The organism is Streptomyces sp. NPDC055962 (assembly GCF_042270185.1).
In the GTDB taxonomy this organism is placed as follows: Bacteria; Actinomycetota; Actinomycetes; order Streptomycetales; family Streptomycetaceae; genus Streptomyces.
The window spans coordinates 225782-282083 of the sequence record NZ_JBHJYN010000004.1 but is presented as its reverse complement, the minus strand read 5'-3'; the positions used below and the strand labels follow the sequence as shown (position 1 = coordinate 282083).

Sequence of the window (56302 nt, the reverse complement as noted above, 5' to 3'; positions counted from 1 at the left end):
GTTCGCGCTCAGCGGGAACACCCCGATGTTCCTGCCGTCCACCGGCGGAAAGGTGCTCCGGCGGTCGGTCACGGCGTACCGGAAGGTCCGCGACGGGTTCGACGCGACGGCCACCCTGCTCCAGCTCGACTCCGGGTTCGCCGGGTTCACCACCCTGCCGTCCGGCGAGGTCGTCTACGCGACGAGCGGCACGGCCGCCGGTGAGGGGCGTCTGCGGCTCCACAACCTGACCATGCCGGGACTGGCCGGCCTGGACGGCCGGCGCACGTACACCGCGGCCGAGGGATCGGCCCGGGTGGACTCCGCGGACAGCGGCACCACCGCGGTCGGGCCGGGCCCGCGCGTCGACACCCTGCCACTCCCCCGGAGCTCCCACCGCTTCGTCCGGATGCAGGGGATCTCCGGCCATCCGCAGTACGGGTACTCCTTGTTCACCTTCTCCGTCCGCGACGGCGCCGAGGGCCCGGACCTCGCGCGCGGCCGCGTCGCCACCGCTTCGTCGGCGACGTCCGGCAAGGAGGCGGAACGCGCGGTGGACGGCGACGACACGAGCCGCTGGGCCGTCGCCGTCGGCGAGAGGAACCGTCAGGACAGCTGGCTGACCGTGGACCTCGGCAGCGTCACGGCGTTCGATCACGTCACCCTGGCGTGGGAGTCCGCGGCCGCGTCCGTGTACCGGGTGGAGGGCTCCGACGACGGGGAGACCTGGACCGAGCTGATCCGTTTCCCCGAGCCCGATCTCACGAGCCGCGGGGGCTGGCTCTCGGTGGACGGGAGGGCCGGGCTGGTGGTCCGCGGCGCGCGGAATCCCCTGACCGTCCACGGCGACGTGGTGGTGCTGTCGGACGGTCCGGCCGAGGCCCTGACGGTGGAGGGTCATCCGTCGGGCGATCCCGCCGCGGTGCGTGCGTCAGCCGCGCTGGAGGCTCCGCGCGCCGCGAGTTCCGTCGTGCGCGCCAGCACCGTCGGCGGGCACCTGAGTCTGTTCAATCTCTCACCGGACGCCGTCTCCACCGTGGTGGCCGTGCCCCGGCAGGGGGCAGTCCTGCAGCTCTACGCCGGCTCGCAGCTCGTGACCGCCACCGGGACGGACTTCGAGGCCGAGCTGGACGGCGCGACGGCCCAGGTGGCCGCGGCCCGCTTCACCCTGCGCTCGGCGACGGGAGCGGCCGTCCCGGCGGGGGTCCGGGCGGAGGTGCTCGACGCCTCGACGGTGCGCCTGACCGGGCCGTCGTGCGACCTGTTCGTCACCGCGGGCAACGGCCGCCGCGAGAAGGTCCGGCTGCGCCGGGGCCGGCCCGTGACGCTGTCGGTGCCGGGCACCGTCGCCCACCCGCTCGGCGACGCGGCGCTCGGCTGCGACACCTTCCCCAACGGCCCCTTCCCCGCAGGCATGTCGGATCCCTCGGCCGCGGTCGACGGCGACGCCCGCACCGCGTGGACACCGGGGCGGGACCGCGCGCGGATGGTGGTGGATCTCGGGGCCCCGCTCCCGGTCGAGCGCGTCCTCGCGGAGTGGACCCCGGGCAGGGTCCCCGAGGCGGGCGTCGAGTTCAGCACCGACGGCGTCACCTACGGGTCCGGCGGGCGGCTCCGGGTCCGTGGCGGCACCGGAAGCCTCTCCACGCGCACCACCGCTCGCTACGTGGCGCTCGACGTAGCGGGCTGGAGCAGCGGGCACGCACGGCTCAGGGCGCTGTCGGTACTTCCCGGGTAGCGCACCGGACCCCCCGACCGGACGTACACCGTCCGGTCGGGGGTGGGGCTCAGCCGGGGATGCGGGAGGCGTCGCCGGCCGGGCCCCGGCTCACAGGTACTGGCACAACCCCCTTGGTACGTAAGCCCCGTGGCCCGCACGCCCCACGTACGCGCCGCCCTCGATGACCGGGACTCCACGCGACAGGACCGTCTCGACCCGTCCGGTGATCCGCCTGCCCTCGTACGCCGAGTAGTCGACGTTCATGTGGTGCGTCTGCGCGGAGATCGTCTGCTCGGCCTCGGGGTCGTACACGACGATGTCCGCGTCCGCCCCCGGCGCGATCGTCCCCTTCCGCGGGTAGAGCCCGAACATTCTCGCCGGGGCGGCGCAGGCGATCTCGATCCAGCGACGGCGGGAGAGGTGCCCGTCGACCACGGCCTGGTGCAGCAGGTCCATCCGGTTCTCCACGCCCGGCATGCCGTTGGGGATCTTGGAGAAGTCGCCGACGCCCATGTCCTTCTGGCCCTTGAAACAGAACGGGCAGTGGTCCGTGGAGACGACCTGGAGGTCGTCGGTCCGCAGCCCCCGCCACAGGGCCGCCTGGTGCTCCTTCGGCCGGAGCGGTGTCGAACAGACGTACTTGGCGCCCTCGAAGTCCGGCTCGGCCAGGTTGTCGGTGGACAGGAAGAGGTACTGCGGGCAGGTCTCACCGAAGACGGGCAGGCCCTCGTCGCGGGCCCGCGTCAGCTCGGCCAGCGCTTCCCGCGCGGAGACGTGCACGACGTAGACGGGGGAACCGGCGACCTGGCTCAGCCGGATGACGCGGTGCGTCGCCTCGGCCTCCAGGAGTGCCCTGCGGACCTCCCCGTGGTAGCGCGGGTCGCGCTCCCCCCGTGCGAGGGCCTGTTCCACGAGGACGTCGATGGCGATGCCGTTCTCCGCGTGCATCATGATCAGACCGCCGTTGGTGCCGGCCCGCTGCATGGCGCGCAGGATCTGCCCGTCGTCCGAGTAGAACACCCCGGGATACGCGGTGAAGAGCTTGAAGGAGGTCACGCCGGCCTCGATCAGCCGGTCCATCTGCTTGAGGGACGACTCGTTCACGTCGGACATGATCATGTGGAAGCCGTAGTCGATGGCGCACGTGCCGTCGGCCTTCTCGTGCCACGCGTCGAGGCCCTCCCGGAGCGAGCCGCCCTTCGGCTGGATGGCGAAGTCGACGATCGTCGTGGTCCCTCCCCACGCGGCCGCCCGGGTCCCCGTCTCGAAGGTGTCGGCGGACAGCGTGCCGCCGAAGGGCATCTCCATGTGCGTGTGGCCGTCCACCCCGCCCGGGATGACGTACTTCCCCCTGGCGTCGATGACCCGGTCCGCCGTCCACCCGTGACTGCCGGGAGTGGCCAGGGCCACGACCTGGCTCTCCTCGACGAGCACGTCCACGTGGAGTTCGTCGGACGCGGTGATGACCAGACCACCGGTGATCAGAGTGCGTGCCACAGTTCAGCTCCATTCGCTTCGGATCAGGGGTTCCCGGCCGGCGCGGCCGGTTCAGCCCGCGGCCCTGAGGGCCTCACCCAGGATCTCCGCGCCCTCCTCGGCCTCGGCGACGGTGAGCGAGAGCGGCGGCGCGATCCGCAGGACGCTGGTGCTGTGGCCGCCTCCCTTCCCGATCAGCAGCCCGCCCTCCCTGGCCGCTTCGAGTACGGCCGCCGCGGCCTCCGGGTCCGCCTCGTCGGTGCCGGGCTTCACCAGCTCGATGCCGATCATGAGCCCCCTGCCTCGTACCTCCCGCACGCCCGGCAGACCGGCCCCGACGGCCCGCAGCCGCTCGATGAGCAGCCCGCCGACCCGGCGGGCATTGCCCTGGAGGTCGTGCTCCAGGAGGTACGCGAGGTTGGCGAGGCCGGCGGCCATGGTGACCGGGGACCCTCCGAAGGTCGAGATGGAGTTCGCGTCCAGGCAGTTCATGACCTCGGCGCGGGCGACGACCCCGCCGATGGACATGCCGTTGCCGATGCCCTTGGCGAAGGTCAGGATGTCCGGCGGCCCGCTCGAAGCATGGGCCTGCCAGCCCCAGAAGTGGTCGCCCGTGCGCCCCCAGCCGGTCTGCACCTCGTCGGAGATCCAGAGGATGCCGTGCCGGTCGAGGACCTCGCGGAACGCGGCGTACAGCCCGTCGGGCGGTGCGGTGAATCCTCCGACGCCCTGGACGGGTTCGGCGATGAGCGCCGCCACTCCCCTGGTGTGTCCGAGCAGGTCCTCGAGGTCGGCCACGCAGGCCTTGACGAACCGTTCGTCGCTGAGCTCGGCGTACGGTCCCCTGGTGCGGACCCCGCCGTGGACGTACAGCGTCTGCAGCGGGGAGAGGCTGGTGGTCGACCAGGACCTGTTGCCGGTGATGGACACCGCCGAGAACGACCTGCCGTGGTAGCTGTTGCGCATCGCCAGGATCTGGTTCGACCCCCGGTGGGCGGTGGCGAGGAGCAGGGCGGTGTCGTTGGCCTCGGTGCCCGAGGTGGTGAAGAAGACACGGGCGTCGGGGATGCCGGAGAGCGCCGCCACCCGCTCGGCGAGCTCGACCATCGGGCGGTTGAGGTAGAGGGTCGAGGAGTGGATGAGGCGGCCGGCCTGCTCGGAGACGGCCTTGGTCACCTCGGGCAGGGCGTGCGCGGTCATCGTGGTGAGGATGCCGCCGAAGAAGTCGAGGTAGCGGTTGCCGTCCGCGTCCCAGACGTGGCGGCCCTCGCCGTGGGTGAGTTCCAGCGGGTCGCGGTAGTAGAGCGCCAGCCACTCGGGGCTGACGGCCAGGTGCCGCTCGTGCAGTCCGGTCACGGCTCCACCAGCCCGTCGTACGCGTCCGGCCTGCGGTCGCGGTAGAACGCCCATTGCTGCCGGACCTCCTCGATCAGGCCGAAGTCAAGGTCGCGCACGAGGAGTTCCTCCTCCTTGTCGCTCGCGACCTCTCCCACGAACTGACCGCGGGGATCCACGAAGTAGCTCGTGCCGTAGAAGTCGTTGTCGCCGTACTCCTCCTGGCCGACGCGGTTGATCGCGGCGACGAAGTACTCGTTGGCGACGGCCGACGCGGGCTGTTCGAGCTGCCACAGGTAGCCGGAGAGCCCGCGCGAGGTGGCCGACGGGTTGTAGACCAACTGGGCTCCGTTCAGTCCGAGTTGGCGCCACCCCTCGGGGAAGTGCCGGTCGTAGCAGATGTAGACGCCGACCCTGCCGACGGCGGTGTCGAAGACCGGCCAGCCGATGTTGCCGGGCTTGAAGTAGTACTTCTCCCAGAAGCCCTTGACCTGCGGGATGTGGTGCTTGCGGTACTTCCCGAGGTACGAGCCGTCGGCGTCGATCACTGCCGCGGTGTTGTAGTAGAAGCCTGACTGCTCGACCTCGAAGACCGGTACGACGACGACCATGCCCGTCTCCCGGGCCAGGTCCTGCATGCGCCGGACGGTCGGCCCGTCCGGGACGGGTTCGGCCCAGCGGTAGTGCTCCGGCTCCTGGACCTGGCAGAAGTAGGGGGCGTTGAACACCTCCTGGAAGCCGATGATCTTCGCGCCCTGCCGGGCGGCCTCCCGAGCGTGTTCCTCGTGTTTGGCGATCATGGATTCGGTGTCGCCGGTCCAGGTCGCCTGGACGAGTGCGGCGCGTACGACGTGGGACATGAGCTGCTCCTTCGACGCGGCGTCAGAGAGCCTCAACGTTTCTCTACGCCCGTAGACACGGTGCGTAGGAGGAGAACGTAAGCCCCGTCACACACCGGGGCAAGACCATCGCCGTGAACCGGCGGAGTCGATCACGTTTCACACCCGAGCGGTCCATGTCCTTCCGGGGGCCGGGCGTCCAGTGCGCGCAGGGTCCCGTACGCCGCCTGGACGAAGGGCGCGAGAGGGGTGGGTGCCGTGTTCGTCAGGGCGACGAGTCCCGTGCCGGAGGCAGGGAGGAACCCCGTGAAGGCGGTGAATCCGCGGGTACCCCCGGAGTGGTGCAGCAGCGCACCGGACGGGCGCGGACGGAGGTTCCAGACGAGGCAGAGCCGCCCCCCGGTCCTCGGCACGCTCAGCCGGGGCCGCTGGACGTCCGCCAGCGCGGTGCGCAGCGTGCGGTCCGGTACGGAGCCGGGGTCGAGCAGGGCGCCGACGAGGCGCAGCAGATCGCTTGGGCTGGAGCGCACGGCCCCGGCCGCGACCAGCCCGGGCATCCGCAGCGCCGGACGGGGACGGCCGTGCCAGTACCCGGTGATCTGCGGGGCGTTGGCGTCGCAGTCGGTGTGGGACAGGCCGAGCGGGCCGGTGATCCGGTCGGCCAGCAGAGCGGGGTAGTCGCCGCCGGTACCGCCCGCCGCCCTGGCGAGGACGTGACCCAGCAGCGCCCCGCCGAAGTTGGAGTAGAGCACCCGGGTCCCGGGCCGGTGGCGCGGCCGGGTGCGGCGCAAGGAGGCGAGCAGGTCGTCCTCCGAAAATCCCGCGTACGGATTGCTGAGCCAGCCGCTGCGGACCGCCCGGGGAAGCAGCCCCGGAGGCAGCCGGGGCAGGCCGGAGGTGTGGGTGGCCAGGTGGAGCAGGGTGAGCGGCGGCCCGGGCAGTCCGAAGGGGAGGTAGCGGTCGGCGCGGTCGCCGTAGCGGACCTCGCCCCGTGCGGCCAGCTCGGCGAGCAGCAGGGCGGTGAAGGTCTTCGTCAGCGAACCTGTCTCGAATCTGCTGTCCTCGTCCACCGGGCCGCGCAGGAGCACCGTCCGCTCGGCGCCCCGCACCGCGGCGACCGCGGCCACCGGGCCCGCGGCCGCCGCCAGGAGAGGGCCCAGGCGGTCGGCCAGCGGCAGTCCTGTCACACCGTCACCCCTGCTCAGCCGCCCGGGCGAGCGCGACGGACCCGGCGACGGCGGCGACGACGACCGTGTGCTGGTGGTCCGTGAACCGCCGCTGGGGGTCGTCGTCCACGGGGTCGCTGTCCCGGGGGACGAGTCCGTCCTCGTGCTGGAGCGCCGCGAGGGCCTCCCAGTCCTCCGGCCGGCAGTACGGGTCCTCGATCGAGGCCCCGACGACGAGGAGTTCCGTCACGAGGTCCCACTGGCCCACCTCCCGCCAGACGTCGATCCACACGGGGAGCCAGGTGCGGACGTAGTCGGCGAGTTCGGGCGGCAGGCCGCCCGGGTTCCCGCCCCAGTCGGTGAGGTGGAAGACCGTGTGGGTCATGGCGTAGGCCGTGATCCAGTTGATGGCCCACGGCTCCGGGCGCGCGCCGAGCCAGGTGCCGGCCGCCAGGGCCTTCATGTCCTCGGTGTGGTCCAGGCCGACGACACGGGCGGCGTTGGCGACGGCGAGCCGCCGGTTCGGCAGCACCTCGACGCTGCTGACGGACCGCATGCGGGAACGGTGCGCGAGGAGCCGGTCGAGCTCCTCGTGGCGGTAGCCGCAGCGCACGAAGGGGGCGTACATCTCCAGCGGGTCCGTCATCAGCGTGTGGCGGAGCTGGCGTTCGTAGATCATGTCGCCGTGCCGGAACTGCTCCCAGGTGAAGTCCATCAGGCTCTGGGCGGCGGCCAGCCGTCCTGGTCCGGCGACGCCGTCCCTCAGGATGAGGGAGGCGGCGAGTGTGGTCTCCCCCAGGGGTTTGTAGACGCTGTCGGGGTCGGCCATCGTCTCGGTGGTGCCGGGCGGGAGACCGCCCAGGTCCCGGTTGGCGTGCAGCCACGAGAGGGCGCGGTCCGCCATGCTGCGGGCCGCCCGGGTGACCGGTTCGGGGATCGTCGTCATGTGCGTGCCGCCTTGGGGTCCGTGCCGGGCCGCTGTCCGAGGAGGGCGCGTGCGATCGCCAGGTCGAGGGCGGCACGCGGACCTGCTCCTCCCACGAGGTGCACGTGCTCCACGGCGACCTCCGGGTCCAGGGGCAGGCCGACGCCTTCGTGACGCAGCCAGGCCAGCCAGCGGACGAGGCGTCCGGCGGTGGGGAAGTCACGGCGGAGGATCGACCGGCTGACGCCCCTGCTCAGCGCGAGGGCTCCGCCGCGGGCGGCCCCATGGACCGGGCCGTCGAGACCGGGCGTGGCCAGGGGGGCGAGCTGGGCCATCCGGACGGACCAGGCGCTCCACTCCCCGGCCGCGGGGAGCGCGTCGCCCGTCGGCTCGGGGGCGAGTTCGCGCAGGGTGTCGTCACCGGAGAGCCGGGCGAGCAGGACCGCGGTCGCATGGTCGCGCCGGGCGACCGTCGCCTCTTCCGTGGTGTCGGATGCGGGAAAGGCGTCGAAGGCCTTGACGACGACGGCCGCGTCCTGCGGCTCGAACGCCTGGCCGGTGAGGAGGTGGGGACTGAAGACGTCGGCACCCAGGACCCGTACGGCGGCCAGCGCCGCGAGGGTGTCGGGGGCGTCGTCGACGTACCGCGCCAGCTGCACGGCGTCCCCGGTGCCGGTGAAGGCACCGAGGACACGTGCCGCCAGGGCGTCGGCCGCCTCGGCGAATGCGGAGTGGGAACTCACTTGCCCCGGGGCTCCTTCGGCTCCTTGGGAGACAGGAGGAGGAGCGCGAGCAGGAAGCCCGCGGCCTCGGGGGTGTAGAGCGGGGCGTCGCTGACGACCGCCTCGGGCTCCGCCATCAGGGCGCTGAGCGTGGTGGTCTGCGCCGGGGTCGCGGTGAGAGTGATCTCCTGGGTAAGCATGGTGCCTCCACATCACTGGGGGGACATGTACCACTTGTGTGGTTATGCCTCGATCGACCCTAAAGGGTGATCCGGAAAATCTCTCCGCAAGTCCGTCCCTACTGGCCATGTGCATGGACCACAGGGCCCGAGAAGCCCCGGCCGCGCCCCTGAGGCACCTCCACCGGGGACGCAGGACAGCCCGCCCGGGGGGTGCGCTCGGGCCCCCGCGTTCCCGCACACGGCAGGCGGCCCGCTCCGGCCCGGATCCGGGCACCGCACGTCGCGCCGCCGTACATCAAGTCCCGCCGCTGCGGGGGCGGTTCATGTGATGGCCACTCCGGTCACCCCGGGATCGGGGAAAGTGGTGAACGGTGTCGGCCGTCCGACCAATCCGTACGGCTGCCGGCTCCGAACCCATGGGGGACCGAGGAGGTCCGGCGCGGCCGCCGGACCTCCTCGGCACGGATGTGACGTGGGCCCGGCAACGCAAGGCCCTGCGGGTATGCGGCCCGGCAGGGCGACGAAGGGGAGACTTACGTGGGCATAGCCAGTGCGCCGGCGAATGACGTACGGGAACGCCGGAAGCAAGACGCCTTAGCGAGCGCGGGCGGAGGGACCACGGGCGACACCGTGGACCTGCCCCGTGTGGCCGGCACGCAGGCCGACGGGGGCCCGGGGGAGGCAGCGGACTCCCCACCGGCACGGGCCGGGCGGCCGGCCCCCCGCTCCCCCGCCCCGTCCACCGGGCCCGTCTTCGTCGACCTGACCGGACGGCGCAGCCGTACCTGGCGCCGGGCGGGAACCGTCGCCGCACTCTGCTGCGCCTGCTACGCCACGACCCTGGTCGCCACGCTGATCGGGAGCGATTCCAGCGCGCCCTTCCTGCGGCTGCCCCGGGCGATGGGCCTCGACCGCGAGTCCGGACCGCGGCCGACCGCGACTCCGGACGGCGGCCGTTCGCCCTCCCCGTCCCCCGGAGCGGCCGACGGGACGACCGGTCCGGGAACACTCCTCGCAGCCGGTCCGTCCACGAGCGCCGGGCCCACCGCCGCGGACGGCCTCCGCGCTTCCGCGGGCCCGTCGGACATCCCGGTGGGGGACGCCGTGGCCGACGCGGCGCCCTCCAGGACCCCGGCCTCCGGCACGTCCGGGCAGCCCGCGCAGGACGCGGGGAGCGAAGGCTCGTCGACGGCAGAGCCCTCCAGTCCCCCGGAGACCGGCACCGGAACCGAGCCCCCGGCCGGCGGCGGTGACGACGCCCAGGCCCCGGAGCCCGAGGAGACGCCCGCGAGCAGAGGGCCTCTCGGAGACCTGGTCGGCGGGCTGCTCAGCGGCCTCCTGGGCGGCCCCTGACGGTTCGCCGGGACGCCCGGCCGGAGAGCGTCCGGTCCGTCACGCGTGCCCCGCCGGCCGGAGAGCGTCCGGTCCGTCACGCGTGCCCCGCCGGTCGGAGCGCACCGGGACGCGCGTCTACGGCGCCGCGATGCCCGCGACCCGGAGCGCGTGGACCAGGTCCCACTCCCGGGCCGCGGACACCTCACGTGCCGCGGCCAGCAGCCGGGGCACGAGGTGCCCGGGTCCGCCCTCGGCGATGCGCGCCGCGTCCTGCGGGGTCCGCGCCCGCACGAACGCTCCCAGGAGCGTCCGCGCCTCCGGCTCCAGTCCGGCCCGGTCGAGGGCGACGACGGCATCGGCGATCTCACCGGCGGGCCGGGCGACCCCCTGGCGGAGCAGCTGCCCGCAGTCGTCCGCACGGCCCGCCGCGGCCAGCGCGCCGGCGGCGGCGGCGAGTCCGGCCGGCGGCAGGGAGGACACCTCCCACAGGAGCGTCGCCCAGTCGGCGTCCAGACCGGCCGTGTGGAGAGCCACGGCGAGGACCGGCAGGTGGCCCGCCGGCCGTCCGGCAGCCTCGCAGAGCGCCACGTGCGCCTCGCCGGTGCGGCCCTCCGCGCGCAGCCGCAGCAGCAGCGCGACGGTGTCCTCCGCGGCCCGTCGTGCGACGGGGTCGGGCTCCGCGGTTGCGGGGGCCGCAGGCCTGGCCACCTCCGCCCGTACGGCACCGAAGCGCGCCCCGCGCGGCGCGGCGGCGTCCGGTGCGGGGGCCGCCGCCACGGGCCCGCCCGGAGGCAGCGGATCGGCACCCGCTCCGTCCTCGACCTCCAGCCCCGCGAACCGCGCCCCGCGCGGCTTCACCCGCTTCTTCCCGGGCGCTTCCGCCGCCGGGCGTTCCACCACGCGAGAAGCCGGATGCTCCTCCGGGCGGCGGGGCCCGGGGACCACGGGAACGGCACCGCGCTCGGGCACGTCCGGTCCCCGCTGCTCACGGAACCAGGCATCCGGCACCGTCCGCTCCACCGCCGCCAGCCGGCTGCGGAGCTCGGAGCAGCGGGCCGTGGCACGGACGTGGTCGTCGCGCGCCCATGCCTGCGCCTCCGTGCCCCCGTCCGGAGCACCCGCACCGTCCGCGTCGGCGGCCTGCATCCGGCGCGCCGCGTACGCCTGTTCCTGGAGCATCACGGACAGCCGGTCCACGAGCGCCTGCCGCCCGCCCGGACGCCGGTCGTACGCGGCCGCCGAAGCGGCGCACAGCGCGGCGGCCTGTACGGACTCCCGCGCGGCGAACGCGGTGCCGCGCACCGCGGCGAGGTCCTGGAGCAACGCCTCGACCACGTCCCAGGGCGGCACTTCGGTACCGTCGAAGCAGGCGCGCATGCCTTCGGGGTCGCGCGCCCGGAAGACCCCGTACCAGCCGCGCCCGGGGTCGAGCAGGGCCGCCAGGTCTCGTAGGTACTGAGCGAACGCCCTTATTTCCGGAGCATGTTGATCCACTGTCACCGTCGCCCTCACCGGTCGCCCGGGACTGGAGCATTCCAGTCTGCCGGGCATTCGACCGCAGGCGTGTTACGGACGGGCTACGCCCGCTTTACCGGCGTGCTGCGGCCGGAGCGCGGGGCGGTCCGGGCACGCCCCGTCAGAGGGTGACGGCGATCCCCGTATGGGGCCGCTTGCCGAGCCGCGCGACCATGGCGGGCCAGTCCACCAGCCAGAACTTCCAGGTGTACTTGCGGGCCAGCACCTTGCGCACCGCCCGGGTCCCGTCGGCGTCGAGCAGACGCGCCGTCCCCTCGGCGCTCGGCGCACCCTCGGCGATCCTGCCGCGGACGTCGCAGACGGTGACACGGACCCGGCTGTCGTTGCGGAGCCGCTTCACCTTCCAGGAGTCCGAACGGGTCCAGACGTACAGCACCCCGTCGTCGGCCGCGGCCCAGACGGGCGTGGCGACGGGCGTGCCGTCCTTCCGGTACGTGGTCAGGCTGACGTACTCACTGCGCGCGAAATCCTGGAGAGTCACGGGCGCGACCCTACTCGGACGACGCCCGGCGCGGGAGCTCGGCCCGGTGCCTGCGGGGGCCCGGGGGCGCGCCCCCGCCGCGCCCGTCAGCCGCCCGCGACGAACGCCCTGGCGAGTGCCTCGCCCTCCGCGACGGCGGCCGCGTGGTCCTCGATCGGCGACACCCTGGAATTCCGGAACAGGATGTAGGTGACACCGGAGGCCGTGCCGCCGGTCTTCGGGTCGGGGTCGATCCCGAGCTCCCGGGCCATGGCGTACGAGGCCTCGCCGATGATCCCGGTGGGGCCGGTGTCTCCGACGACGGCGTACCGGACCTTCCCGTCGTGGATGACGGCAGCCACCCCGCCCCCCTTGATCCCGGACCTGGAGTACCTCCAGATCGGCCCGGGGCCCGGCACCACGACGTACGGCAGCGCGGCGGCGTCCAGCGGCTTGCCGGCCGACGTCGTGAACGCCGTCTGCGCCTGGAAGGACGGGTCCGTCCTGCTGTTGCAGAGGGTGGTGGTCCTCCCGTCGCAGTCGATGTCCATGTCCGCCTTCCAGAACACGGCTTCCTTCGTCCCGCACACGGGGATGGCCGCCTTGGTGCCCTGGTCCGTCCGGTACATCCCGTGGGAGATCCGGCTGCAGGTCTTCACCCGCGCCAGGAGCTCGGCGGCTCCGACCGTGTCATCGGCCGGTGCTCCGGCGGAGGATTCGGCCGATGCGGGGAGGGCCGAGGCGGCGAGGAGGACGGCGCCCGAGGCCGCGGCGAGGACGAGCATGCGCTTACGCACCGTGGGAGATGCCCTTTCACTGGACACGGAGGGCCTGGCGGACCCTCCCTTACCGGCGCGGCCCCACCGCTTCACCGGCTCGGGGCCGGTACGACGCGAGGGAGCGTCGTACCGGCCCCGAGGCCCGTGCATGCGGCGTACCGTCACGAACGGCCGCTCGGATGCACCACCATCGCCGAGCCACCACCGCGCCGCACCTTTTCGGCGGCCGCGAGCCAGCGCCCGTCGGGCAGCCGCTGGACACCGGTGGCGGCCCCGATCTCCGGGTTCGCCTTGAACACGTGTCCGAGGGCCTCCAGCCTGCCGCGCAGAGGGCTGTCCCACAGTCCCGGCTCGATCTCGGTCGTGGCGGAGTTGCGCTGGCTGGCGCGCGGCGCGGCGATCGCCTCGACCAGGGGCAGCCCCCGGTCCAGATGGCCGGTCAGCGACTGCAGGACGGTGGTGATGATGGTGGCCCCGCCCGGCGATCCGAGGGCCAGGACCGGCTTCCCGTGCTCCAGCACGATGGTCGGCGAGATGGACGACCGCGGACGCTTGGCCGGGCCCGGCAGGTTCGGATCGTGCACCGACGGATTCGCCGGCGCGAAGGAGAAGTCGGTCAGCTCGTTGTTCAGCAGGAACCCCCGCCCCGGCACGGTGATGCCGCTGCCGCCCGTCGACTCGATCGTCAAGGTGTAGGCGACGACGTTGCCCCACTTGTCGGCGGTGGTCAGATGCGTCGTGTTCTCGCCCTCGTACGTCGTCGGGGCGGTGGCTCCGCCGGTGGCGCAGCGGGCGGGGTCGCGCGGGTCGCCGGGAGCGAGCGGACTGGTGAGCACCGCGTCGTCCTTGATGAGGCATTCGCGCGAGTCGGCGAAGCGCTGACTGAGCAGCTCCCGCGTCGGCACGTCCTCGAACGCCGGGTCGCCGACCCAGCGTCCCCGGTCGGCGAACGCGATCCTGCTGGCCTCGATGAGGCGGTGCAGGTACTGGGTGCTGCTCACCTCCGAGAGGTCCGTCGACTCCAGGATGTTGAGGGCCTCACCCACACTCGTGCCCCCTGACGAGGAGGGTGCGATGCCGTAGACGTCGAGACCCCGGTAGCCGGTCCTCGTCGGGTCCTGGCGGAGCGCGCGGTAGGCCCTGAGGTCCGCGGCCGTCAGGTCTCCGGGGCGCACCACACGGGTGGCCGCGGGGTCCACGGGCGGGTTCCGCACCGTCGAGACGATGTCCCGCGCCAGGTCGCCCCGGTACAGCTCGTCGACGCCCTCGCGGCCGAGCGTCCTGTACGTACGGGCGAGGTCGGGGTTCTTGAACACCGATCCCGTGACCGGCAACTGCCCGCCCGGCAGGAAAAGTTCGGAGGTGGCGGGGAAGTCGGCGAACCGGGCCTGGTTGGCCGCGGTCTGGGACCGGAAGGTCTCGTCCACGACGAATCCGTCGCGGGCCAGCCGTTCGGCCGGTTCGAGGAGCCGCCCCAACGGCTTGCTGCCCCACGCGTCGAGCGCCTTCTCCCAGGTGGCGGGTGTGCCGGGCGTGCCGACGCCCAGGCCGCTGGTGACCGCGTCGTTGAAGGGGATCGGCTGCCCGTTCTCCAGGAAGAGCGACGGGTCCGCGCTGCGCGGGGCGGTCTCGCGCCCGTCGATGGTCTGTACACGGTGCGTCCTGGCGTCGTAGTGGACGAAGTACCCGCCACCCCCGATGCCCGCCGAGTACGGCTCGGTGACCCCCAGCGCGGCGGCGGTGGCGACGGCCGCGTCAACGGCGTTCCCTCCCTTGCGGAGCACTTCGATCCCGGCTGCCGAGGCGTCCGCGTCGACACTCGACACCGCTCCCCCGTGTCCCACCGCCACCGGCGACTTGGGGGGCGGAACGGGTGGCGCCGAGGCCGCGGGGGCCGCGGCGCCGAGCGAACCGATGACGGCGATCACGCTTAGGAACGACACATTCCGGCCGACGGAATGACGCATCCGTACCTCCAGTGAAGGATCGTCCGCGCAGGGTAACGCCGCACCGGCCGTACCGTCAGGACCGCCTCCGCCCTGTGTCGGGACCGAGTGCTCCTTCGCACCGGGAACGGGCCACGCCAGGAACACCCTTGCGCCGGGCCGGCCCCTCCGCGCGCCACCCTCCGGGTCCGGCGGGCGGAGCGCCGCGCGTCGTCGTCCGGAACGCCCCGGGAGGACCGTGATCCGCTCGCCGCCGGGTACCCGCCCAGGTGATTCTCCCGGCCCGAGGGGGTCGATCCCGCGCCCGGCGGCCCGGCTCCTCCTAAGGTGGAACGCACAGGACCGGCCGGCACCGAGGCGGACAGCACATGAGGGAACCGCAGATCGACTACGAGGCGGTCTTCCACGCCCTGCCCGGCATGGTCGCCCTGCTCACCCCCGACCTCGTGTACGCCGACGCGAACGAGGACTTCCTCCGCCTGGCCGGACGCACGCGCGAGCAGCTGCTGGGCCAGTACATCTTCGACGTGTTCCCGGAGAACCCCAACGATCCCGCCGCCGCCGGCATGCGGGAGACCCGGGAGTCGATGCTGCGTGTGGTGGCCGGCGGGGAGCGCGACACCATGGCGCTGGTGCGGTACGACATCGAGGAGCGTGACCGGCCCGGCCACTGGGTGAAGCACTACTGGAGCCCCGTCAACGCACCCGTGGTCGACCCGGACGGAAACGTGATGCTGGTCGTCCACCGCGTCGAGGAGGTCACCGAGCTCCTCCAGGCCCGCAGCCGCGGCGGACCCGCCAACGAGAGCCGGGCCCGCGTCCTGGAGGCCGAGCTCTACACCCGCGCCAGGGAACTCCAGGAGGTCAACGAGCGCCTGCGCCGGGCCCACGCCCGTGACCGCGAGGTCGCCCTGGCCCTGCAGGAGGCGTTGCTTCCCGCCCCCTCCCCGGTGGGGCATCACCGGGCGGCGGTCCGCTACCGGCCCGCTGTCGGCACCCTGAACGTCTGCGGAGACTGGTACGACCTGGTCGACCTCCCCGGTGACCGCATCGCGGTCGCCGTCGGCGATGTCGTCGGTCATGGCCTGAAAGCTGCCTGTGTCATGGGGCAGTTGCGCAGCGCGTTGAGCGCGGCGGCCCGTGTCGCGGACGGCCCCGCCCGTGCACTGGAGGCCCTCGGGCTCTACGCCCGCCATGTCGACGGGGCCGAGTCGACCACCGCGGTGAAGACCTTCATCGACTGGGAGTCCCACACCGTCGTCTACAGCAGCGCGGGCCACCCTCCCCCGGTCCTGCTCGGCCCCGACGGCACGGTGACCTTCCTCGACCGGGCGACCGACCCGCCGCTGGGCGCCCGCCCCGATCACGTCCCCCGCCCGGAGGCCACGGTGCCCTTCGCCGAGGGCGCCATCCTGGTGCTGTACACCGACGGGCTGATCGAGCGCCGCGACGAGGACATCGACGTCGGTCTGACCCGCCTCGCCGAAGCTCTCGTCCTGCACGGGCGGTCGGGCCCCGAAGCCCTGGCCGACGCGCTCCTGGCAGACCTCCTGCCCTCCACGGGCAACACCGACGACACCGCGCTGGTCATCATCCGTCTCTGACCCGCCCCATGGCCCGGACCGCCCCGGTCAGGTGTCCGAACGGACCGCTACTATGCCCGCTCATGAATGACGACGTACGCAACATCGTGCTCGGTCTCATAGCCGCCGGAATCAGCGCCGCCCTGGGCTGGGTCGCCCGTACGTACCTCTGGCGGCGCAAGCTCCGCCGCAAGCAGGCCTTCTTCGGGCTCCCGGGGAATTCCGAGTGCCTGCTCGTCGTCAACCGCGACGCCGGCGGCGACGGCGCGGTCCACCGCCACGACGTCTTCGCCCTGCTGGAACTCTCGGCCCTCATCAAGGACTGCGCGGCCCACGCCCAGATCGTCTCCCACGACACCGCCCAGCAAGGCTTCGGCGAGCGCACGGAGTTCTGCGTCGGCGGGCCGGGGTCCAACCGGCGCATGGCGGCCCACCTCCAGTCGCTCCTCCCGGGTGTGAAGATCAGCACCGGGAGCGATCCGGGTCCCGACCGCGCGGCCTTCCAGGTGGGATCGGAGCGCTACCGGCTGGAGTCCGGCGTCTCCGAACACGTCCTGCTCGCCAGGCTGACGGGCGGTCAGGACGCTCGTCCGGTCTTCCTGCTCTGCGGACAGCGCGCCATCACCAACCAGGCCGCCTCGCGCTACCTGATGCGCAACTACGAGAAGCTGCAGCGCAAGCACCGTAACGGCTCCTTCGTGCTGCTCCTGAAAGTGGTCAACTCCCAGGCGTACGGGCCCGACGTCGTCGAGCTGATCGGCGACGTCACCCGCACCGCCCAGGCCGCGCTGCCCACCGAACCCCCCGCCTCCCACCGGGCCGCGAGCTGAGAGACGGCTCCCTGATCGCCCTCGGCGAGGAAGCGACGGGCGGACCGGGCACCGGCTCGGGCATTGCACCGAGCCCTACGAGGTCAACTCAACCGGTCTCCACCAACAGATCCACCCATTCGAAGAAGTTGGCTTCGCGGCGACACCATCGCTTGATTCGATCCCGGTCCGCCGAGGGAAGGGCAGATACCTCAGCCGGTAGAGCCGGCGTCCTGTACAGCCGGGATTCCATAAACCTGACAATCACCCCGGATCTCTCCGTGATGGTTCCGGGCTGATAGTGGGCGCTCACCTCACAGAATGCCATGGCCACATATACCAGGCCTACCACCGCATCGGGGGTGAGTTGCTGATGGCGGGCCAACGCACGCGACGTCAGCTTCACCATGGGGTTGTTGTCGAACAGCGCATAGGGCGCCTCCGGCCCACTGTCGGTTCGAATGCCATCCCGCCGGACATGCTCCGCGACGCCCTCCAGAATGCTGATGCAGACATCCCGGGCGCCCTGATCGGCCTGCCCCTTGTGGAGCGACCTCATCAACCATTCCGCGGAGCAGGAATCATCGTCCCGGACCATCTTCTTCATGTACCCCTCGAACAGCCGCCCCATCGACTTCAGGGACACGATTCCCTCGCGCAGGCAGACTTCCCAGAGCCAGGGATCCCGCGTGATGATGCGTTGCAGAGCGGCAGGGTCACGGTCACGTCGTTCCCGAAGAGCCTCTCCGATCACATGGCGCAGAGCGAGAGGACTGCCGTGACCGGAGCGCATCAGTGTCGGCAGGTCTTTGAACCGTGCGTCGCTCTCCATCTGTTGCAGCGCCTTGCGAACGAGCGCGAGCCGCGCGCTTCGATTGAGCATGACCAGATTCGCACTTCTGATCAGGAATCGAAGAATCGCCTCCTGTTCGCGAAGCGGACGCCGCTCGTTCGCCCGGAGGCAATGCAGATACACCTGCGTCGGACCCGAGATGAACTTCTCCCCCGACAGGGAGAGGCAGATCTGCGAAAAGATCTCCAGCTTCTCGTCCAGTACGCAGTCCTCGATCTCCGCGGCCAGCTCTGCCGGCGTATCGCACGTCAGCACCAAGCGCCGCGCCGCGAAGTACTCCTGGAAGCTCTGATGAGTGAAGGAGAAGATCTCGGCATCGGGTGATCCGGGCGCGACATCCGTGAACATCCAGGCACGCCCCCGGCAAAGGTTGATCATCTGCTTGGCGAGGGCGACCGCCTCGAACCGGTCCGACACCGCATCCCGGAGCAGTACCTCCACTGCGACCTCACGGACCTGGGCTTCCGTCATCCCGTCGCGGTGGACCGGCTTGAAGAGCGTGAGATGCGCGACCTCCGCCAAGACGAGTTCGAGAACCTCCAGGTCGCCGTGCTCTCCGATACCCCGGTGCGAGTCCCACGTCCTCAGCAGCAGCTCGACACACTTCCGGTAGATCTTGGGCCTGCTACGGGGAAGTTCGCTGTGACCGGCATGGAGAAGGCAGATGACGGCAAGGAGCAGCGGGTTCTCCCGCAGGTCCGGAATGGATTCGCTGGCGTCCATGAAGTCCGCCACAGCCAGTTCCAGTTGCTTTTCGGATCCTTCGGCCCGGAAGGCGAACCACTTCAAGGCGTAGGACCGCACCTGACCCACATCGAACGGCTGGAGTGTGTAGGTGTGGAACACGGATTGGTCCAACTGCACCGCGGTGTATCCGAGTCGCCGTGAGGTGACCAGGAAGCGGGCCAGCGGGTAGGCCAGGCTCGCCTCTTCGATCGCATGACTCGCCAGCCTGCCCGGTATCGTCTCCGCCAGCTCGTCCAACCCGTCAAAGATGACCAGGGCGGAACCGTCGACAAGTGACCGCGATATATTCTCGGCAGTCACTCTCTGCTGCAATGAATTCAGAATCATGGCGCTGATCGTCGCCACCAGATCGAACCCGGATCTCGTGAAATCGATGTTCCTGATCTTCAGTATGTAGCAGACTCCTCGGCCGCCCTCGGTCCATCGACAGCCGATGACGGAACTGGCCGTTGATTTTCCGGCACCCGGGTCACCGAGAATGACCGTATGACTGACGGAGGACGCCAGCGAACTGAAGCTGATCTGAAACGGCAGTCGCGCCCGGCCTGCGCGGCGGGGCTCGTAGGTGTCGTCCTCCCCTCCCACCATCGCGAAGTGTGGCGCCACGAAGATCTCGGAGTGGTGAACACGTTTGCGCAGGTCGAAATCGGGAAGTTCGATCCTCTCATGGCTCCTCATGAATGCCGTGGCGTAATCACGGCGCCAGGCCCCGTCCTCCTCCTCCGCCATCGCGTCGACACTCTGCTCGATCGTGCCGACGATGGCCTTCAGCAACGGCTGAGCCTCCCACGAGAAGGCAGGATCGGCACGCCTGAAGAGCTTCTTCACCGCATCCGCCACTTCCGCGCAGCACACGTCCAGCAAGGTGAAAAGTTGCCCACTGTACGGCACGACACCGAAGCGATTGACTGAAGAGAAGGTGCGGAGCAAGAGGTTCTGCAGCCCCTTCTCGATGTGTACTTTATGTGCCTTGTCCTCGTCGCACAGGGCAAGGGCCATGAGCTGTCGGGCGAAGACCCCGAAGGCTCTCGAACCGATGGCCCGCCGCACGTGCGCGGGAGTGGCACCGTCAGGAAGGGACTGCAGGAGCCCGAGCGTCGCGAACCGGTCCGCCCGCGGGGCCCTCACGGCTCGCAGAAGATCGTCGGCCTGAGGAGCTGTCAGGATCCTCCGCCGGACGAGCTCCCTGCTGACCTGATCGACACAGGGCTTCGCCGCCTCACGCATGACTTCACTCATCACTGCGGCGAGAGTGCTGCTCAGGTAGTCCACCGGTTCATCTTGGCAGCCACCACCCCGGTCGTCCCCCCTTCGGCCCGGAACCTCAGCGCTTCACCCGGCCTCTCAGCGCGAGAACGGACAGCCCGAGAAGAACCGGCTCTCCGATCCGGGCACCCATCTCGACGTAGGTACCCGCGGTGGTCAGGTCCTGGCCACCGGAACGGAACACCACCGAATTGACCACGGTTCTCAGTGATTTCTCGAAGCGGTTCGTCGTCAACCGGTCGACGAGGGCTCCATCGGGATTGGCCGGGGCCGGGCTGTCTGTGCGGAGCCGTACCTGCTGGCCGGGTGCCGCCTGAGTTCCGTAGGTCAACGGCTTCGGCTCGTTCTCCGCGAGCCCCCACAGCATCATCAGCAGAACGGTGGCGGCCATGGCCGCGATGAGCCATCCCAGAGAGCGGGAGACGCGCAGACCGTAGCCCGAGACTGCCCAGTACAGAGCAAGCAGCCCTCGCTCACCTTGCGGTGTCGCCCTGTCATGGCGCCTCATCTCCATTTCTCCGTAGTAGAAGTCGGCCGCTCCGGGCTCGTTCTTGCTGTCCTCGAACGACTTCCGCAGTTCCCGGTACTGCGCGGTCAGCGTCGCCGGGCCGAGAATCGGTTCGTCGCCCTCTGGCCGGCTCCACTCGCGGCGTCCGGCCCCATGGCGCCAGTGGTGCTCCTCCACGAGGGTCCGTCGCGGTGTCCATCGAGCGGGCCAGGGTGACCACGTCCAGCCGCTCGGGGGCTCGGCGAAGGTGCACCGGCCCTTCACGCTGAGCTGGTCCAGATGAACAGCACCGGCGAAGCGGCATACAGACAGGTCGACGTCGGTCAGGCTCACGTGAGCCGCATCCACACCACTCAGCGACCGGACTGCGACTCCGTGGTCCGCGCCCCACTGCTCGGACGGCTCGCGCAGCGGAATGCCGGTGCGCCCGTCGGTGAAGGCGCGCGCGTGCGTCACCAAGGACACGGGGTACTCGGCGACCGTGTCCGTGAGGTCCACCTCCGCGTACCGCAGTCGCAGAAGCGCCGTGGCCATCCACCGGGTCCGCTCGCACACGACAGCCCGTGCTGTCCCCATGACGGTGACGGGGAGGGAGAACACCGCGCCTGAGAGGTCCAGGGTTCCCTCACACAGGAAGGGCCCCATGGTGGAAACGCCCTCGAAGCCCGCGCGGTCGAAGTCAGCGGTGTCGGCGAACACGGTGCCGCAGAGGTCGAGGTCGTCCAGGACGGCCACTCGGGCGAAGTCGGCCCGTGCCGTGAACGCGGCATGCCGGAAGTCCGCCCGGCCCCCGAACGTCGCCCCTGCGAAGGACACCTGCCTCGAGCACGTCGTACGTTCGAAGACGGCGTCCCCGGAGAAGTGCGCACGAGTGAAGTCGACCCGTCCGGAGAACGCGCTCAGTCCGAATTCGGCCTTCTCCTCGAACCGGCATCCGACGAAGATCGATCGGCCGCCCTCGAACGAGGCCGTGCGGAAGTCAGCCGTCCCACCGAAGCGAGCCCCTGCGAAATCGGACGCTCGGCCGAAGCTCGCGCCGAGGAACGTCACGTCGCCGGAGAAGACGGCTCGCCGGAACGTCGCGTCTCCCCGGTGGACGGACCCTTCGAAGCGAGCACGGGAGAACGTCACGTCCGCGAAGGAGGCGACGGGCCCGACGAAGACGGCGTCACGGAAGTCCGCCTCACCGTAGACCGGTCGATGAGTGGCACCAGCGACCACCGCGCCCGACAGCTCCTCAAGCAGGTCCGGGGAGAAGGTCGTCCCGCGGTGATCGACATCGGAACCCGCGGCCAGAAGGCTCAGGTAGTCCCGCCGGTCGGCGGCATCCAGATGGGCCAGACACTCCTGGTACGGCTCGACGACACGTCCCCTGCAACCAGGGGAGCTACGTGCCGCGCCCTCTTCCCGTCTCCCACAGGACGGCCAGGCAGGGGGACCCGAGGTGGCAGAAGGAGATGTCATGTCACGTAGGACAAACGACTTCACCGCCCGGTTGCACCGGCGTGCCGGACATCAGGTCGCCACCACCCCGGGTGCCGGGATGCCGGTTCCCGGCCGCTCCCGCATACGGGCCGCGCGGCCGCCCCATGCACAGGAGGAGGGCGGCCCCACGTCGCCTGCCGGCACGTGGGACCGCCCTGTTCCGGCGGACTGTTCGGTTGCGCCCCCTTACTCTCCGCGGCCTCGCTCCGGCCGGCACGCAGCTGACCTTCTCCCCACCGGCTACGGTCCCGGGGCGCATCCCGGTTCCGCGACGGTGCGGGAAGTGATCACCGGCTGCTGCCGGACGGACTCGCCGACGTCTACCGCAGGCGGCCCGGCAGGACCGTCCCCGGTTCGGCGGCGGAGACACCCGTTCTCTCCGTCTTCGGGTTGCGCCGCTGCCGTCTGGCCACCCAGGTGGCGAACCAGGAGAGCAGCATGCACATCCCGATGTAGATGGGTGAGATCACCATGACCACGGGGATGAACGGGAGGCCGTAGTCGAGGTTCGACGCGATCAGCTTTCCCGCGTGGAGGAACTCTTCGTAGGTGATCAGATAGCCGAGCGAGGTGTCCTTGAGAGCCACCACCAGTTGGCTGATGATGGTGGGCAGCATCGCCCGGACGGCCTGCGGGGCCAGGACGTGGGTGGTGACCTGCGTCTTGCGCATGCCCAGCGCGTAGGCGGCCTCCCGCTGTCCCCGCTCCACGGAGTTGATCCCGGTGCGGAAGACCTCCGCGAGGACGGAGCCGTTGTAGAGGGTCAGCCCGGCGACCAGCGCCGGCAGCGGCTGGACCTTGAGCGCGACGAAGATGAAGAAGATCATCACCAGTACGGGCATCGCCCGGAAGAACTCCACCAGCAGGGTCGCGATCCAGCGCACCGGCCTGTGGTCGGAGAGCCGCCCCACGGCGAGGACCGCCCCGAGCGCCAGGGAGAGGACCGCCGCGTAGGCGAAGGCCTTGAGGGTGTTGCCGAGCCCGCGCAGCAGCAGTTCCTGGATGCCCTTGTAGGTGAAGGGGGTCCACTTCTCGCTGGTGAACTGGTCCGTGTCGAAGAGCAGATAGAGGATCCAGCCGAAGAGCGCGAGGATCACGGCCGTCGAGACGACCCCGTAGAGGAAGTGGCGCTTGCGGGTCGCGGGCCCCGGGATGTCGTAGAGCGCGGTGGCGGTGGCGGTGGTGTGGGTCATCGGGCGACTCCCCAGCGCTTCTCCAACAGGTTGAAGAGCGCGCTGATGGCGAGGGTGATGATCAGATATCCGACGGCGATCCAGACGAAGGACCAGATGATGCTGTACCCGAGTTCGTTGAGGGTCTTGTACGTGCCCAGCAGCTCGGTGACGCTGAAGGCGCCGGCGATCGCGGAGTTCTTGGCAAGGGCGATGAGCGTCGATCCCACCGGCGGGATCACCGACCGGAAGGCCTGGGGCAGCACCACGTTGCCCAGGGTCTGGCTGAAGGACATCCCGAGGCTGCGGGCGGCCTCGCCCTGGCCGGTGGGCACGGTGTTGATGCCGGAGCGCAGCGCCTCGCAGATGAAGGCCGAGGTGTAGCAGCCGAGGGCGAGGACCGCGAAGACCTGGAAGGGCAGGACCAGGCCGAAACGCGGCAGTCCGAGCAGCACGGCGAAGAACAGCAGGGTCAGCGGGGTGTTGCGGAGCACCGCGACCCAGACCGTGCCGATCACCCGGAGCGAGCCGACGGGCGCGACCCGGAAGGACGCCATGACGAAGCCGAGCACCAGTGCCAGGATCGAGGCGTAGACGGTGAGTTCCAGGGTTCCGAGGAATCCCTTGCCGTAGAGCGAGAAGTTGTCTGTCAGTACGTCCATGGTGGTGGCCCGCCCCTCAGTTCGCCGGGTAGCGGTCGATGGGCGGCGGTTTCGGCGCGGGCACTCCGGACAGCCCGAGGGTCGCCTCGAACGCCTTCTTCCAGTTGCCGTTCTTCTCGTTGGCCTCCAGCGCGTCGTCGAGCGCGAAGCGCAGCGCGTTGTCGCTGCGCGGGACGCCGATGCCGTACGGCTCCTCGGAGAAGGGCTTGCCGACGACCTTCATCTCGTCCGGCGCCTTCGCCGCGAAACCGAGCAGGATGGCGTCGTCCGTGGTGACGGCGTCGACCTGGAAGGTCAGCAGGTTGTCGACGCAGATCGAGTACGTGTCGTAGGCGACCAGGTCGGCCTCGGGGTAGTCGGCGGCGATGCGCTGGTACGGGGTGGAACCGGCGGCCGAGCAGACGGTCTTGCCCGCCAGGTCCTGCGGGCCCTTGATGTCGTTCTCGTCCGTACGCACCAGGAGCCCCTGCCCGGCCATGTAGTACGGCCCGGCGAAGCCGACGAGCTTCTTGCGCATGTCGTTGATCGTGTAGGTGCCGACGTAGTAGTCGATCTGCCCGTTCTGGAGCGCCGTCTCGCGGTTGGCGGAGGCGATGGTCCGGAACCGGATCGTGTCCGGCTCGAAGCCGAGCGCGGCGGACATCATGCGGGCGATCTCGATGTCGAAGCCGGAGTAGACACCTGTCGCGGGGTCCTTCTCGCCGAGGTAGGGCTGGTCCTCCTTGGCCCCGACCACCAGGTGGCCCCGCCGCTCGGCCTTCTTCCAGGTCTTCGACTGCGGCAGCCGGAATCCTGTGTCGACCTTGTACTGCGGCAAGGCATCCGCCTTGGGCCCCTTGACCGGCGGACTGCCCTCCCTGCCGCAGCCGGCGGCGAGCGCGGAGATCAGGAGGCAGGCCAGCACGGCCGCGATGTTCTTCGTACGCAACACGGTGCCCCCTGTCAGTGCTTGAGGATCTTGGACAGGAAGTCCTTGGCGCGATCGCTCTCCGGGGCGGTGAAGAAGTCCTCCGGGGTGCGGTCCTCCACGATGCGTCCGTCGGACATGAAGACCACGCGGTTGGCGGCGGACCTGGCGAAGCCCATCTCGTGCGTGACGACCACCATGGTCATGCCCTCGCGGGCGAGTTGCTGCATGACCTCGAGGACCTCGTTGATCATCTCGGGGTCGAGCGCCGAGGTGGGCTCGTCGAAGAGGAGCGCCTTGGGATCCATCGCGAGGGCGCGGGCGATGGCGACGCGCTGCTGCTGGCCGCCGGAGAGCTGGGCGGGGAGCTTGTCCGCCTGGGAGGCGAGCCCGACGCGTTCGAGCAGTTCCCGGGAGCGCTGGTCGGCCTCGTCCTTCTTGCGGCCGCGGACCTTGAGCTGGGCGAGCGAGACGTTCGCCAGCACGGTCTTGTGGGCGAAGAGGTTGAACGACTGGAAGACCATGCCGACTTCGGCCCGGAGCTCCGCGAGCCCCTTCCCCTCCTCGGGGAGCGGCTTCCCGTCGATGGCGATGGAACCGGATTCGATCGTCTCGAGTCTGTTGATGGTCCGGCAGAGCGTTGATTTGCCCGATCCCGAGGGGCCGATGACCACCACCACCTCCCCGCGGCCGACGGTGAGATTGATGTCCTGCAGTACGTGCAACGTCCCGAAGTGCTTGTTGACGTCCCGCAGTTCGATCAACGGATCGACGGCCATACGCTGCCCTACCCACTTATCGCTTGTGTCGAGGTCAGCGCAAACTATCCGGGGTGGACACGCACGTCGGGGGCGACACGCACCGGCGGCACATAAGGCTGTTTATCGCGTTTTGGCCTCGGGTCCGCTCTCCGCCGACTCCGCGTACATCTCCGAGAGCTCGGGGCTGCCCGACATCGCCCAGTCCAGGCCGGCGGTGACCACGTCGATCTCGCGCCCGGACGCGAGCCGCACCACCGGGCGTCCGCCCGCGAGGATGTCCCAGGCGGCCCCGGCGACGGTGCGGACCAGCACGGTCCCCAGGTAGAGGCCGGCGTCGTTGCCCACCCAGGGCAGCTCCTCCGGGTCGTCGCGCCAGATGGGCGGCAGCTGGTCCAGCGCGGACAACGAGGCCGGACTGTCGTCGAGTTCGAGACCGCACTGCCCGGCCCGGGCACGCAGCAGCTCGCATTCCGCGAACAGCTCGGCCACGCCCTCCGGGTCGGTCTCGACGGCGGCGGCGAGAGCCGCCTCCCGCGTACCGCCCAAGCGCTTACGCCAGTTGTCCAGGAAGGAGATGTTCATACCACCAGGATCCCATCCCGGGAGCGTTCCGCATCGCAGGGGCGCGCGACCGTTCCGATTCGGGGACCCGCGCCGTACATGATCCGGCCATCTCCTTAAGGTACGGGGATGACGTCGCAGAACTATCTCTCCGAACTCTTCTCGCTGGAAGGCCGGGTCGCCGTGGTGACCGGCGGGAGTTCCGGCATCGGCCGGGGCATCACGGACGCGCTCGCCCGCGCGGGCGCGAAGGTGGTGATCGTGGCCCGCCGGGAAGCAGAGCTCGTGCGCACCGTGGACGAACTCACCGCCGAGGGCTGCCGGGCCGCGTGGGTGAGCGCCGATCTCGGTACGGGCGAGGGCGTGCGCACGGCCGGCGACGAGGCCGCGGCGGCCTTCGGTGAACCCGACATTCTCGTCAACTGCGCGGGGGTCAACCTGCGGCCGCCGATGAGCGAGCTCGACGAGGACGTGTGGGACACCACGATGACGGTGAATCTCAAGGCGCCCCATCTGCTGGGCCGCCGCTTCGGCCCGGGGATGGCCGAGCGCGGCTTCGGCCGGATCATCCACATCACCTCCCAGCAGGCCCACCGGGCGTTCGTCCAGAGCGGTGCGTACGGGGTCTCGAAGGGCGCCCTGGAGTCCCTGGCCCGCTCACAGGCCGAGGCGTGGTCGCCGCACGGCGTCACGTGCAACACACTGGTACCCGGATTCGTGATGACACCGCTCAACCAGCGGCTGTCGTCGGACCCCGAGCGCGTGGCCGCCCTCGCGGCACGCACGATGGTGGGGCGCAACGGACTGGCCGAGGACTTCGCGGGGGCCGCGGTGTTCCTGGCGAGCAGGGCCTCGGCCTACGTCACGGGGCAGTCGCTGTTCGTGGACGGCGGGTTCTCGGTGCACTGAGGCGCTCCGGAAACGCCGGATGCCGCCCCGGGAAGGGCGGCATCCGGCGGCTCCTGAGCCCAGGTTCGTGAGCACAGGCTCGTGAGCCCAGATTCGTGGGCACAGGGCATGAGCACCGGTTCAGGAGCGCCCGAGATCGAGGTCGGCCACGGCGACAAGGGGCTGCCCCACGAAAGATCTCCGGAACCGGCGGTCCGCTGGCCCATGACCGCGCGAGCTGCATCCAGAAGGGCCAGCCGGTTGGCCTCCAGGTAGTCCCGCACGCTTTCGCCGTCGGGCAAGCCTTCCCACACCGTCCGGTTGAGGTCGAGGGAGTACGCACGTGCCGCATCGTGCACGGACAGGGGGAACTGGATAAGCCGTTCCGCAATCCACAGCTCGTTCATGGCGTCCCGGGTCGTGAGGTACCAGGCGTCGGTGTCCTCCCACTCGGAAGGCCGACGGAAGGCCGCTCGTTCCGCCTCGGCCCCCGCCTCGATGAACCGTTCCAGCAGAGCCAGTCGTTCCCCGCGCCGGGTTTCCGACAGGGAGTTCTGCTGCCGTTGCTGTTCAGCCCGTTCCGCCGAGAGTTGAGTTCTGTGCTGGACGAGGTAGGGCAACGAGCCACCGAGGACAACGCCGCCCAGCGATATGAGTGAAACCCGGACCTGCCCTGACATGGCGGTCATCGTGCCATGCCGTCAGTCGCCTCCGAGACTGCCGACCCGGACACGACGGCGTCCACCACGCGGTGCTCGGTATCGCCCGGATGCACCCTCCCGCCCTCGCCGGACAGATCAACGGGCTTCGCGGGGATGAACCGTGGTCGGCACAGCCGGAGATCGGACGGGACGGTCCTTCAGCCGTCGGCGCCCGGAGGCGGCTCCTCGCTCTCGCGGGCGACCTCCGCGGTGACGGCCGACGACGCCGCCTCCTTGTCGATGCCCAGCCCCGTGAGCAGGCCTGCTCCTCCTTCGAACTCCAGCAGGGCCAGCAGGATGTGCCCGGACCCGACGAAGTCGTGACCGAGGCGCAGCGCCTCCCTGAAAGTGAGCTCCAGGGCCTTGCGGGCGCCCGCGTCGTACGGGATGAGCTCGGGGACCTCGTCGGCCGCGGCCGGGAGGGTGAGTGCCGCCGCCGCCCTGACCGTCTCCAGTGCGACTCCCTGGCCGGTGATCACCCGGGCGCCGACGGACGCCGGGTCGGCCAGGAGCCCCAGGACCAGGTGTTCCGCTCCCACCTCGTCGTTGCGGGCGGCGTGGGCCTCGTTGCTCGCGCCCATGACGACGTTCCTGGCCTCCGTGTCGAACTGGGCGAATCCCTGCCCCGGGTCCAGGTCCGACGGCTCGCCCGGCTTCTTGGGCACGAACCTCTTCTGGGCGGCCTGCCGGGTGACCCCCATGCTCCGGCCGATGTCCGTCCAGGACGCGCCGGAGCGGCGTGCCTGGTCCACGAAGTGCCCGATGAGGTGGTCGGCGATCTCACCGAGGTGGTCCGCGGCGACCACGGCTCCGGAGAGCTGCTCCAGCGCGTCGGTGTGGGTGTGCCTGATCGCGTCGATGAGGTCGTCGAGGCGGATCGGCGGACGGGGGCGCAACGGCTTCGTCATGCGTCAACCCTAGGTTGACACCCCGAGATCGTCAACCCTGAGTTGACATCGAAGCCGTTGCGCCCTCGCTCAGAGTTCCAGGTCCACGACCACCGGAGCGTGGTCCGAAGCGCCCTTGCCCTTGCGCTCCTCGCGGTCGACGTAGCTGTCCTTGACCGCCGTCTGGAAGGGGGCGTTGCCGTAGACGAGGTCGATGCGCATGCCCTTGTTCTTCGGGAAGCGCAGCTGACGGTAGTCCCAGTAGGTGTACGGGTGGTCGTACTTGAGGGGGCGCGGCACCACGTCGAGGAGTCCCTCCTCGCGCAGCGCGGCGAGCGCGGCCCGCTCGGCGGGGGTGACATGGGTGGAGTCCACGAAGAGCGCCGGGTCCCAGACGTCCTCGTCCGTCGGCGCGATGTTGAAGTCGCCGAGGACCGCGAAGGGCAGCGCCCCGGCCGCGTCCGCGGCAACGGCCTTGCGCAGGGCCTCCAGCCAGCGCAGCTTGTAGGCGTAGTGGTCGTGGTCGACCTCGCGCCCGTTCGGGACGTAGACGGACCAGACGCGTGCGCCTCCGCAGGTCGCCGACACCGCCCTCGGCTCCTGCACCCCCTCGTACTCCGGGCCGTCGGGCAGGCCCGTCACGATGTCCGAGAGGCCGACGCGGGAGAGCAGCGCCACGCCGTTCCACCGGCCCGTGGCGTTGACCGCGGACTCGTAGCCCGCCTCACGCAACGCGTCGGCGGGGAACTGCTCCAGGGTGCATTTGGTCTCCTGGAGGCAGAGCACGTCGGTGCCGCTGCTCTCCAGCCAGGCCAGCAGCCTGGGAAGCCGGGCGGTGATGGAATTGACGTTCCAGGTGGCGATGCGCATGCGGTAAACCTAACCGCTCCCACTGACAGCAGGGTCAGAGACGGGTCGCATCGCCCGGCGTCAGCCGGCCGTGGTCCGTTCCGCCGAGGGCGCCGATCTGCGTGTCGTAGATCGGACGGGCCAGGTCGGTGAGCAGGGCGTCGTGGATGTCGATCGCCCTGCGCGGCTTCACCTCACGCACGTAGTCGATGACCTCCGAGATCTTGCTCCAGGGGGCCATGACCGGCAGCATCAGCGTGTCCACCGGGTGGTCCGGCACCGTGAGCGCGTCGCCCGGGTGGAAGACGGAACCGTCCACCAGGAAGCCGATGTTGGTGATCCGCGGGATGTCCGGGTGGATCACCGCGTGGAGTTCGCCGTGCACCTGGACGTCGAACCCGGCGGCGGTGAAGGTGTCGCCGTGGCCGACCGTGCGGACACGCCCCGGGAACGCGGCCGACAGCCGTTCGGCCACGCTCCGCAGGGTCCACACCTGCACGGCCGGGTCGGCCTCCAGGGCCGCGCGCAGCCGTGCCTCGTCGAAGTGGTCGGGGTGCTCGTGCGTCACCAGGATCGCGTCGGCACCGACCGCGGCGTCGTCCTCGGTGAATCCGCCGGGGTCGATGACGAGCGACTGCCCGTTCCGCTCCAGGCGGACGCAGGAGTGGGTCTTCTTCGTGAGGGTGAGAGGCGATGCGTTCATGCCACCATCCTGCTACGCGGGCGGGGTGGTTTCCTCCTGGATCACGGACTGCGCGATCTCGAACGCCGCGCCTGCCGCCGGGACGCCGCAGTAGACGGCCGTCTGCAGCAGCACCTCCTTGATCTCGACCGGCGTGAGCCCGTTGCGCAGGGCTGCCCTGACGTGCTGGGCGAGGCCGCCCAGATGCCCCGACGCGACGACCGCGGTGAGGGAGACACAGCTGCGGGACCTGCGGTCGAGTCCCTCCCTGCTCCAGATCTCACCCCACGCGTAGCGGGTGAGGAGCTCCTGGAAGTCGTCGGTGAAACCGTCGGACGCGGCCGACGCGGCGTCCACGTGGGCATCACCCAGGACCTCGCGCCGGACCTTCATCCCCCGCTCGTACCGGTCGCTGCGTCCCGTCGGGGAGGCGTCGGGCAGGTCGGCCGCGGCCGCGATCTCCGCGACCGGGACGACCGGGGCGAACGGGGCGGCGAAACCCGGGGAGGGCGGCACGGGGATCGACGCGAGGGTGTCCTGCCACGCGGTCGAGAAGTGCATGAGCAGCAGGTCGGTGACGGCGGCCGGCTGCTCGACCGGGGCCAGGTGGGAGGCACCGGGGACGAGGGCGAGCCGGGCGTCCGGGATGCCCGCGACCAGGTTCCGGGCCTCGGCGGGTCCGGTGACCTTGTCCTCTGCACCGACCAGGACGAGGGTCGGCACACCGATGCGCGGCAGTTCCGCGCGGATGTCGAAGGCGGCCAGGGCCTCGCAGGAGGCGATGTAGCAGCCGGGGTCGGTGGTACGGACCATCTGCACGGCCCATTCGACGATGGCCGGCTGGGCGGCGGCGAAGCCGGGGGTGAACCAGCGTTCCGGGGAGGTGCGCGCGATCGGCTCCAGGCCGTTGCTGCGAACGATCACCCCGCGCTGGCGGAACTCGTCGGCGGTGCCGAAGCGCGGCGACGCGGCGACGAGTGCCAGGGCCGCGACCCGGTGGGGGTGGCGCAGCGCCAGGTCCGCACCGACGGCGCCGCCGATGGAGCAGCCCGCGTACCCGAAGCGCTGGACACCGACGCTGTCCAGGGTGGCGAGGAGGCGGTCGGCGAGGTCGGTGACCGCGGCGGCGGGATGGGCGGGGGCCCCGCCGTGCCCGGGCAGGTCGTAGCGGAAGACGCGCCAGTGCTGGGACAGCTCGGGTATCTGGCGGTCCCACATGTGCCAGGTGGTGCCGAGGGAGGGGCCGATCACCAGGACCGGAGCGTCCTCGGGGCCGTCGAAGCGGTACTGGAGCAGCCGTCCCGCCGACGCCGCCTGCGGCGCGGGCCCGGGCCGGGGTCCCTGCGGCGCAGGACCACCGGGCTGCGTGCCACGGAGGTCCTGGGGCTGCTGGGGAGCCTGCGGCGCCGGGCCGGGCCGGGTTCCCCGGGGTGCGGACGGGGCGTACGGCTGGGCGGGCGCGGGCTCGCCGTACTGCGGCGAGGGCTGCTGAGCGTACTGCGGCCCGGGCTGCGACGGCGGCACGCTCTCGTACTGCCCCGGAACCGGCTGCGGCTGCGGCTGCGTGTCGTACGGTCCCGTCTGCGGCCCGGGCTGCGACGGCGGCACGCTCTCGTACTGCCCCGGAACCGGCTGCGGCTGCGTGTCGTACGGTCCCGGCTGCGATCCGGCCTCGTACGCCCCCGTCTGCGGCCCGGCCTCGTACGGTCCCGGCTCGGGCTGCGGCTGCGTGCCGTACTGCCCCGGAACCGGCTGCTGTGGTACGGCCGCCTGCTGCGGGGGCGGTGTGGCCGTCTGCGGCTGGACGCCCGCGGGCCCCGGAGCGTGCGCGTACGGCGGCACGGGCCCGGGAGCCGTGGGCAGCTGCCGGATCACCTCTCCCTGCAGGGGCTCGGGGTTGGCCGTACGCGGGGGCCGGGCAGGCTGCGGGGTCGTCTCGCTCACGTCACTCACTCGCTCCAGGGTAATGAGCGCCCCGTCCGTCCCCCGTCAGGGGGTCGCCGCGGAGACCACGTAGACGACCGGGGCCGCCGGATCGGTCATGTTGACGGTGATGTTCTGGGTGGGGCGCGGCTTCTCGTTCTTGTGGACCGTTCCCGCCCAGTCGACGCCTGGTCCGAAGTACCAGCCGGTGATCTTGATGTCCCGCTCGGGGATGGTCACCCTGCCGGTCTCCAGCGCGGCACGGCCGGTGCCGACACCGCTCAGGAAGCGGTCGAGCCCGGCGGACGTCGTACGGAACTTCACGTACATCCGGCTGGCTTTCCAGTTGTTCGTCTCGTAGTACTGGACCCCGATCGCATTGCCCGGAACGGGCAGCTCGAAGATCCTCCGCTGCATTCCGGACGGCCAGTCCTCACGGAGTCCCTGGGCGGAGGCCTCGGCCTCCTTGTCCTTGCCGGAGCGGCGGCTCTGGCCTGCGGAGATCACCAGGTAGCCCGCCGGGATGCCGATGAGCAGCACGATGATCGTCAGCGTGATCAGCCGGCGGCGGACCACCCTGCGCCGGTCCTGCGGAGGAGTCCCGTCGCCGTCCCCGGAGGAGGGACCGGTCGGGTCTGCGGGGCCGGAGGGGCCCGAAGGTCCGGCGGCTCCCGTCGAGCCCACCCCCTCCGACGAGCCGGAGGAGCCGGAGGAAGGTGGCTGGCGCGGCACGATGTTCTGCTCGGCTGCGGTCATGGTCGGTGATCCCTCGAAGCTGCGGTACGGAGCGGGGTGCGGGTGTGGCCGGGTGCCGCGGCGGCGGCCCGCGGATCAGTCGGTGCGGGTGCCGCGGATGGTGCTCGCGGCCTGGTCGTAGAACTGCGCGTACCGCTCGTAGCGCTCGACCCGGCGCCGGTTGGTCCGCCGGAACCTGCGGGCGACCAGGCGGGCCAGGTCGGCGGCGCCGACCATACCCGCCTCGGGGCCGAGCTGCGCCTTCGCGATCCGGGCCTCGGGGCGGTAACCGCGCCCCGTCAGGTGCCGTTTGAAGGCGTCCCTGGCCGGGCCGATCAGCAGGTCGTCGGCGGCGCTGACGCCACCGCCGATGACGAAGCAGGACGGGTCCAGGGCGGCCGCGAGGTTGGCGATGCCGACGCCCAGCCACTGGCCGATGTCCTGGAGGAGCTCGACGCACATGGCGTCGCCCTCGCGGGCCAGCTCGGTGATGAGCGGTCCGGTGATGTCGGGGACGTTGCCCTTGACCCGCTCGATGATGCCGTACGCCACCGGGGAGTCGGCCGCGGCCAGCTCCCTGGCCTCGCGCACGAGGGCGTTGCCCGAGCTGTACTGCTCCCAGCAGCCCCGGTTTCCGCAGGGGCAGCGGTGTCCCGAGGGCACGACCTGCATGTGGCCGAACTCACCAGCGACGCCGTACTTGCCGCGCTTGACGTGCCCGTCCTCCAGGATGGCGCCGCCGATGCCGGTGCCCAGCGTGATCATGACGAGATGGTCCTCGCCGCGCCCGGCGCCGAAGCGCCATTCCGCCCAGGCCGCCGTGTTCGCGTCGTTGTCGACCATCACGGGGACCACCAGCCGGGAGGCGATGGCGTCACGGAGGGGTTCGTCACGCCACGCGAGGTGCGGGGCGAACAGCACCTTGGAACGGTCCGCGTCGACCCAGCCCGCCGCGCCGATCCCCACGGCGTGCACGTCGTGCCGGTCGGAGAGGTCCAGGACGAGTTCGACGATGGTGTCCTCGACGACCTTGGGGCTCTTGGACTTGTCCGGCGTCTCGGTCTTCAGGGTCTCCAGGATGTTGCCGTCCGCGTCGACGACGCCGGCCATCACCTTCGTCCCGCCGATGTCGATGCCGACGGTGGGGACCCGGGGCGCCGTGAGGTGCGAGCGCCGCTCCCTGGTGCCGACGGTCCGCAGGACGGTGGCGCGGGCGGAGCCGCGGTGTGTGAAGTCGCGGTACGTGCTCATCGTCCCTGCGCAGGTCGGGGGGCCGGTCGGTGGTCGGTCCGGCGGCGGACGGCGCCCGCCGCCCTCGATTCTGCCACTCCCGCGCCCCCGGAACCGGTCTCCGGGTCGGGGGCGCGGGATGCGGAGCAGGGTTTACTCGGTGTCGTCACCGGCGGCACGGCCGCCGAGGTGGCCGGGCGACGGGGCCCTCTCGAGCTCGTGGCTGAGCTCGTCGAGCTCGCTCCCACCGGCCATCTGACGGGTCAGCTCGTCGAGGGTGACGTCGTCCCTGGTGTGGCTTCCGGACATCGCCCCGCGCTTGAGCAGGACGAACCGGTCACCCACGAGGTAGGCGTGGTGGGGGTTGTGCGTGATGAGGACCACGCCGAGCCCGGCGTCCCTGGCGGCCGCGACGTACTTCAGGACGACCCCGGACTGCTTGACGCCGAGCGCCGCGGTCGGCTCGTCGAGGACGAGGACCTTGGCACCGAAGTGGACGGCGCGGGCGATGGCCACGCACTGGCGTTCGCCACCCGACAGGGTGCCGATGGGCTGGTCGACGTCACGCAGGTCGATGCCCATGCGGGTCAGCTCCGCGCGGGTCGTCTCCCGCATCCGCTTCACGTCGAGGCGCTTGAACGGGCCCGAGCCCTTCGTCGGCTCCGAGCCGAGGAAGAAGTTGCGCCAGACCGGCATGAGCGGGACGACGGCGAGGTCCTGGTACACGGTGGCGATGCCCCGGTCCAGTGCGTCGCGCGGGTTGACGAGCGTGGTCTCCTCGCCCTCGATCAGGAAGGTCCCGGCGTCGTGCCGGTGGAGCCCCGCGATGATCTTGATGAGGGTGGACTTGCCGGCGCCGTTGTCGCCGAGGACACAGGAGATCTCCCCCGCGCGCACCTCCAGCGAGACGTTCTCCAGGGCCTTGATGTTGCCGTAGAACTTGCTGACGCCGTCGAGCTCGACGAGCGCCGGACCGGCCGTGTCCCGGGGAGCCGGAGCCTGGGTGGCCGTCATTTCGTCGCCTCCGCACGCTTGCGTACCCAATGGTTGAGCAGGGTGGCCAGGAGCAGCATCGCTCCCAGGAAGAACTTGAACCAGTCGGGGTTCCACTCCGCGTACACGATGCCCTTGCTGGTCATGCCGAAGATGATCGCGCCCACGGCGGAGCCGATCGCGGAGCCGTAGCCGCCGGTGATCAGACAGCCGCCGATGACGGCCGCGATGATGTAGATCAGCTCGTTGCCGACACCCTCGCCGGACTGCACGACGTCGTAAGAGAACAGCAGGTGCTGCCCCGAGACCCAGGCCGCGAAGGCGACCCCGAGGTAGAGCCCGATCCGGGTGCGGATCACGGGCACGCCGACGGCACGCGCGGCGTCCGCCTCCCCGCCGACGGCGAAGATCCAGTTGCCGAAGCGGGTGCGGATCAGGATCCAGGTGGCGATCGCGACGAGCGCGGCCCACCACAGGATGGTCACCTTCATCTCGACGCCCCCGACGGTGAGGTAGGACGCGAAGACCTTGCGGGCGGAGTCGAAGCCCTCCATGTTCCCGATGGCCTTGGTCGACACCGTGCCGCTGATGAGCTTGGTGAAGCCGAGGTTCAGGCCGGTCAGCATCAGGAACGTGCCGAGCGTGATGATGAAGCTCGGGAGCTTGGTGCGGGTCAGCATGAAACCGTTGAACGCGCCGAAGCCGAGGGTGACCAGCAGCGACACGAAGACGCCCACCCAGACGTTGGCCGTCATCTGGTAGCTGAACATCGAGGAGATCAGCGCGGAGCTGGTCACCATCACACCGGCGGAGAGGTCGAACTCGCCGCCGATCATCAGGAGCGCCACGGGCGCCGCCATGATCCCGATGGTGGAGGCCGCGTACAGCACCGTGCCGAGGCTGGAGGCCTGGAGGAAGCTGTCCGCGACGATCGCGAAGAAGAGGAAGACGGCCGCGGCCCCGACGACCGAGCCGAGTTCGGGCCTGCCGAGCAGCCTGCGCAGCGGGGAGGTGCGCAGCAGGCGTTCGTCGGTACGGGGCGCCGCCGGTTGCCCGGTCGCCGTCATCGCGTCCCCCGGTCCGTGTACTCGGCGAGCGCGTCGGCGTCGTCGGCCGTGATGACCTGCGGGCCGGTCAGGACGGGCAAGCCGCCTCCGAGCACGTTCTGGTTGTAGCGGTAGAGCCAGAGCAGGTCGACGGCCTCGTAGCCCTGGAGGTAGGGCTGCTGGTCGACGGCGAAGCCGAGCGACTTGTCCTGGAGGCCGGCGGCGACGCTCGCGTTGAGGTCGAAGGTGTCGACCTCGGCCTCGCTGCCCGCGGTCCGCTTCGCCTTGACGGCGGCCGCGGCGAAGGGCGCGCCGAGGGTGACCACGGCGTCGATGTCCTGGTCGGCGCTCAGCTTGGCCTCGATGGAGGACTGGACGTCGGGCATGTTGGTGCCGTCGACGTAGAGGTTCTGCATCGTGCCGTCGAAGGTCTTCTTCGCCCCGGCGCAGCGCTGCTCGTGGCCGACGTTGCCCTGCTCGTGCAGGACGCAGAGGACCTTCTTGCGCTTGCGTCCGTTCAGCTCGTCGCCGACGGCCTCGCCGGCGATGGACTCGTCCTGGCCGATGTGGGTGAGCGCACCGAAGGCCTTGGACTCGGCGGAGCCGGAGTTCACCGTGATGACGGGGATGCCGGCCTTGACGGCCTTGGCCACGACGGTCTTCATCGAGTCGGGCTTGGCCAGCGACACGATCAGGCCGTCGACCTTCTTGTCGATCGCGGTCTGGACGAGCTCGGCCTGCTGCTGTCCCTCGTCGTTGTGCGAGTACAGGAAGTTGATGTTGTCCTTCTCGGCCGCCTGCTTGGCGCCCTTCTGGACGATGTCCCAGAAGGTGTCGCCATCACCCGAGTGGGTGACCATGGCGAATGTCCAGCGGGGCGTGTTCACCGCGGACCGGCCCTCGGCGGCCTGCTCGGCCGCGCGCTCCTCCGCCCGCTTGCCGCCGGTACTGCTGCATCCCGCGAGGGAGGCCGCCAGTACCGCTGCCAGCACGGCGCCCATCGCGCGTACCCCTGTCCGAACCCTTGCCACGACGCCGTGCCCTTCTAGTGCTGCTCGTTGTGCTGCCTGGTGGAGCCGGGCCCGGGGACATGTGCGCCCGCCGCCCGGCGGGCCAAGTATCCCCGAGCCCGGTCCGTCACGGCCCGGCAGGGGCGCGGGGCGCGCCCTTCCGTCGTTCTAGTGACCTTGCATGGCCACGTCAATGTTTGCGTCCGACCATTCTTACCGGAGAGGCGGAGGTCACGGAGGTCACGGCCGGACGAGCAGCTGGAACTCGAAGGCGTAGCGCGAGGCGCGGTAGACGTGCGAACCGAATTCGACCGCCCGGCCGCCGTCGTCGAAGGTGGCGCGCTCCATGGTCAGCAGCGGTGCCCCCGCGGGCTCCGCGAGCAGTTCGCCCTCCTCCGCGGTGGCGGCCCTGGCGCCCACGGACTGCCGGGCGCTGTGCAGGGTGATCCCCGAGGCGCGCATCATCCGGTAGAGGCCGGTCGACTCCAGCCGCTCGGTGGACAGGTCGACCAGCCGCAGCGGCAGGTGGTTGCGCAGGAGGGCCATGGGCTCGTCGTGCGCGTACCGCACCCGTTCGACGAGATGCACCTCACTCCCCTCCTCCACCCCGAGCGCCGCGGCGACCTCCGGCGTGGCCGGCTCGACCGTGTTGCGCAGGACGCGGGTCGCCGGCTTCCGGCCGGCCGTCTCCAGGTCGTCGTAGAGGCTGCTCAGTTCGAGGGGGCGCCGGATGCGGCTGTGCACGACCTGCGTACCGACGCCGCGCCGGCGCACCATCAGCCCCTTGTCGACGAGCGACTGGATGGCCTGGCGGACGGTGGGCCGGGAGAGCCCGAGCCGCGCGGCGAGCTCCAGCTCGTTGCCGAGGAGGCTGCCCGGTGCGAGCAGCCCCTGCTCGACGGCCGCCTCCAGCTGCTGGGCCAGCTGGTGGTAGAGCGGGACAGGACTGGTGCGGTCCACGCCCAGCCCCAGGGCGGCGGAGTCGGCGGCGGCTTTGGGCACGGCACGGAGCGTACCCCGTACGGCCGCGTCGCACCCTTCGATTTGTCAGGACATATAGTTGACAGTGCGCCTGGGGGGCGGCACGTTGGGTCCATGCGCATCGGACTCATCGGCACGGGCCGGATCGGTTCCTTCCACGCGGGCGTCCTGGCACGGCACCCGGAGGTCGCCTCCCTCGTCGTGACGGACATGGACCCCGCTCGCGCCGCACGGACCGCGGCACGGACGGGAGCCACCGCGGTCGCGTCCGCCCAGGAGGTCCTCGGCGCGGGGGTGGACGCCGTGGTGATCACGTCGGCCACCTCGGCACACGCGGAACTCATCGGACGGGCGGCACGGGCCGGCCTCCCCGCCTTCTGCGAGAAGCCGATCGCACTGGACCTGGCCGGGACGCTGGGCGCCCTCCACGAGGTCGAGCAGGCGGGCAGCGCGCTCCAGCTCGGCTTCATGCGGCGGTTCGACGCGGGGTACGCCGCCGCGCGCACCGCCGTGCGGAGCGGAGCTCTGGGCAGGCTGCACACCGTACGGGCGGCGACGTCCGACCCCGCTCCCCCGCCCGCCGCGTATCTGCCGCTCTCCGGGGGCCTGTTCAGGGACTGCCTGGTGCACGACTTCGACATCATGCGCTGGGTGACGGGCCGTGAGGTGGCAGAGGTGTACGCCGCCGGGTCGGACACCGGCCCGGCGATGTTCCGGGAAGCGGGCGACGTCGGCACCGCGGCGGCGCTGCTGACCCTGGACGACGGCACGCTCGCCACGGCCACGGCCACCCGGTGCAACGGGGCCGGTTACGACGTACGGATGGAACTCGCGGGCGAGCGGGACCAGATCGCGGTCGGCCTCGACGACCGCACACCGCTCACCTCCACCGAGCCGCAGGGCCCGCCCCCGCCGGCCAAGCCGTGGCCCGGCTTCCTGGAGCGGTTCGCGCCGGCGTACGAGGCCGAACTGGACGCGTTCCTCGGCGTCGTACGCGGCGAGCAGGAGAACCCGTGCGACGGCCGGGAGGCGCTGCACGCGCTGCGCATCGCCGAGGCGTGCGAACTGTCGCGCGCGGAGCGCCGCCCGGTGCGGATGACGGAGATCCCCGAGGCCTGAAGTCCGCTACCAGGCCACCGGCAGGCTCTGCGGACCCCGGAGCAGCATGCCTGTACGCCAGGGAAGCCGGGCCGGATCCGTGTCGAGCCGCAGCTCCGGGCAGCGCTCCAGGAGCGTCCGGATGGCGATGCGCGCCTCGATGCGGGCCAGCGGGGCGCCCAGGCAGTAGTGGATGCCGTGGCCGAAGGCGACGTGCCCGCGGGCGTCGCGCGTGAGGTCGAACCGGTCGGCGCCGGGGAAGCGGGCGGGGTCGCGGTCGCAGTCGGCCATCGCGATCAGGACGAGCTCGCCGCCGCCGGGGATCACCGTGCCCGAGACGTCGAGGGGCTCGGTGGTGAAGCGGTACGTGGGGGTCTCGACGGGGCCCTCGTAGCGGAGCGTCTCCTCGACGGCGTTGCCGATGAGACCGAAGTCGGACCGCAGAAGCGCCAGTTGGTCCGGGTGGGTGAGCAGGCTCAGGACTCCGTTGGAGATGAGGTTGACCGTGGTCTCGTGCCCGGCGACGAGCAGCAGCCAGGCCATGCCCAGGAGTTCGTCGGCGGAGAGCTGGTCCCCGTCGTCGTCCGACGTGTGGATCAGCGCACTGATCAGATCGTCCCCGGGCGCCGCGCGCTTCTCGTCCAGCAGACCGGTCAGGTACCCGGTCATCGCGGCGGTGGCCCGGCCGCGCGCCCCTGCGTCCAGGGACGACAGGGCGGTGCCGGACCAGGTGCGGAAGGCCTCACGGTCCAGCGCCGGCACCCCCAGCAGCTCGCAGATGACGGCCATCGGCAACGGGAACGACAGCGCCTCGACCAGGTCGGCGCTCCGGTCCGGCCCGCCGGTCATGGAATCGAGGAGGCCGTCCGTCATCTCCTGGACACGCGGGGCTAGCCCCTCCATACGGCGCGGGGTGAACTCCCGCGCCACGAGTCTGCGCAGCCGGGTGTGGGCCGGGGCGTCGCTGCTGAGCATGGACGTCCCCGCCGAGACCTTGCCGACGCCCAGCGAGGGCGACGCCCTGCGCCACTCCTTGGAGAGCCGCTGGTCGGCGAGGAGCGCCCGCCCCGCGTCGTACCCGACGACGAGCCATGCCTGCGCGCCCTCCGGGATGCGGACGCGGTGGACCGGCCCGCGGGCGCGCAGCCGCGCGTAGACGGGATACGGGTCGCGGATGAAGTCGTCACCGAGTGCGCCGAGGTCGAGCGGGGCATCCGTGGTCAACGTGGGTCCCTTCAGGTGGGTCGGGCGGACAGGACGGTCCCCTGGGCCACCGCGCACAGCGTCTCGGCCCCCTCGTCGTCCACGATGTACAGGTCGCAGCGCGCCACGGCCTGCCGCCGGCCGGTGTGGACCACCTCAGCGCGTGCCGTCAGGGTGCGGCCGGCGGCCGGCCGGATGTACTGGATGGAGAAGCCGCCGGTCAGCACGGCGGGCCCGAGGGTCGTCCCGGCCGCGAAGGTGAGCGCGTTGTCGGCCGCGTAGGACAGGACGCCGCCGTGCAGGAAGCCGTTCTGCTGGGTGAGCTCCTCACGTACGTCGATCTCGAGGACGGCCGCGCCGTCCCCGAACTCCGTGATCCGCGCCCCGACGAGCCCGCAGAACGGCTGGCTGTCGAGGACCTGCTGCGCTGCGCCGAGCAGAAGTCCGGTCATGGGGCCGTCCCACCTCACCAGCGCACAGGCAGCCGGCGGACCCCCCGGAGCAGCAGCCCGGGCAGCCAGTCCGGTTCGCCTCCGTCCGGGTCCCGTTCGAGGCGGGGGCACCGCTCCAGGAGCGCCTGGACGGCGATGCGGCCCTCCATACGGGCCAGCGGGGCGCCCAGGCAGAAGTGGATGCCGTGCCCGAAGGCCAGATGCCCCTGGGCCTGGCGCGTGATGTCGAAGGTGTCCGGATCCGGATAGCGTCCGGCGTCCCGGTCGCCGGAGCCGAGTGCGACGAGCACGGCCTCGCCCCGGGGGATGACGGCGGAGCCGATCGCGACGGGCTCCCGGGTGAAGCGGAAGGTCGCGGTGGAGACGGGCCCGTCGTACCGGAGCATCTCCTCGACCGCGCCGTCGATCAGCTCCGGCCGGGCGCGGAGCAGGGCGAGTTGCCCGGGGTGGTCGAGGAGCGCGCGCACCCCGTTGGCGATCAGGTTCACGGTCGTCTCGTGGCCGGCCACGAGGAGGAGGAAGGCCATGCCGGTCAGTTCGTCGCGGGACAGGCTGTCGCCGTCCTCCGCGCGCGCCCGGATCAGGGCGCTCAGCAGGTCCTCGCCCGGGGAGCAGCGCTTGTCCTCGATCAGCTCGTCGAGGTAGGCGCCCATCGCGTGGACCGCCGCCGTCTCCTTCTCGGCCGAGTCCGGTGTGACGATGGCGTTGGACATCCGGCGGAAGGCGTCCCGGTCGATGTCGGGCACGCCGATGAGCTCGCAGATCACGGTCATCGGCAGCGGGAAGGCGAACGCGTCGATCAGGTCGGCCCTCCCGGCGGGCACCATCGCGTCGAGGAGCTCCGCGGTGATCTGTTCGACGCGCGGGCGCAGGGCCTCGATCCGCCGCGCGGTGAACTCACGTGCGACGAGCTTCCGCAGACGGGTGTGGTGCGGAGGGTCCAGCTCCAGCATGTTGGCGTTGATCGGATTGTCCGACGCGGTCAGGGTCTCCGTCGTCCGCCAGTCCTTGCTGAACCGCTGGTCGGCGAGGGCCGCGCGGGCCTCCTCGTAACCGACGATCATCCAGACCCGCTCCAGGTCGTCGGTACGGACCGGGTGCACCGGCCCCTCGGCCCGCAGCTTCGCGTAGTACGGATACGGATCGGCCGAGAAGTCCGTCCCCCGCAGATCGACCACCGACATGGTCCCGCCCCTCTTCCGGTCCGATCGGTCCGGGTTCAGCGTAGGCGGCCGTCTCCCGCCCCGTCCTCGTCCTCGCGGAGGAGACCGGCGTCGTGCACCAACAGGGCGATCTGGACTCGGTTGTTGAGCCCGAGGCGAGCGAGGATCCGGGACACGTGGGTCTTGACGGTGGCCACGCTCAGATGGAGCGCCGCAGCGATCTCCGCGTTGGATCCGCCCTGCCCGACACCGGCGGCCACCGCCTGCTCGCGCTCCCCCAGCTCGGCGAACCGCTGCCGGGCGCGTGTCTCGCGGGAGCGGCGGTCGTCCGCGGGCTCCCCCGCCGCGCGGGCCATGAGCCTGCGGGTGACGGCGGGCGAGAGCACGGGTTCACCGGCCGCGACGCGCAGGACGGCCTCGACGATCTGGGCGGGCGGGGTGTCCTTGAGCACGAAACCCGCCGCCCCTGCGCGGATGGCACGCAGCACCTGCTCGTCGGCGTGGAACGTGGTCAGGACGATGACCTCGGGTGCGCCGGGCCGTCGGCGCAGCTCCTCGGTCGCGGTCAGCCCGTCCATGCCGGGCATCCGGATGTCCATGAGCACGACGTCGGGGCGGGCGCGGGCGACGAGGGCGGCGACCTCGGTGCCGTCGGCGCCCTCCCCGACGAGGTCGATGCCGTCGGCACCGCCGAGCATCAGGGTCAGACCGGCCCGTACGAGCGGGTCGTCGTCGACGACGGCCAGCCGGACCGGCGGCGGCTCCGGGGAGGTGGGAGTGGTCATGCCGGCCACGGTAGCCGGGCCCGGACGGTGAATCCGCCGTCGGTGCGCGGCCCGTGCTCCAGACTGCCGCCGGCCAGGTTTGCCCGCTCGGTGAGGCCGATGAGTCCCTGGCCGGACCCCGGGACCGGTTCGAAGGGCTCGGCGGGCGCCGGGTTGCCGACCTCGATGGTCAGCCCGTCGCCGGGCCCGCCCGCCACGGTGACGCCGACGGGGGCTCCGGGTGCGTGCTTGCGGGCGTTGGTCAGCGCTTCCTGGGCGATGCGGTAGACCGTCCGCCCGGTGGCGGCGGGCGCGCGGCCCGGGTCGGCGACCGCGTTGTCCAGGGTGACCTCCATGCCGGCCGAGCGGGACTCGTCGATCAGGGCGTCCAGGGTGGCCAGGGTGGGCTGCGGCCTGTTGCCCTCGTCGCTGTCGCCCGGGGCACGCAGTACGCCGATGATCTCGCGGAGGTCCTGCAGCGCCTCGTGGGCGCTGTCGCGGATGACTCCGGCGGCCCTGCCGACCTCGGCCGGAGGCGCGTCGGGACGGAATTCGAGCGCGCCCGCGTGGACGCTGAGCAGGGTCAGCCGGTGGGCGAGGACGTCGTGCATCTCCCGGGCGATGGCCTCCCGCGCCAGCCGCTGGGCCTGCTCGGCCCGGAGCGCGGCCTCGGCCTCGGCCCGGAGCGCGCGCTCGCGCAGGGTGACGACCAGCTGCCGTCGCGACCGTACGGCCATGCCCCAGCTGAGCACCAGCAGGACCAGCAGGACACCGATGACGGTGGACACGATGAAGGAGGTGGACGGGTCGGGGCGCAGCAGGGGCTGGACGGGCGCCGCGGCGAGGGCGCCCGCGCCGACGACGGCCACGGGCTTGAAAGGACGGTGGACCGCCAGGCTGAACAGCGCGATCAGCATCGCTCCGGCCGCGACGGGCTCCACGACGCACAGCACCGTGAGGGCCGAGGCGACGGCCACCGGCCACCGGCGCCGCACCCAGAGGGCGCAGCACGCGGCCGCCCCGAGCAGGCAGTCGACCAGGACGACGCCGTCGGGGGTGGTGTGGTCGGCGTCGATCGCGGAGGCGGCGAGCATCCCGACCCCCGCGGCGCAGAGGAAGAGCGTGATGTCGACGCCCCAGTCCCGCACGGTCCGGCGCGGCCTGCCCGGGCGGCCGGGCTTCTCGTGGTCGCCCAGCGCCGAGGGCAGCAGCCAGGGGTATTCCGTACGGGTCATGTCGACAAAGCTACGCAGTCGGCGGACGCCGACGCGCGTTCGTGCCCCGGGGAGATACCGAAGTCGCACGATCCGATACTTCCGTCGCGGTCACGCAGACCGGTGGCCGACGCGGACAGGGTGCGCCCCGGCCCAGGCTCGGACCATGAAGACATTCGTGGAGACGGCCGGATTCCTCGTGTGTGTGCAGGGCGTCGCCGGGCTGCTGTACGAGTGGACTGGCTGGTTCCGGCTGTGGGCGGTGGTGGCGCGGCTCGGATTCCTGGAGGGCTACGGACTCTTCGTCAGCATCGTGCTGGTGGTGACGGGCGGCGCGATGATGATCGCGTCGGACTCCCTCAGGACGTGACGTCGGCCCGGCGGCGCCCCCACGCGGTGCCCGTGAGCACGAGCACCGCCCCCAGCAGTCCCGGCCATCCGAGGCGTTCGCCCCCGATCGCGATGCCGACGGCTGCCGCCCAGAGCGGCTCGGTACCGAGCAGCAGGCTGACACGGGACGGCGAGGTGCGGCGGACCGACCACATCTGCACGAAGAACGCGAACAGCGTGCAGAAGACGGACAGGAAGAGCAGCCCCGCCCACTCCGCGGCGCCGAAGTCCGCCGCCACCGTCCAGGGCGCCGGACCGGTCCCGGGGACGGCGGCGAGCAGGGCGAAGACGGCGACCGCGCTGCCGAGCTGCACGGTGGTCAGGGAGAGCGAGTCGGCGTCCTGGACCGCTTCGATGCGGGCCATCGCGAGGACGTGGACCGTACGGGCGAGGGCCGCGAGCAGCATCAGGAGATCGCCCGCGGAGGGGCTGGTGAAGCCGCCGCCCTGGGTCAGCAGCACCACACCGGTGACCGAGAGGCCCGCCGCCGCGAGGAAGGACGCAGGCGGCCGGACCCGGGTCACGGCCGCCTCGGCCAGCGGCGTGAAGATCATCGTGAGGCTGATGATGAGCCCCGCGTTGGTCGCCGACGTGTGCACGACGCCGTACGTCTCGAGCAGGAAGATCCCGCTGAGCACCAGCCCCAGCACGCCCGCGCCCCGCCACTGCGCGCCGCTCAGCGCCCGCAGCCCGCGCCGGCCGGCGACGGCCAGGGCGGGCAGCACGAGCACGAAGCGCAGCACGAGGACGGCGATCACGGTGTGCGTCGTGGTGATGCCCTTGGCCGCGAGGTAGCTGGCTCCCCAGACGGCGGCGACGAGCAGGAGCGGCAGGTCGGTGACCCACGCGCGCCGGGACGGGGCGAGAGCGGTCAGTGCGGCAGAGGACACCTGGTTCTCCTGGTTCTCCACGGGAGGAACGTGTGGAGACCTCGCCGGCTCACACAGGGGAGCGCACACCGTACCGAACGGGCGGCCCCCTCGGGAACTTCTGTCCGCAGGGTGATCCGTCCACCTGTTCGCAGGGGTCGTCACCGGCCGGAGCGGTCTCCCGGCGGTGCCGCCTCCTCCTAGAATGTCGGTCTTGGGACGCTCGGACACACGGAGTTGGCACATGGGTGGAGCGCGGCTGGACGGACGGGTCGAGCGGGGGAACCAGACCAGGCAGCTGGTGCTGGGGCGCGCGGTCCACGTCGCCTCGACCGAAGGTCTCGAAGGCCTCTCGCTCGGCCGGCTCGCCACGGAGCTGAAGCTGAGCAAGAGCGGCGTCTTCGCCCTCTTCGGGTCCAAGGAGGAACTGCAGCTCGCCACCGTGCGCGCCGCGGTGACCGTCTTCGTGGACCACGTGCTGACACCGACCCGGGCGGCCCCGCCGGGCCTCGGCCGGGTCTGGCGGATGTGCGAGAGCTGGCTCTCCTACTCCCGGCGCCGGGTGTTCAGCGGCGGTTGCTTCTTCTACGCGACGATCGCCGAGTTCGACTCCAGGGAGGGCAAGGTGCACGACGCCCTGGCCTCCACCCAGACGGGCTGGGTCACCTTCGTGGAGGAGACCCTCGAGGAGGCCAGGATCCGGGGCGAACTGGCCGCGGACACCGACGTCTCCCAACTGGCCTTCGAACTCATCGCGTTCATGGAACTGGCGAACGCGGAATCGGTGCTGCACAACAACAACCCCGGCTACACGAAGGCCGCGCGGGCCATCCTGGGGCGGCTGCACGCCGCCGCCACGGACCCCTCCCTGCTGCCGGAGACACCCTGACCGCAATTGCACGCACGACCGTTCGTATAGTTATATGGTCGGCGGGAGGCCGCGGCACCGGTCCGGCCCCCCCTTCGACGAAGGAGCCGGTCATGCCCTCCGGCATCTGGAAGACGTCCTGGAAGAGCGGTCCGGCGGCGCGCGGCACGGGCCCCGGATCGTCCGTCGTCGTCAGCATCACCGAATACAGCACGCACCGCCCCTGGGGCACGCCCGCCGTCGCCTTCGAGGGCATGCGGCTCCGGCGCAGCCGGCCGCGGACGCCCGGAGCGGTCGCCATCCGACTGTGGAGGGACCCCGGCCCCCGCCCGGACCGGTCGGGGTCGGTCACCGTACGGACCGACGAGGCTTCCCTGATGCGGTTCGTCGCGCGACCCGACCATCTGCGCATCGTGCGGGCGTTCCGGGGGCGCGGAACGATGCGGTCGGCCCTGCGCGAGACGGCGCTCGGCGCCCCCCGTGCCGGCTTCCCGCAGGCCGCCGGCCCCGCACTCGCGCCTCTCCGGGCGGACGCGGAGCGGATCCTGACCGGGGGCGTCCCGTGGAACTGACCGGGACACCCGCGGACATCGTCCTGCTCGACCGCACCGCCGTCCTGGAGTCCGTCCGCGTCGTGGACGAGGCCCGCCCCGGCGACTGGCTGCGCCCGACCCCGTGCGACCGGTGGACCCTGCGTGAACTGGTGGCGCACATGGCCGCACAGCACCACGGGTTCGCGGCGGCCTCACGGGGAGGAGGAGCGGCCGCCGCAGCCTGGCGGACCCCGGACCTCGGGGACGATCCGGCCGCGGCCTACCGGACGGCCGCGACGGCCGTCCTGGACGCCTTCGCCGATCCGGGGCTGCCCGGACGCCCCTTCGCCCTGCCGGAGATCAGCGCACGGCCGGTGCCCGCCCTCAGGGCCGTCGGCTTCCACTTCATCGACTACGTGGTGCACGCCTGGGACGTCGCCGCCACGCTCGGGCTCCCCGTCCGCCTGCCGGAGCGCGTGCTCCGTGAAGCCCTGCCGATCGCCCGCGCCGTACCGGAGGGCGACGTACGGCGTGCGCCGGGCGCCGCGTTCCGTCCTGCCCTCCGCCCGGACACGGGGACCCGCCCCGACGGCCCCGGCACCATGCCCCTGATCCTGGCCGCCCTGGGCCGCAGCCCCGACTGGACACCGCCCGGGAAGCGGTGAGCGGGAGCCGCTCCCCTCACACCTCGCCCACGGTCCCGAACCGCGCGCGCCCGGCGGGGCGGTAGGTGTGGATGGCGATGCCGCTGCCGGTGGTCCGCAGGTCGGTCAGCTCGAAGGCGGTCGGCTGTCCTCCCTCCGGGAAGAGCCGCCTGCCGCTGCCCAGGTAGACGGGGTGGACGAGCAGGTTGACCTCGTCGATCAGGCCGTGCGGCATGAGGCTCTGCGCGAGTACTCCACTGCCGTGGATCTGCAGCTCACCCTCCGCCGTCTCCTCCTTCAGCCGTGCGACCCCGGCGGGTACGTCTCCGGGGACCACGGTGGTGTTCTCCCATTCCGGGTCGGTCAGGGTGGTGGAGACGACGTGCTTGGGCAGCGTGTTGAGGCGGGAGGCGATCGGATCGAGCGGATCGGTGACCTGGGGCCAGTAGGACGAGAAGATGTCATACGTACGCCGTCCGAGGAGATAGGCCCCCGACCGGTCGAAGACCTCGTTCATGAAGGCCCCCATGTCCTCGTCCGCGAAGGGCGCCAGCCAGCCGCCGTACGCGAACCCCCCGGTGGTGTCCTCGTCGGGGCCCCCTGGCGCCTGCATCACTCCGTCGAGGGACACGAACGTGGTGAGGGTCAGCTTCGCCATGGTCCTGCTCCTTCGTCCCGCCGCCGTGGGGTGCGGCCGTGTGTGCGCCTCCACCTGTCCTGAACCACTGTCGGCGTGAATCCGGCGCAACGCCCGGCGAGTCCCGCCGCCTCCCGGCACGGCGGTCAGGGACCGGAGGCGCACTCCGCCGGGTGGTACGCCGCGCGCCGCGCCCAAAGGCCCGTCCTACGCTGGCGGGGACGGAACGCGAACGAAATGGGAGACCATGAGTCAGACACCGCCCCCGGTCCGCAACCTCCACGACGGCAGCACCATCCCCGCGGTGGGCCTCGGCACCTGGCCGCTCGACGACGCGGAGGCCGAGAAGGCCGTCGCCGGCGCGCTGGAGAACGGCTACCGGCTCGTGGACACCGCGTTGAACTACCGGAACGAGACGGGGACGGGGCGCGGGATCGCCCGCTCCGGGGTGCCCCGCCAGGAACTCTTCGTCACGACCAAGGTGCCCGGCCGGCACCACGGCTACGAGGAGACGCTGGCCTCATTCGAGGAGTCCCGGAGCAATCTGGGGCTGGACTACGTGGACCTGTACCTCATCCACTGGCCGCTGCCCCGGGTGGACAAGTACGTGGACACGTGGAAGGCGATGATCAAGCTCCGCGAGGACGGCCTCGTGCGCTCCATCGGCGTCTCCAACTTCACGGCGGAGCACCTGGACAGGCTGGAGCGGGAGACGGGTGTGCTGCCCGTGGTGAACCAGATCGAGATGCATCCGCTGCTCCCGCAGGAGGAGCTGCGGGCCGTGCACACCGCCAAGGGCATCGTCACGGAGAGCTGGAGCCCGCTCGCACGGGGGCGCCAGGTACTCGAGGCCCCGGAGGTGATCGCCGCCGCAGAGGCCCACGGGGTGACGCCGGGCCAGGTGGTGCTGCGGTGGCACACCCAGCTGGGCGCGGTGCCGATCCCCAAGTCGGCCGACCCCCGGCGGCAGCGGGAGAATCTCGACCTGTTCGGCTTCGAACTGACCCGGCAGGAGCTGGACCGGATCGGGGCCCGGCCGTCCCAGCGCTTCGGCGGGGACCCTGCCACGCACGAGGAGTTCTGACGCCGGGGAGGCCGGGCCTCACCCGGCCACCCCCGTTACCGGGGACCGGCCGGGACGGCGGTCACCGGTTGCGGGGGGTGACCTCCGACATCCGTGACCAGTCGTCCCCGGGAACCTCGACGTTGATGATCTCCGGGACCTCACTGACGAGCTCCGACATGGTGTCGATCGCCGCCTTGAAGTGGTCGGAGTTCACGTGCGCCACGCCCGCCTCCTGCGAGGCGAACGCCTCGAGCAGGACGAACTGGTCGGGGTTCTCGACGCTGTAGGACCAGTCGAAGAAGAGGTTGCCCGGCTCCTGGCGGGTGGCCAGGGTGAAGTCCTCCACAGCCGGGAGCCAGTTGTCCCGCTCGGCGGTACGCACGGTGAACTTGACGGCGATGAAGATCATGCTGACTCCTGGTCGGACGGCGACGTGCCGCCCAGCGTCCCATATCGCCACGGGCCGGGCCCGAACCGGCACACCGCCCGTGGGCCGGGGCGGGCGGGAGCCGGGCCGGCGCGTCGCACCACACACCGTGGCGCCGTGCGCCGCCGCGCACCCACGGGCCCGGCTTCCGGCTCAGGCAAGAAGGGCCCGCCAGACGCGGCGGACGTGCGCCGCCATGTCGATGGAGGGGTCGCTGAGCCACTGGAGCTGGATGCCGTCGGACGCCGCGATCAGCGCCGAGGCGGCGAATCGCGGGTCGAGTCCGGGCGCAGCGCGCCCTTCACCCTGCTCCGTCACGACGTGTTCGGCGATGCCGTCGCGGAGGAGTGCGAAGCGCTTCCGGAAGTACGCGTGGGCCGGATGGGCGGGGTCGATCGAGGCCGCGGCAAGAGTGACGTAGAGGCGGATGCGGGGGAGGTTCGCCGCGTTCGCCGTCAGGGCCCGGGCCAGGAACTCCCCGGGGTCGGACTCCGCTCCAGGGGAACGGTAGCGCGCCTCCGCCGCCTCGTCGCCCGCGCGCAGAACCTCGGTCAGCAGGTCGTCCTTGGAGGCGAAGTAGTGCATCAGGCCGGTCAGGCTGATGCCGCTCTCCCCGGCGACCCTCCGCAGGGTGGTCGCCCGTTCCCCCTCCCGGCCGAAGATCTCAAGGGTCACCCCGAGGATCTCGTCCCGCTTGGCGGCCCCCTTCGGATACAGGTTTCGGTCTCTCACGCGGCCACTGTAGTGGCGACGGCACCGGCGGGACGGGCCCGTCACGGCAGCTCGCGGCAGCGTGACGACCCTTGCCGCAAAAAACAGTACACCGTACTGTTTCTCGGCAACCGCAGGTCGCCCACACGGCGCACCCTGGCCGGTTCCGTGCGCCCGACGGCCTCGCCCGGCCGGCGCACCGGTCACCCGCACCCGCACCCCCGTCCCGCACGACCCGAGGAGATGGCATGACCGACTTGGCCCACGCGAACGAAGCATCAGCCCAGGAGACGGTCGCCCGGCTCGGTCTCGAAGAGAAGGCCGCACTCACGACCGGCGCCGGCTGGTGGCACACGACCGCGCGCCCGGAGGCCGGGATCCCCGCGGTCCGGCTCTCCGACGGCCCGCACGGGCTGCGGCTCCAGGACGGCGCCGACGGTGACCACCTGGGCATCAACGGCAGCGCCCCCGCGACCTGCTTCCCTCCCGCCGTGACCCTGGCGTGCACCTGGGACGACGAGCTGACGGGCCGGGTCGGCGACGCGCTGGCCCGCGAGTGCCTCGCCCACGGGGTGCACGTGCTGCTCGGCCCCGGAATCAACATCAAGCGCAGTCCCCTGTGCGGGCGCAACTTCGAGTACTTCTCCGAGGACCCCCTCCTCAGCGGGGTCCTCGGCGCGGCCTGGGTCAGGGGGCTGCAGGCGCAGGGGGTCGGCGCCTCGGTGAAGCACTTCGCCGCGAACAACCAGGAGACCGGCCGCATGACGGTCAGCGCCGACATCGACGCGCGAACCCTGCGCGAGATCTATCTGCCGGCCTTCCGACGAGTGGTCACCGAGGCCGGACCGTGGACCGTCATGTGCGCCTACAACCGGGTCAACGGGGTCCACGCCTCGCAGAACCCGTGGCTGCTGACCGACGTGCTACGGGACGAGTGGGGGTACGAGGGCCTCGTCGTCTCCGACTGGGGCGCCGTGCTCGACCGCGCGGCGGCGCTCGCCGCCGGGCTGGATCTGGAGATGCCGTCCTCGTCGGGCACCGGCCCCGCCCGGGTGGTGGCGGCCGTGGGGACCGGCGAGCTCGACGAGGAGGACGTGGACCGCAGCGCCGTCCGCATCGTGGAGCTCGCCCGCAAGGCCGCCGCGCACGTACGCCCCGGCGCCGCCTACGACCCGGACACCCATCACGAGCTGGCCCGCGAGGTCGCCGCCCGAGGCGCCGTCCTGCTGAGGAACGAGGGAAACGTCCTTCCCCTGGACCCGGCGGCGGCCCAGCACATCGCCGTCGTCGGGGAGTTCGCGCGCACACCCCGCTACCAGGGCGAAGGCAGTTCACGCGTGACCCCGACGCGCCTCGACGACGCCCTGGGCGCCATCACCCGCTCGGCGCCCGCCGCACAGGTGAGCTTCGCGGCCGGCTTCCCCGTGGACACACCGGACGGCGACGTGGCCGCGTTGCGCGAAGAGGCGGTGCGCGTCGCCGCGGCGGCCGACGTGACCGTGCTCTTCCTCGGCCTCCCGCCGAGCTACGAGTCCGAGGGATTCGACCGAGATCATCTGGAACTCCCCTCTGCACAGACCGAGTTGCTCGAAGCTGTCACCGCGGTGAACCCCCGCACGATCGTGGTGCTCGCCAACGGCGGCGTGGTACGGCTGTCCGGCTGGATCGACCGGGTGCCGGCCGTCCTTGAGGGCTGGCTGCCCGGCCAGGCGGGCGGCTCGGCCACTGCGGACCTGCTGTTCGGGCGGGCCAACCCGTCGGGGCGCCTGGCGGAGACGATCCCGCTGCGCCTCGCCGACACCCCGGCCCATCTCGGATGGCCCGGCGAGAACGGTCACGCCGCCTACGGCGAGGGCCTGTTCGTCGGCTACCGCTCCTACGACGCCCGGGAGGCGGAGGTCTCCTTCCCCTTCGGCCACGGCCTGTCGTACACCTCCTTCGCCTACGCGGACCTGCGGGTGTCCTGCGACGCCACGGGCTTCGACGTCACCGTCACCGTCACCAACACCGGGGAGCGCGCCGGCCACGAGGTCGTACAGGTCTACACGTCCGCACCCGGCTCACGTGTCACACGGCCGGTGAGGGAGCTGCGGGGCTTCGCGACCGTACGTCTGGAGCCCGGCGAGAGCAGGCCCACCACGGTGCGCGTCGCCCGCTCCGACCTCGCCCACTTCGACACGGCGGCCGACGCCTGGCTCGTCGAGGGTCTCGACCACCGGTTCGACGTCGGCGCCTCCAGCCGGGACATCAGGCTCACCGCCACGGTCGCGGTCGAGGGCGATCCGTTCGCTCCCGAACCGGGGGCCGAATCGACCCTCGCCGAGTGGTTCGCGCATCCGGTCGGCGGGCCCGCGCTCGCCGAACTCCTCGGGAGCGTCCAGGGGTCCGTGCCGGGTGGCCTCCCCCAGGAGGACAGCCCCTGGCACCGGATGCTGGCCGGTCTGCGGCTCGGTCAGCTCGCCGGACTGCCGATCGCCCCCGTCGGCCCGGACGACGTCCGGGACCTGGTGGAGAAGGTCCGCCGGGCGGCGCGGGGATAGCCCTCGCACCCGGGAGCCCGCCGCCCGCCCGGGGGTCAGGCGGCGGAGTCCCGGGCGACCGTCCGGAAGCCGCAGTTGCCACTGCTGGAGGCCGGCGTGCTCGCCGAGCGGGCGGCCACCCGGTAGCGGTGGCAGTACGAGTGGTGGCACAGGTACGAACCACCGCGCACGACGCGCCGCTCCCCGCTGCCGGGGCCCTCGGGATCGGCGGCGGGCGAGCGCGCGTAGTAGTCGGGGGCGAACCAGTCCGCGCACCACTCCCAGACGTTTCCGGCGACTTCGTGGAGGCCGTGGCCGTTCGGCGGGTACGTACGCACGGGTGCGGTCCCCAGCCAGCCGTCGTCGCCGGTGTTGGTGTGCGGGAAGACCCCCTGCCAGATGTTGCACACCCACCGCCCGCCGGGGGTGAGCTCGTCCCCCCACGCGAAGCGGCGGCCTTCGAGGCCGCCGCGCGCCGCGTACTCCCACTCGGCCTCGGTGGGCAGGCGACGGCCCGCCCAGGCGCAGTAGGCCACCGCGTCGTCCCAGGCCACGTGCACGACCGGGTGGTCCTGCTCCGCCGTGGACAGGGGGCCGTAGGGGTGGCGCCAGTCCGCCCCCCGGACGTCCAGCCACCACGGCGCGACCGGGTCGGCGCCCACGACGTCCGCGCGTCCGGCCGCGACCGCCAGGCGGAAGACCGCCGAGTGGCCCGTCCGCTCGGCGACGGTCGCGTACCCGGTCGCCGCGACGAATAGGCCGAACATCGCCACGGTGACGGCCGTCGCGTCGACGGCGAACGGCCTCACGCGCACCGTGTGCACGGGCTGTTCGCCGTCCGCCGGATACCCCTCCCCGAAGGCGTCCCCCATCCGGAACTCACCGCCGGGCAGTCGCACGTCGTCATGCACGGGCGGCTCGGGCGCCGGGTCCGGGAGCGGGGCCGCGGAAAAGGGGGCTCGGGATACCGATGCGCAGCAAGCCATTGACGTCTCCATGGCGCGATTATATGAATGTGCACATAGGTGAAGTTGCACATAGGAGTCCGCATCCGTGAAGTTCGAATACGTCCTGCTGGCTCTTCTGGCGCGGCGCCCGCACAGCGGCTACGACCTGCGCAAATGGCTTGAAGTCGAAGGGCAGTTCCTGTGGGCCCGCGCCCACCACAGCCAGATCTACCGCAAGCTCGGCCAGATGGAGGCCGACGGATGGGTGCGGCACGAGGTCGACGAGCGGGAGGGGCGGCCGGACGCCAAGGTGTACCGGCTGACCGCGGAAGGACACACCGCTCTCCTGGAGTGGGTCCGCTCCCCCTACGAGCCTCCGAGCCGCTTCCAGGAGATCGACTTCCTGGCGAGGTTCAGCACCGCCGCACCGCTGGACCACGAAGCGGCCGTCGAGCTCGTCAGGACCGAGCTCGACCACCGCCGCGCCCAGATCGCCCGCAACCGCGGCCGTGACCGCACCCTGCGCTACGAGGACCCGGTCCCGGGTCTCGACCAGGAGACGGACCGGCAGGTCCACACGGCGCTCCACGAGCTCGGCGCCGCGGCGATGGACCGCTGGGTCGCCTGGCTCGAGCAGACCCTGCACCGACTGACCGAGGGAGAGCCCGTCCGATGAAAGCGATCATGGTGATGTTCGACAGCCTCAACCGGCACATGCTGCCGCCGTACGGGGGTGACTGGACACACGCCCCGAACTTCGCCCGCCTCGCCGGACGGGCGGTGACCTTCGACAACGCGTACGCCGGGTCGATGCCCTGCATGCCGGCGCGCCGGGAGATCCACACCGGGCGGCACAACTTCCTCCACCGCAGCTGGGGTCCCCTGGAGCCGTTCGACGACTCCATGCCGGAACTCCTCAAGCAGAACGGCGTCCACACGCACCTCGCCAGCGACCATCCCCACTACTGGGAGGACGGCGGGGCGACCTACCACGGCCGGTACACCACCTGGGAGTTCTTCCGCGGGCAGGAGGGCGACCCGTGGAAGGGCCAGGTCGCCGAACCGGAGACGCCCGAGGACCTCAAGCGCATGCGGTTCGGCACGTACCGCCAGGACTGGGTCAACCGCCCGCACATGGCGACGGAGGACCGGCACCCGCAGACGCTCACCTTCGACGCGGGGATCGAGTTCATCCACACCAACCGGGATGCCGACCGGTGGTTCGTACAGATCGAGACGTTCGACCCGCACGAGCCGTTCTTCAGCCACCAGCGCTACAAGGACCTGTACCCCCACGACTACGAGGGTCCGCACTTCGACTGGCCCGACTACAAGAGGGTCGTCGAAGCGCCCGAGGAGGTGGAGCACGGCAGGATGGAGTACGCGGCCCTCCTGTCGATGTGCGACCACTCGCTGGGACGCGTGCTCGACACCATGGACGAGCTGGACCTGTGGGACGACACGCTCCTGGTCGTGTGCACCGACCACGGTCTGCTGCTGGGTGAGAAGGGCTGGTGGGGCAAGAGCGTCCAGCCCTGGTTCAACGAGCTCGTCCACCTGCCGCTCTTCGCGTGGGACCCCCGTGCGGCGAATGCGGGCACCCGGCACGAGGCGCTGGTCCAGACGGTCGACCTCGCCCCCACCCTCCTGGAGTTCTTCGGGGTGGAGCGGCCCGGTGACATGCAGGGCCGGCCGCTGCCGATCGCCGAGGACACCCCGGTGCGCGAGGCGGGCCTCTTCGGCATGCACGGTGGTCATGTCAACGTCACGGACGGCCGCCACGTCTACATGCGGGCACCCGTCGATCCCGGTAACGCACCGCTGCACGAACACACGCTGATGCCCACGCACATGCGGGGCCGCTTCTCCCCCGCCGAGCTCGCGGACCTGGAGCTCGCCGAGCCGTTCGCCTTCACCAAGGGCATCCGTACGCTCCGCGTCCCGGGCCGCACCCTGTTCAACCCGTACCACCACGGCACGCTCCTCTTCGACCTGGAGAACGACCCCGAGCAGCGGGCCCCCCTGGTCGACGACGAGGCCGAACTGCGCATGGCCGGGCTGATGGTGGAGCTGATGAGGGCCAACGACGCACCGGTCGGCCAGTACGAACGCCTGGGGCTCCCGGCCGAGGGGCCGGTGACGGCGGAACACCTCCTGGTCCGCGCCCAGCGCGACCGGGCGGAGCGCGCCGCGCAGCCCCTGCCCCGAGCCGAGGACTACCCCGCGGGTCGCCTGTCGCTGCGCAGCCCGCTCAAGGCCCTGATCGCCGATCCGGCCGCCGTCGAGGTGCTGCGCAGGCGCCTGCCGGGTGTCGTCGACTCCGAGCTGCTCCAGCTGCTCGACGCCACACCGCTCATCGACGTGGCCGCGATGGCGGGGCCCCTGTTCCCCCAGGCGTCCCTCCGTCTGGTCGCCGAGGAGCTCGCCGGGCTCTGAGACCGCACGGCCCTCAGGGCCGGTGACGGGGATGCAGCCCCGTCACCGGCGTACAGCCTCTCCCGCCCGCAGACCTACCGCAGAGAAAAGAGACGGCACAATGCCCCAGCTTAGTCAGGGCCCCGTCATGTCCGGATCCGTGTCGCACGTCCCGGGCCGCGGACGACAACTCACCCTCCTCGGCGGCACCATGCTGGTCGACAGCACCGAGGCGAGTCTGGTCAGCAGCCTCTTCCCCCTCATCAGGCAGTCGCTCGGGGTCTCGCTCGGAGCGCTGGGGATCCTGACCGCCGCAGGAAAGGTGGTCGGCGCGTTCACCGGGCCCTTCTGGGTGTGGGCCGCCCAGCGCTGGTCCCGCAAGAGCGTGCTCGTCCTGGCCACCGGTCTGTGGGGGGTGTGGGGCGTGGCCGCCGGCTTCTCCCAGAACTTCACGCAGCTCCTGGTGCTCTACACGATCCTCGCCGCCGGGTACGCCGCTGCCCATCCCATCGTCTCCGAACTCATCGGAGACCTCTTCGCAGGATCCTCCCGCGGCCGCGCCGTCGGCGTGGTCTACGGGGCGATATCCCTGGTCAGTGCGTTGATCGGACCGCTCAAGGGACAGCTGGCGGGCGTGGACGAGGGATGGCGCTGGGGCCTGTGGGGCGTGGGCGCCTTCAACATCGCCCTCGGCCTCTGCCTCTGGATCTGGTTCCGCGACCCGGGGCGGGGGGCCGCGGAGG

Annotated in this window: 53 protein-coding genes and 2 pseudogenes (2 of these 55 cut by a window edge); 16 read left to right on the top strand and 39 right to left on the bottom strand. The window is 71.5% G+C overall.

Annotated elements, in window-relative coordinates:
- Positions 1-1717: the 3' portion of a discoidin domain-containing protein gene (locus ACFC51_RS14920; protein ID WP_376528937.1), read on the top strand. It extends 1448 nt beyond the left edge of the window; the window shows 1717 of its 3165 coding nt (coding positions 1449-3165); its start codon lies off the left edge, out of view; its stop codon occupies positions 1715-1717.
- A 90-nt stretch (positions 1718-1807) separates the two neighbouring features.
- On the opposite strand, the gene hydA is transcribed toward ACFC51_RS14920, so the two are convergent.
- The 7 genes from hydA to ACFC51_RS14885 form a co-directional block, all read right to left on the bottom strand.
- A complete protein-coding gene (gene hydA, locus ACFC51_RS14915; RefSeq protein WP_376379201.1) occupies positions 1808-3196 on the bottom strand; it encodes a dihydropyrimidinase in 1389 nt (462 codons plus the stop codon).
- Positions 3197-3247: 51 nt separating this feature from the next.
- On the bottom strand, positions 3248-4531 hold the full coding sequence (locus tag ACFC51_RS14910) for an aspartate aminotransferase family protein (protein WP_376528935.1): 1284 nt from the start codon (positions 4529-4531) through the stop codon (positions 3248-3250).
- The gene (locus ACFC51_RS14905; protein ID WP_376379206.1) at positions 4528-5370 is read right to left on the bottom strand and encodes a nitrilase-related carbon-nitrogen hydrolase; all 843 of its coding nucleotides are present in this window, start codon (positions 5368-5370) and stop codon (positions 4528-4530) included. Before ACFC51_RS14905 ends, ACFC51_RS14910 begins: the two co-directional genes overlap by 4 nt.
- Positions 5371-5501: 131 nt before the next feature.
- Complete coding sequence (locus tag ACFC51_RS14900; protein ID WP_376528932.1) at positions 5502-6536, bottom strand: serine hydrolase domain-containing protein; 1035 nt, start codon at positions 6534-6536, stop codon at positions 5502-5504.
- A gap of 4 nt (positions 6537-6540) precedes the next feature.
- Entirely contained in the window at positions 6541-7461 is a 921-nt protein-coding gene (locus tag ACFC51_RS14895) for a DUF6895 family protein (protein ID WP_376379213.1), read from the bottom strand.
- Entirely contained in the window at positions 7458-8183 is a 726-nt protein-coding gene (locus tag ACFC51_RS14890) for a hypothetical protein (protein WP_376379216.1), read from the bottom strand. Before ACFC51_RS14890 ends, ACFC51_RS14895 begins: the two co-directional genes overlap by 4 nt.
- Positions 8180-8362 carry a hypothetical protein gene (locus ACFC51_RS14885; protein WP_376379219.1) on the bottom strand — a complete coding sequence of 61 codons (183 nt, stop codon included), beginning with the start codon at positions 8360-8362 and terminating at the stop codon, positions 8180-8182. Before ACFC51_RS14885 ends, ACFC51_RS14890 begins: the two co-directional genes overlap by 4 nt.
- Positions 8363-8974: 612 nt before the next feature.
- On the opposite strand from ACFC51_RS14885, the gene ACFC51_RS14880 reads away from it, so the two are divergent.
- Positions 8975-9697, top strand: a complete 723-nt coding sequence (locus tag ACFC51_RS14880; RefSeq protein WP_376528929.1) for a hypothetical protein — start codon at positions 8975-8977, stop codon at positions 9695-9697.
- A 117-nt stretch (positions 9698-9814) separates the two neighbouring features.
- On the opposite strand, the gene ACFC51_RS14875 is transcribed toward ACFC51_RS14880, so the two are convergent.
- The 4 genes from ACFC51_RS14875 to ggt form a co-directional block, all read right to left on the bottom strand.
- The gene (locus ACFC51_RS14875) at positions 9815-11179 is read right to left on the bottom strand and encodes a hypothetical protein (protein ID WP_376379223.1); all 1365 of its coding nucleotides are present in this window, start codon (positions 11177-11179) and stop codon (positions 9815-9817) included.
- Positions 11180-11315: 136 nt separating this feature from the next.
- Positions 11316-11696 (bottom strand): PPOX class F420-dependent oxidoreductase, encoded by a 381-nt coding sequence (locus tag ACFC51_RS14870; protein ID WP_376379226.1) that lies wholly within the window; start codon positions 11694-11696, stop codon positions 11316-11318.
- Between the two features lie 86 nt (positions 11697-11782).
- On the bottom strand, positions 11783-12472 hold the full coding sequence (locus ACFC51_RS14865; RefSeq protein ID WP_376379229.1) for a glycoside hydrolase family 75 protein: 690 nt from the start codon (positions 12470-12472) through the stop codon (positions 11783-11785).
- A gap of 143 nt (positions 12473-12615) precedes the next feature.
- Positions 12616-14421 carry a gamma-glutamyltransferase gene (ggt, locus tag ACFC51_RS14860; RefSeq protein ID WP_376528927.1) on the bottom strand — a complete coding sequence of 602 codons (1806 nt, stop codon included), beginning with the start codon at positions 14419-14421 and terminating at the stop codon, positions 12616-12618.
- Positions 14422-14768: 347 nt separating this feature from the next.
- Between ggt and ACFC51_RS14855 the strand changes: the two genes are divergently transcribed.
- Positions 14769-16004 (top strand): PP2C family protein-serine/threonine phosphatase, encoded by a 1236-nt coding sequence (locus ACFC51_RS14855; protein ID WP_376528925.1) that lies wholly within the window; start codon positions 14769-14771, stop codon positions 16002-16004.
- 62 nt (positions 16005-16066) lie between these two features.
- The gene (locus ACFC51_RS14850; RefSeq protein WP_376376326.1) at positions 16067-16813 is read left to right on the top strand and encodes a hypothetical protein; all 747 of its coding nucleotides are present in this window, start codon (positions 16067-16069) and stop codon (positions 16811-16813) included.
- A gap of 88 nt (positions 16814-16901) precedes the next feature.
- Here ACFC51_RS14850 and ACFC51_RS14845 read toward each other — a convergent pair whose 3' ends face one another.
- The 7 genes from ACFC51_RS14845 to ACFC51_RS14815 all read right to left on the bottom strand — a co-directional run bounded on the left by ACFC51_RS14845 (position 16902) and on the right by ACFC51_RS14815 (position 25735).
- Positions 16902-19664, bottom strand: a complete 2763-nt coding sequence (locus ACFC51_RS14845; protein WP_376528922.1) for an NACHT domain-containing protein — start codon at positions 19662-19664, stop codon at positions 16902-16904.
- A gap of 52 nt (positions 19665-19716) precedes the next feature.
- Positions 19717-21630 carry a pentapeptide repeat-containing protein gene (locus ACFC51_RS14840; RefSeq protein WP_376528921.1) on the bottom strand — a complete coding sequence of 638 codons (1914 nt, stop codon included), beginning with the start codon at positions 21628-21630 and terminating at the stop codon, positions 19717-19719.
- Positions 21631-21971: 341 nt separating this feature from the next.
- Complete coding sequence (locus tag ACFC51_RS14835) at positions 21972-22844, bottom strand: amino acid ABC transporter permease (RefSeq protein WP_376528918.1); 873 nt, start codon at positions 22842-22844, stop codon at positions 21972-21974.
- Positions 22841-23485: an amino acid ABC transporter permease gene (locus tag ACFC51_RS14830; RefSeq protein WP_376376334.1), complete on the bottom strand. Its 645-nt coding sequence runs from the start codon at positions 23483-23485 to the stop codon at positions 22841-22843. The genes ACFC51_RS14835 and ACFC51_RS14830 overlap by 4 nt, the downstream gene beginning before the upstream one ends.
- Before the next feature lie 16 nt (positions 23486-23501).
- Complete coding sequence (locus ACFC51_RS14825; protein ID WP_376376336.1) at positions 23502-24416, bottom strand: glutamate ABC transporter substrate-binding protein; 915 nt, start codon at positions 24414-24416, stop codon at positions 23502-23504.
- Between the two features lie 11 nt (positions 24417-24427).
- Positions 24428-25171, bottom strand: a complete 744-nt coding sequence (locus tag ACFC51_RS14820) for an amino acid ABC transporter ATP-binding protein (RefSeq protein WP_376528916.1) — start codon at positions 25169-25171, stop codon at positions 24428-24430.
- Between the two features lie 102 nt (positions 25172-25273).
- Positions 25274-25735: a DUF6278 family protein gene (locus ACFC51_RS14815; protein ID WP_376376340.1), complete on the bottom strand. Its 462-nt coding sequence runs from the start codon at positions 25733-25735 to the stop codon at positions 25274-25276.
- 108 nt (positions 25736-25843) lie between these two features.
- Here ACFC51_RS14815 and ACFC51_RS14810 point away from each other — a divergent pair, with 108 nt between their 5' ends.
- The gene (locus ACFC51_RS14810) at positions 25844-26623 is read left to right on the top strand and encodes an SDR family NAD(P)-dependent oxidoreductase (RefSeq protein ID WP_376376342.1); all 780 of its coding nucleotides are present in this window, start codon (positions 25844-25846) and stop codon (positions 26621-26623) included.
- Between the two features lie 200 nt (positions 26624-26823).
- On the opposite strand, the pseudogene ACFC51_RS14805 reads toward ACFC51_RS14810, so the two are convergent.
- Positions 26824-27291: pseudogene (locus ACFC51_RS14805) on the bottom strand (hypothetical protein); the annotation flags it as partial.
- A gap of 20 nt (positions 27292-27311) precedes the next feature.
- Here ACFC51_RS14805 and ACFC51_RS14800 point away from each other — a divergent pair.
- A pseudogene (locus tag ACFC51_RS14800) lies at positions 27312-27395 on the top strand (IS5/IS1182 family transposase); the annotation flags it as partial.
- Between the two features lie 66 nt (positions 27396-27461).
- On the opposite strand, the gene ACFC51_RS14795 reads toward ACFC51_RS14800, so the two are convergent.
- The 10 genes from ACFC51_RS14795 to ACFC51_RS14750 all read right to left on the bottom strand — a co-directional run bounded on the left by ACFC51_RS14795 (position 27462) and on the right by ACFC51_RS14750 (position 37660).
- Positions 27462-28211, bottom strand: a complete 750-nt coding sequence (locus ACFC51_RS14795; protein WP_376528913.1) for a Clp protease N-terminal domain-containing protein — start codon at positions 28209-28211, stop codon at positions 27462-27464.
- Between the two features lie 69 nt (positions 28212-28280).
- Positions 28281-29060, bottom strand: coding sequence for an exodeoxyribonuclease III (locus ACFC51_RS14790; RefSeq protein ID WP_376376346.1), 780 nt, complete (start codon positions 29058-29060; stop codon positions 28281-28283).
- Between the two features lie 34 nt (positions 29061-29094).
- The gene (locus tag ACFC51_RS14785; RefSeq protein ID WP_376376348.1) at positions 29095-29742 is read right to left on the bottom strand and encodes an MBL fold metallo-hydrolase; all 648 of its coding nucleotides are present in this window, start codon (positions 29740-29742) and stop codon (positions 29095-29097) included.
- 12 nt (positions 29743-29754) lie between these two features.
- Entirely contained in the window at positions 29755-31017 is a 1263-nt protein-coding gene (locus ACFC51_RS14780) for an alpha/beta fold hydrolase (protein ID WP_376529235.1), read from the bottom strand.
- A 693-nt stretch (positions 31018-31710) separates the two neighbouring features.
- Entirely contained in the window at positions 31711-32400 is a 690-nt protein-coding gene (locus ACFC51_RS14775) for a hypothetical protein (RefSeq protein ID WP_376528911.1), read from the bottom strand.
- 75 nt (positions 32401-32475) lie between these two features.
- On the bottom strand, positions 32476-33630 hold the full coding sequence (locus ACFC51_RS14770; protein WP_376376352.1) for an ROK family glucokinase: 1155 nt from the start codon (positions 33628-33630) through the stop codon (positions 32476-32478).
- Positions 33631-33762: 132 nt separating this feature from the next.
- Positions 33763-34623, bottom strand: a complete 861-nt coding sequence (locus ACFC51_RS14765) for an ATP-binding cassette domain-containing protein (protein ID WP_376376354.1) — start codon at positions 34621-34623, stop codon at positions 33763-33765.
- Positions 34620-35669, bottom strand: coding sequence for an ABC transporter permease (locus ACFC51_RS14760; protein ID WP_376528908.1), 1050 nt, complete (start codon positions 35667-35669; stop codon positions 34620-34622). The genes ACFC51_RS14765 and ACFC51_RS14760 overlap by 4 nt, the downstream gene beginning before the upstream one ends.
- A complete protein-coding gene (locus ACFC51_RS14755; RefSeq protein WP_376376358.1) occupies positions 35666-36649 on the bottom strand; it encodes a sugar ABC transporter substrate-binding protein in 984 nt (327 codons plus the stop codon). Before ACFC51_RS14755 ends, ACFC51_RS14760 begins: the two co-directional genes overlap by 4 nt.
- A gap of 249 nt (positions 36650-36898) precedes the next feature.
- Complete coding sequence (locus ACFC51_RS14750) at positions 36899-37660, bottom strand: GntR family transcriptional regulator (RefSeq protein WP_376376360.1); 762 nt, start codon at positions 37658-37660, stop codon at positions 36899-36901.
- Between the two features lie 93 nt (positions 37661-37753).
- Between ACFC51_RS14750 and ACFC51_RS14745 the strand changes: the two genes are divergently transcribed.
- Positions 37754-38758 (top strand): Gfo/Idh/MocA family oxidoreductase, encoded by a 1005-nt coding sequence (locus tag ACFC51_RS14745; protein WP_376376362.1) that lies wholly within the window; start codon positions 37754-37756, stop codon positions 38756-38758.
- Positions 38759-38764: 6 nt separating this feature from the next.
- Here ACFC51_RS14745 and ACFC51_RS14740 read toward each other — a convergent pair whose 3' ends face one another.
- Genes ACFC51_RS14740 through ACFC51_RS14720 form a run of 5 tightly spaced genes read right to left on the bottom strand, consistent with a single transcriptional unit; the run spans position 38765 to position 43554 of the window.
- The gene (locus ACFC51_RS14740) at positions 38765-39961 is read right to left on the bottom strand and encodes a cytochrome P450 (protein WP_376528906.1); all 1197 of its coding nucleotides are present in this window, start codon (positions 39959-39961) and stop codon (positions 38765-38767) included.
- Positions 39962-39972: 11 nt separating this feature from the next.
- A complete protein-coding gene (locus ACFC51_RS14735) occupies positions 39973-40392 on the bottom strand; it encodes a PaaI family thioesterase (RefSeq protein WP_376528903.1) in 420 nt (139 codons plus the stop codon).
- 14 nt (positions 40393-40406) lie between these two features.
- Entirely contained in the window at positions 40407-41576 is a 1170-nt protein-coding gene (locus ACFC51_RS14730) for a cytochrome P450 (RefSeq protein WP_376528901.1), read from the bottom strand.
- Positions 41577-41611: 35 nt separating this feature from the next.
- Positions 41612-42340: a response regulator gene (locus ACFC51_RS14725; protein WP_376376370.1), complete on the bottom strand. Its 729-nt coding sequence runs from the start codon at positions 42338-42340 to the stop codon at positions 41612-41614.
- Positions 42337-43554, bottom strand: coding sequence for a sensor histidine kinase (locus ACFC51_RS14720; RefSeq protein WP_376528898.1), 1218 nt, complete (start codon positions 43552-43554; stop codon positions 42337-42339). Before ACFC51_RS14720 ends, ACFC51_RS14725 begins: the two co-directional genes overlap by 4 nt.
- A 145-nt stretch (positions 43555-43699) precedes the next feature.
- On the opposite strand from ACFC51_RS14720, the gene ACFC51_RS14715 reads away from it, so the two are divergent.
- A complete protein-coding gene (locus ACFC51_RS14715) occupies positions 43700-43903 on the top strand; it encodes a hypothetical protein (protein ID WP_376376374.1) in 204 nt (67 codons plus the stop codon).
- On the opposite strand, the gene ACFC51_RS14710 is transcribed toward ACFC51_RS14715, so the two are convergent.
- Positions 43893-44813, bottom strand: coding sequence for a DMT family transporter (locus tag ACFC51_RS14710; protein ID WP_376529232.1), 921 nt, complete (start codon positions 44811-44813; stop codon positions 43893-43895). The genes ACFC51_RS14715 and ACFC51_RS14710 overlap by 11 nt on opposite strands.
- Positions 44814-45036: 223 nt before the next feature.
- Here ACFC51_RS14710 and ACFC51_RS14705 point away from each other — a divergent pair, with 223 nt between their 5' ends.
- The 3 genes from ACFC51_RS14705 (at position 45037) to ACFC51_RS14695 (ending at position 46858) form a co-directional block, all read left to right on the top strand.
- Positions 45037-45681 carry a TetR/AcrR family transcriptional regulator gene (locus tag ACFC51_RS14705; RefSeq protein ID WP_376376375.1) on the top strand — a complete coding sequence of 215 codons (645 nt, stop codon included), beginning with the start codon at positions 45037-45039 and terminating at the stop codon, positions 45679-45681.
- A 92-nt stretch (positions 45682-45773) separates the two neighbouring features.
- Positions 45774-46232, top strand: a complete 459-nt coding sequence (locus ACFC51_RS14700; RefSeq protein ID WP_376528896.1) for a hypothetical protein — start codon at positions 45774-45776, stop codon at positions 46230-46232.
- Positions 46223-46858 (top strand): TIGR03086 family metal-binding protein, encoded by a 636-nt coding sequence (locus tag ACFC51_RS14695; protein ID WP_376528894.1) that lies wholly within the window; start codon positions 46223-46225, stop codon positions 46856-46858. The genes ACFC51_RS14700 and ACFC51_RS14695 overlap by 10 nt, the downstream gene beginning before the upstream one ends.
- A gap of 16 nt (positions 46859-46874) precedes the next feature.
- Here the strand turns inward: ACFC51_RS14695 and ACFC51_RS14690 are convergent, their stop codons facing one another.
- The gene (locus ACFC51_RS14690; RefSeq protein ID WP_376528891.1) at positions 46875-47495 is read right to left on the bottom strand and encodes a dihydrofolate reductase family protein; all 621 of its coding nucleotides are present in this window, start codon (positions 47493-47495) and stop codon (positions 46875-46877) included.
- A 226-nt stretch (positions 47496-47721) separates the two neighbouring features.
- Here ACFC51_RS14690 and ACFC51_RS14685 point away from each other — a divergent pair, with 226 nt between their 5' ends.
- On the top strand, positions 47722-48558 hold the full coding sequence (locus ACFC51_RS14685; RefSeq protein ID WP_376528888.1) for an aldo/keto reductase: 837 nt from the start codon (positions 47722-47724) through the stop codon (positions 48556-48558).
- A gap of 61 nt (positions 48559-48619) precedes the next feature.
- On the opposite strand, the gene ACFC51_RS14680 is transcribed toward ACFC51_RS14685, so the two are convergent.
- Both ACFC51_RS14680 and ACFC51_RS14675 read right to left on the bottom strand, forming a co-directional pair.
- Positions 48620-48949, bottom strand: coding sequence for a putative quinol monooxygenase (locus ACFC51_RS14680; protein WP_376376385.1), 330 nt, complete (start codon positions 48947-48949; stop codon positions 48620-48622).
- Between the two features lie 171 nt (positions 48950-49120).
- Positions 49121-49699: a TetR/AcrR family transcriptional regulator gene (locus ACFC51_RS14675; protein WP_376528885.1), complete on the bottom strand. Its 579-nt coding sequence runs from the start codon at positions 49697-49699 to the stop codon at positions 49121-49123.
- A gap of 227 nt (positions 49700-49926) precedes the next feature.
- Between ACFC51_RS14675 and ACFC51_RS14670 the strand changes: the two genes are divergently transcribed.
- The gene (locus ACFC51_RS14670) at positions 49927-52218 is read left to right on the top strand and encodes a glycoside hydrolase family 3 C-terminal domain-containing protein (protein WP_376528883.1); all 2292 of its coding nucleotides are present in this window, start codon (positions 49927-49929) and stop codon (positions 52216-52218) included.
- Positions 52219-52253: 35 nt separating this feature from the next.
- On the opposite strand, the gene ACFC51_RS14665 is transcribed toward ACFC51_RS14670, so the two are convergent.
- A complete protein-coding gene (locus tag ACFC51_RS14665) occupies positions 52254-53183 on the bottom strand; it encodes a formylglycine-generating enzyme family protein (protein WP_376376405.1) in 930 nt (309 codons plus the stop codon).
- Positions 53184-53250: 67 nt separating this feature from the next.
- Between ACFC51_RS14665 and ACFC51_RS14660 the strand changes: the two genes are divergently transcribed.
- The 3 genes from ACFC51_RS14660 to ACFC51_RS14650 form a co-directional block, all read left to right on the top strand.
- The gene (locus ACFC51_RS14660; protein WP_376528880.1) at positions 53251-53820 is read left to right on the top strand and encodes a PadR family transcriptional regulator; all 570 of its coding nucleotides are present in this window, start codon (positions 53251-53253) and stop codon (positions 53818-53820) included.
- Entirely contained in the window at positions 53817-55580 is a 1764-nt protein-coding gene (locus ACFC51_RS14655; protein ID WP_376528877.1) for a sulfatase-like hydrolase/transferase, read from the top strand. The genes ACFC51_RS14660 and ACFC51_RS14655 overlap by 4 nt, the downstream gene beginning before the upstream one ends.
- 100 nt (positions 55581-55680) lie before the next feature.
- On the top strand, positions 55681-56302 hold the 5' portion of the coding sequence (locus tag ACFC51_RS14650) for an MFS transporter (protein ID WP_376376395.1). Its footprint extends 728 nt past the window's final position; only the first 622 of its 1350 coding nucleotides appear in the window; it begins with the start codon at positions 55681-55683; its stop codon lies beyond the right edge, outside the window.

Excerpts from the sequence above, each read along its gene's own strand:
- ACFC51_RS14905 (WP_376379206.1), bottom strand. The coding sequence starts at position 5,370 with ATGTCCCACGTCGTACGCGCCGCACTCGTCCAGGCGACCTGGACCGGC.
- ACFC51_RS14895 (WP_376379213.1), bottom strand. The coding sequence starts at position 7,461 with ATGACGACGATCCCCGAACCGGTCACCCGGGCGGCCCGCAGCATGGCG.
- ACFC51_RS14885 (WP_376379219.1), bottom strand. The coding sequence starts at position 8,362 with ATGCTTACCCAGGAGATCACTCTCACCGCGACCCCGGCGCAGACCACC.
- ggt (WP_376528927.1), bottom strand. The coding sequence starts at position 14,421 with ATGCGTCATTCCGTCGGCCGGAATGTGTCGTTCCTAAGCGTGATCGCC.
- ACFC51_RS14855 (WP_376528925.1), top strand. The coding sequence starts at position 14,769 with ATGAGGGAACCGCAGATCGACTACGAGGCGGTCTTCCACGCCCTGCCC.
- ACFC51_RS14850 (WP_376376326.1), top strand. The coding sequence starts at position 16,067 with ATGAATGACGACGTACGCAACATCGTGCTCGGTCTCATAGCCGCCGGA.
- ACFC51_RS14840 (WP_376528921.1), bottom strand. The coding sequence starts at position 21,630 with ATGACATCTCCTTCTGCCACCTCGGGTCCCCCTGCCTGGCCGTCCTGT.
- ACFC51_RS14835 (WP_376528918.1), bottom strand. The coding sequence starts at position 22,844 with ATGACCCACACCACCGCCACCGCCACCGCGCTCTACGACATCCCGGGG.
- ACFC51_RS14830 (WP_376376334.1), bottom strand. The coding sequence starts at position 23,485 with ATGGACGTACTGACAGACAACTTCTCGCTCTACGGCAAGGGATTCCTC.
- ACFC51_RS14820 (WP_376528916.1), bottom strand. The coding sequence starts at position 25,171 with ATGGCCGTCGATCCGTTGATCGAACTGCGGGACGTCAACAAGCACTTC.
- ACFC51_RS14815 (WP_376376340.1), bottom strand. The coding sequence starts at position 25,735 with ATGAACATCTCCTTCCTGGACAACTGGCGTAAGCGCTTGGGCGGTACG.
- ACFC51_RS14810 (WP_376376342.1), top strand. The coding sequence starts at position 25,844 with ATGACGTCGCAGAACTATCTCTCCGAACTCTTCTCGCTGGAAGGCCGG.
- ACFC51_RS14795 (WP_376528913.1), bottom strand. The coding sequence starts at position 28,211 with ATGACGAAGCCGTTGCGCCCCCGTCCGCCGATCCGCCTCGACGACCTC.
- ACFC51_RS14790 (WP_376376346.1), bottom strand. The coding sequence starts at position 29,060 with ATGCGCATCGCCACCTGGAACGTCAATTCCATCACCGCCCGGCTTCCC.
- ACFC51_RS14785 (WP_376376348.1), bottom strand. The coding sequence starts at position 29,742 with ATGAACGCATCGCCTCTCACCCTCACGAAGAAGACCCACTCCTGCGTC.
- ACFC51_RS14775 (WP_376528911.1), bottom strand. The coding sequence starts at position 32,400 with ATGACCGCAGCCGAGCAGAACATCGTGCCGCGCCAGCCACCTTCCTCC.
- ACFC51_RS14770 (WP_376376352.1), bottom strand. The coding sequence starts at position 33,630 with ATGAGCACGTACCGCGACTTCACACACCGCGGCTCCGCCCGCGCCACC.
- ACFC51_RS14765 (WP_376376354.1), bottom strand. The coding sequence starts at position 34,623 with ATGACGGCCACCCAGGCTCCGGCTCCCCGGGACACGGCCGGTCCGGCG.
- ACFC51_RS14760 (WP_376528908.1), bottom strand. The coding sequence starts at position 35,669 with ATGACGGCGACCGGGCAACCGGCGGCGCCCCGTACCGACGAACGCCTG.
- ACFC51_RS14755 (WP_376376358.1), bottom strand. The coding sequence starts at position 36,649 with ATGGGCGCCGTGCTGGCAGCGGTACTGGCGGCCTCCCTCGCGGGATGC.
- ACFC51_RS14745 (WP_376376362.1), top strand. The coding sequence starts at position 37,754 with ATGCGCATCGGACTCATCGGCACGGGCCGGATCGGTTCCTTCCACGCG.
- ACFC51_RS14735 (WP_376528903.1), bottom strand. The coding sequence starts at position 40,392 with ATGACCGGACTTCTGCTCGGCGCAGCGCAGCAGGTCCTCGACAGCCAG.
- ACFC51_RS14730 (WP_376528901.1), bottom strand. The coding sequence starts at position 41,576 with ATGTCGGTGGTCGATCTGCGGGGGACGGACTTCTCGGCCGATCCGTAT.
- ACFC51_RS14725 (WP_376376370.1), bottom strand. The coding sequence starts at position 42,340 with ATGACCACTCCCACCTCCCCGGAGCCGCCGCCGGTCCGGCTGGCCGTC.
- ACFC51_RS14720 (WP_376528898.1), bottom strand. The coding sequence starts at position 43,554 with ATGACCCGTACGGAATACCCCTGGCTGCTGCCCTCGGCGCTGGGCGAC.
- ACFC51_RS14715 (WP_376376374.1), top strand. The coding sequence starts at position 43,700 with ATGAAGACATTCGTGGAGACGGCCGGATTCCTCGTGTGTGTGCAGGGC.
- ACFC51_RS14705 (WP_376376375.1), top strand. The coding sequence starts at position 45,037 with ATGGGTGGAGCGCGGCTGGACGGACGGGTCGAGCGGGGGAACCAGACC.
- ACFC51_RS14700 (WP_376528896.1), top strand. The coding sequence starts at position 45,774 with ATGCCCTCCGGCATCTGGAAGACGTCCTGGAAGAGCGGTCCGGCGGCG.
- ACFC51_RS14690 (WP_376528891.1), bottom strand. The coding sequence starts at position 47,495 with ATGGCGAAGCTGACCCTCACCACGTTCGTGTCCCTCGACGGAGTGATG.
- ACFC51_RS14685 (WP_376528888.1), top strand. The coding sequence starts at position 47,722 with ATGAGTCAGACACCGCCCCCGGTCCGCAACCTCCACGACGGCAGCACC.
- ACFC51_RS14680 (WP_376376385.1), bottom strand. The coding sequence starts at position 48,949 with ATGATCTTCATCGCCGTCAAGTTCACCGTGCGTACCGCCGAGCGGGAC.
- ACFC51_RS14670 (WP_376528883.1), top strand. The coding sequence starts at position 49,927 with ATGACCGACTTGGCCCACGCGAACGAAGCATCAGCCCAGGAGACGGTC.
- ACFC51_RS14665 (WP_376376405.1), bottom strand. The coding sequence starts at position 53,183 with ATGGCTTGCTGCGCATCGGTATCCCGAGCCCCCTTTTCCGCGGCCCCG.
- ACFC51_RS14655 (WP_376528877.1), top strand. The coding sequence starts at position 53,817 with ATGAAAGCGATCATGGTGATGTTCGACAGCCTCAACCGGCACATGCTG.